The 56,258-nt window shown below is 65.7% G+C and carries 52 protein-coding genes, 2 tRNA genes and 2 pseudogenes (1 of these 56 running past the window's edge); 37 read left to right on the top strand and 19 right to left on the bottom strand.

Translation table 11 applies throughout. From position 1 onward, the window contains the following. Positions 1-177 precede the first annotated feature (177 nt). Together clpX and LOC57_RS06950 are read left to right on the top strand one after the other, a co-directional pair. Positions 178-1,470 carry an ATP-dependent Clp protease ATP-binding subunit ClpX gene (gene clpX / locus LOC57_RS06945; protein ID WP_227911634.1) on the top strand — a complete coding sequence of 431 codons (1,293 nt, stop codon included), beginning with the start codon at positions 178-180 and terminating at the stop codon, positions 1,468-1,470. A 66-nt stretch (positions 1,471-1,536) separates the two neighbouring features. Next, positions 1,537-2,154: a mycothiol-dependent nitroreductase Rv2466c family protein gene (locus tag LOC57_RS06950; protein WP_227911633.1), complete on the top strand. Its 618-nt coding sequence runs from the start codon at positions 1,537-1,539 to the stop codon at positions 2,152-2,154. A 68-nt stretch (positions 2,155-2,222) separates the two neighbouring features. On the opposite strand, the gene valS is transcribed toward LOC57_RS06950, so the two are convergent. Continuing rightward, positions 2,223-4,850 (bottom strand): valine--tRNA ligase, encoded by a 2,628-nt coding sequence (valS, locus tag LOC57_RS06955; RefSeq protein ID WP_227911632.1) that lies wholly within the window; start codon positions 4,848-4,850, stop codon positions 2,223-2,225. A gap of 75 nt (positions 4,851-4,925) precedes the next feature. Here valS and LOC57_RS06960 point away from each other — a divergent pair, with 75 nt between their 5' ends. The 7 genes from LOC57_RS06960 to ndk all read left to right on the top strand — a co-directional run bounded on the left by LOC57_RS06960 (position 4,926) and on the right by ndk (position 13,884). Further along, positions 4,926-5,309, top strand: a complete 384-nt coding sequence (locus tag LOC57_RS06960; RefSeq protein WP_227911631.1) for a DUF488 domain-containing protein — start codon at positions 4,926-4,928, stop codon at positions 5,307-5,309. Between the two features lie 1,012 nt (positions 5,310-6,321). After that, positions 6,322-7,086, top strand: coding sequence for an endonuclease domain-containing protein (locus tag LOC57_RS06965; RefSeq protein WP_229958865.1), 765 nt, complete (start codon positions 6,322-6,324; stop codon positions 7,084-7,086). Positions 7,087-7,096: 10 nt separating this feature from the next. Next, the gene (locus tag LOC57_RS06970) at positions 7,097-7,855 is read left to right on the top strand and encodes an SDR family oxidoreductase (protein ID WP_229958867.1); all 759 of its coding nucleotides are present in this window, start codon (positions 7,097-7,099) and stop codon (positions 7,853-7,855) included. A 413-nt stretch (positions 7,856-8,268) separates the two neighbouring features. Then, complete coding sequence (gene ileS, locus LOC57_RS06975) at positions 8,269-11,574, top strand: isoleucine--tRNA ligase (RefSeq protein ID WP_227926132.1); 3,306 nt, start codon at positions 8,269-8,271, stop codon at positions 11,572-11,574. Next, positions 11,574-12,953, top strand: coding sequence for a bifunctional folylpolyglutamate synthase/dihydrofolate synthase (locus tag LOC57_RS06980; protein ID WP_227911627.1), 1,380 nt, complete (start codon positions 11,574-11,576; stop codon positions 12,951-12,953). The genes ileS and LOC57_RS06980 overlap by 1 nt, the downstream gene beginning before the upstream one ends. Before the next feature lie 10 nt (positions 12,954-12,963). Then, positions 12,964-13,428, top strand: a complete 465-nt coding sequence (locus LOC57_RS06985) for a DUF4233 domain-containing protein (protein ID WP_229958869.1) — start codon at positions 12,964-12,966, stop codon at positions 13,426-13,428. Positions 13,429-13,467: 39 nt separating this feature from the next. Next, positions 13,468-13,884 (top strand): nucleoside-diphosphate kinase, encoded by a 417-nt coding sequence (gene ndk, locus LOC57_RS06990; RefSeq protein ID WP_227911625.1) that lies wholly within the window; start codon positions 13,468-13,470, stop codon positions 13,882-13,884. Positions 13,885-13,956: 72 nt separating this feature from the next. Here ndk and LOC57_RS06995 read toward each other — a convergent pair whose 3' ends face one another. After that, positions 13,957-15,057, bottom strand: coding sequence for an SDR family oxidoreductase (locus LOC57_RS06995; protein ID WP_229958871.1), 1,101 nt, complete (start codon positions 15,055-15,057; stop codon positions 13,957-13,959). Between the two features lie 113 nt (positions 15,058-15,170). Between LOC57_RS06995 and LOC57_RS07000 the strand changes: the two genes are divergently transcribed. Then, positions 15,171-15,809, top strand: a complete 639-nt coding sequence (locus LOC57_RS07000) for a maltokinase N-terminal cap-like domain-containing protein (protein WP_229958872.1) — start codon at positions 15,171-15,173, stop codon at positions 15,807-15,809. Positions 15,810-15,846: 37 nt separating this feature from the next. Here the strand turns inward: LOC57_RS07000 and LOC57_RS07005 are convergent, their stop codons facing one another. Beyond that, a complete protein-coding gene (locus LOC57_RS07005) occupies positions 15,847-16,506 on the bottom strand; it encodes a vitamin K epoxide reductase family protein (protein WP_442860138.1) in 660 nt (219 codons plus the stop codon). Positions 16,507-16,893: 387 nt separating this feature from the next. Here LOC57_RS07005 and LOC57_RS07010 point away from each other — a divergent pair, with 387 nt between their 5' ends. The 16 genes from LOC57_RS07010 to LOC57_RS07085 all read left to right on the top strand — a co-directional run bounded on the left by LOC57_RS07010 (position 16,894) and on the right by LOC57_RS07085 (position 32,153). After that, a complete protein-coding gene (locus tag LOC57_RS07010; protein ID WP_229958874.1) occupies positions 16,894-20,238 on the top strand; it encodes an Rne/Rng family ribonuclease in 3,345 nt (1,114 codons plus the stop codon). Positions 20,239-20,616: 378 nt separating this feature from the next. Further along, positions 20,617-20,928: a 50S ribosomal protein L21 gene (gene rplU, locus LOC57_RS07015; RefSeq protein ID WP_227911637.1), complete on the top strand. Its 312-nt coding sequence runs from the start codon at positions 20,617-20,619 to the stop codon at positions 20,926-20,928. 85 nt (positions 20,929-21,013) lie between these two features. Next, a complete protein-coding gene (gene rpmA / locus LOC57_RS07020; RefSeq protein ID WP_227911621.1) occupies positions 21,014-21,277 on the top strand; it encodes a 50S ribosomal protein L27 in 264 nt (87 codons plus the stop codon). A 107-nt stretch (positions 21,278-21,384) separates the two neighbouring features. After that, positions 21,385-22,980, top strand: coding sequence for a GTPase ObgE (obgE, locus tag LOC57_RS07025; protein ID WP_227911620.1), 1,596 nt, complete (start codon positions 21,385-21,387; stop codon positions 22,978-22,980). 52 nt (positions 22,981-23,032) lie between these two features. After that, positions 23,033-24,247: a glutamate 5-kinase gene (gene proB / locus LOC57_RS07030; RefSeq protein WP_227911619.1), complete on the top strand. Its 1,215-nt coding sequence runs from the start codon at positions 23,033-23,035 to the stop codon at positions 24,245-24,247. Then, positions 24,244-25,611 (top strand): glutamate-5-semialdehyde dehydrogenase, encoded by a 1,368-nt coding sequence (locus tag LOC57_RS07035; protein WP_229958876.1) that lies wholly within the window; start codon positions 24,244-24,246, stop codon positions 25,609-25,611. The genes proB and LOC57_RS07035 overlap by 4 nt, the downstream gene beginning before the upstream one ends. A 120-nt stretch (positions 25,612-25,731) precedes the next feature. After that, a complete protein-coding gene (locus tag LOC57_RS07040; protein WP_227911617.1) occupies positions 25,732-25,974 on the top strand; it encodes a hypothetical protein in 243 nt (80 codons plus the stop codon). 35 nt (positions 25,975-26,009) lie between these two features. Beyond that, complete coding sequence (gene nadD / locus LOC57_RS07045; protein WP_227911616.1) at positions 26,010-26,669, top strand: nicotinate-nucleotide adenylyltransferase; 660 nt, start codon at positions 26,010-26,012, stop codon at positions 26,667-26,669. A 22-nt stretch (positions 26,670-26,691) separates the two neighbouring features. Beyond that, the gene (locus tag LOC57_RS07050; protein WP_229958878.1) at positions 26,692-28,020 is read left to right on the top strand and encodes a hypothetical protein; all 1,329 of its coding nucleotides are present in this window, start codon (positions 26,692-26,694) and stop codon (positions 28,018-28,020) included. Between the two features lie 24 nt (positions 28,021-28,044). After that, complete coding sequence (gene rsfS, locus LOC57_RS07055) at positions 28,045-28,431, top strand: ribosome silencing factor (RefSeq protein ID WP_227911614.1); 387 nt, start codon at positions 28,045-28,047, stop codon at positions 28,429-28,431. An 8-nt stretch (positions 28,432-28,439) separates the two neighbouring features. After that, on the top strand, positions 28,440-29,123 hold the full coding sequence (locus LOC57_RS07060; protein WP_227911613.1) for a histidine phosphatase family protein: 684 nt from the start codon (positions 28,440-28,442) through the stop codon (positions 29,121-29,123). A gap of 93 nt (positions 29,124-29,216) precedes the next feature. Further along, positions 29,217-29,292, top strand: a tRNA-Ala gene (locus LOC57_RS07065). A 46-nt stretch (positions 29,293-29,338) separates the two neighbouring features. Further along, positions 29,339-29,414, top strand: a tRNA-Ala gene (locus LOC57_RS07070). 239 nt (positions 29,415-29,653) lie between these two features. Further along, on the top strand, positions 29,654-30,313 hold the full coding sequence (pnuC, locus tag LOC57_RS07075; protein WP_227911612.1) for a nicotinamide riboside transporter PnuC: 660 nt from the start codon (positions 29,654-29,656) through the stop codon (positions 30,311-30,313). After that, entirely contained in the window at positions 30,310-31,416 is a 1,107-nt protein-coding gene (locus tag LOC57_RS07080) for an AAA family ATPase (RefSeq protein ID WP_227911611.1), read from the top strand. Before pnuC ends, LOC57_RS07080 begins: the two co-directional genes overlap by 4 nt. After that, positions 31,416-32,153 (top strand): NUDIX hydrolase, encoded by a 738-nt coding sequence (locus tag LOC57_RS07085; RefSeq protein ID WP_227911610.1) that lies wholly within the window; start codon positions 31,416-31,418, stop codon positions 32,151-32,153. The genes LOC57_RS07080 and LOC57_RS07085 overlap by 1 nt, the downstream gene beginning before the upstream one ends. Here LOC57_RS07085 and LOC57_RS07090 read toward each other — a convergent pair. From LOC57_RS07090 to LOC57_RS07100, 3 genes are all read right to left on the bottom strand, one after another. Then, positions 32,107-32,931, bottom strand: a complete 825-nt coding sequence (locus tag LOC57_RS07090) for a lysoplasmalogenase (protein ID WP_227911609.1) — start codon at positions 32,929-32,931, stop codon at positions 32,107-32,109. The two genes, LOC57_RS07085 and LOC57_RS07090, sit on opposite strands and share 47 nt — an antisense overlap. 74 nt (positions 32,932-33,005) lie before the next feature. Next, complete coding sequence (locus LOC57_RS07095) at positions 33,006-34,325, bottom strand: D-arabinono-1,4-lactone oxidase (protein ID WP_442860710.1); 1,320 nt, start codon at positions 34,323-34,325, stop codon at positions 33,006-33,008. After that, a complete protein-coding gene (locus LOC57_RS07100) occupies positions 34,322-35,623 on the bottom strand; it encodes an alanine racemase (protein WP_229958880.1) in 1,302 nt (433 codons plus the stop codon). Before LOC57_RS07100 ends, LOC57_RS07095 begins: the two co-directional genes overlap by 4 nt. A 205-nt stretch (positions 35,624-35,828) precedes the next feature. Here LOC57_RS07100 and LOC57_RS07105 point away from each other — a divergent pair, with 205 nt between their 5' ends. Together LOC57_RS07105 and LOC57_RS07110 are read left to right on the top strand one after the other, a co-directional pair. Then, positions 35,829-36,935 (top strand): fatty acid desaturase family protein, encoded by a 1,107-nt coding sequence (locus tag LOC57_RS07105; protein ID WP_229958882.1) that lies wholly within the window; start codon positions 35,829-35,831, stop codon positions 36,933-36,935. Between the two features lie 49 nt (positions 36,936-36,984). Next, positions 36,985-38,058 (top strand): App1 family protein, encoded by a 1,074-nt coding sequence (locus tag LOC57_RS07110; RefSeq protein ID WP_227911605.1) that lies wholly within the window; start codon positions 36,985-36,987, stop codon positions 38,056-38,058. On the opposite strand, the gene LOC57_RS07115 is transcribed toward LOC57_RS07110, so the two are convergent. After that, entirely contained in the window at positions 38,059-38,847 is a 789-nt protein-coding gene (locus LOC57_RS07115) for an SDR family NAD(P)-dependent oxidoreductase (RefSeq protein WP_229958884.1), read from the bottom strand. A gap of 216 nt (positions 38,848-39,063) precedes the next feature. Between LOC57_RS07115 and LOC57_RS07120 the strand changes: the two genes are divergently transcribed. Further along, a complete protein-coding gene (locus LOC57_RS07120; protein WP_227911603.1) occupies positions 39,064-39,618 on the top strand; it encodes a TetR/AcrR family transcriptional regulator in 555 nt (184 codons plus the stop codon). On the opposite strand, the gene LOC57_RS07125 is transcribed toward LOC57_RS07120, so the two are convergent. Further along, positions 39,593-40,690, bottom strand: coding sequence for an FUSC family protein (locus LOC57_RS07125; RefSeq protein WP_227911602.1), 1,098 nt, complete (start codon positions 40,688-40,690; stop codon positions 39,593-39,595). The two genes, LOC57_RS07120 and LOC57_RS07125, sit on opposite strands and share 26 nt — an antisense overlap. A gap of 40 nt (positions 40,691-40,730) precedes the next feature. Further along, positions 40,731-41,669, bottom strand: coding sequence for a LysR family transcriptional regulator (locus LOC57_RS07130; protein ID WP_229958887.1), 939 nt, complete (start codon positions 41,667-41,669; stop codon positions 40,731-40,733). A 431-nt stretch (positions 41,670-42,100) separates the two neighbouring features. On the opposite strand from LOC57_RS07130, the gene nrdH reads away from it, so the two are divergent. The 4 genes from nrdH (at position 42,101) to nrdF (ending at position 46,105) form a co-directional block, all read left to right on the top strand. Next, the gene (gene nrdH / locus LOC57_RS07135; RefSeq protein WP_146361766.1) at positions 42,101-42,346 is read left to right on the top strand and encodes a glutaredoxin-like protein NrdH; all 246 of its coding nucleotides are present in this window, start codon (positions 42,101-42,103) and stop codon (positions 42,344-42,346) included. Between the two features lie 102 nt (positions 42,347-42,448). Continuing rightward, positions 42,449-42,943: a class Ib ribonucleoside-diphosphate reductase assembly flavoprotein NrdI gene (nrdI, locus tag LOC57_RS07140; protein ID WP_229958951.1), complete on the top strand. Its 495-nt coding sequence runs from the start codon at positions 42,449-42,451 to the stop codon at positions 42,941-42,943. Next, complete coding sequence (gene nrdE / locus LOC57_RS07145; protein ID WP_227911635.1) at positions 42,940-45,078, top strand: class 1b ribonucleoside-diphosphate reductase subunit alpha; 2,139 nt, start codon at positions 42,940-42,942, stop codon at positions 45,076-45,078. The genes nrdI and nrdE overlap by 4 nt, the downstream gene beginning before the upstream one ends. 52 nt (positions 45,079-45,130) lie before the next feature. After that, positions 45,131-46,105 carry a class 1b ribonucleoside-diphosphate reductase subunit beta gene (gene nrdF / locus LOC57_RS07150; protein WP_227911600.1) on the top strand — a complete coding sequence of 325 codons (975 nt, stop codon included), beginning with the start codon at positions 45,131-45,133 and terminating at the stop codon, positions 46,103-46,105. A 164-nt stretch (positions 46,106-46,269) separates the two neighbouring features. On the opposite strand, the gene LOC57_RS07155 is transcribed toward nrdF, so the two are convergent. Further along, positions 46,270-46,836: an MOSC domain-containing protein gene (locus tag LOC57_RS07155; protein ID WP_229958888.1), complete on the bottom strand. Its 567-nt coding sequence runs from the start codon at positions 46,834-46,836 to the stop codon at positions 46,270-46,272. 80 nt (positions 46,837-46,916) lie between these two features. Here LOC57_RS07155 and LOC57_RS07160 point away from each other — a divergent pair, with 80 nt between their 5' ends. Continuing rightward, on the top strand, positions 46,917-48,065 hold the full coding sequence (locus tag LOC57_RS07160) for an epoxide hydrolase family protein (RefSeq protein ID WP_229958890.1): 1,149 nt from the start codon (positions 46,917-46,919) through the stop codon (positions 48,063-48,065). 11 nt (positions 48,066-48,076) lie between these two features. Here LOC57_RS07160 and LOC57_RS07165 read toward each other — a convergent pair whose 3' ends face one another. Then, complete coding sequence (locus LOC57_RS07165; RefSeq protein WP_229958892.1) at positions 48,077-48,457, bottom strand: serine/threonine protein phosphatase; 381 nt, start codon at positions 48,455-48,457, stop codon at positions 48,077-48,079. A 335-nt stretch (positions 48,458-48,792) separates the two neighbouring features. Here LOC57_RS07165 and LOC57_RS16590 point away from each other — a divergent pair. Both LOC57_RS16590 and LOC57_RS16595 read left to right on the top strand, forming a co-directional pair. Next, positions 48,793-48,921 (top strand): annotated as a pseudogene (locus tag LOC57_RS16590) (DivIVA domain-containing protein); the annotation flags it as partial. Between the two features lie 75 nt (positions 48,922-48,996). Then, positions 48,997-49,113, top strand: a pseudogene (locus LOC57_RS16595) (DivIVA domain-containing protein); the annotation flags it as partial. 25 nt (positions 49,114-49,138) lie between these two features. Here the strand turns inward: LOC57_RS16595 and LOC57_RS07175 are convergent. The 8 genes from LOC57_RS07175 to LOC57_RS07210 form a co-directional block, all read right to left on the bottom strand. Beyond that, a complete protein-coding gene (locus tag LOC57_RS07175) occupies positions 49,139-49,696 on the bottom strand; it encodes a DUF1697 domain-containing protein (RefSeq protein WP_229958897.1) in 558 nt (185 codons plus the stop codon). A gap of 6 nt (positions 49,697-49,702) precedes the next feature. Next, positions 49,703-50,536 carry an SDR family oxidoreductase gene (locus LOC57_RS07180; RefSeq protein WP_229958899.1) on the bottom strand — a complete coding sequence of 278 codons (834 nt, stop codon included), beginning with the start codon at positions 50,534-50,536 and terminating at the stop codon, positions 49,703-49,705. 79 nt (positions 50,537-50,615) lie between these two features. Continuing rightward, entirely contained in the window at positions 50,616-51,071 is a 456-nt protein-coding gene (locus LOC57_RS07185) for a hypothetical protein (protein WP_229958900.1), read from the bottom strand. 115 nt (positions 51,072-51,186) lie between these two features. Then, positions 51,187-51,594, bottom strand: coding sequence for a hypothetical protein (locus LOC57_RS07190; protein WP_227911573.1), 408 nt, complete (start codon positions 51,592-51,594; stop codon positions 51,187-51,189). A gap of 172 nt (positions 51,595-51,766) precedes the next feature. Further along, positions 51,767-52,222: a hypothetical protein gene (locus tag LOC57_RS07195; protein WP_229958902.1), complete on the bottom strand. Its 456-nt coding sequence runs from the start codon at positions 52,220-52,222 to the stop codon at positions 51,767-51,769. A 115-nt stretch (positions 52,223-52,337) separates the two neighbouring features. Continuing rightward, positions 52,338-52,793 (bottom strand): hypothetical protein, encoded by a 456-nt coding sequence (locus LOC57_RS07200; RefSeq protein ID WP_227911571.1) that lies wholly within the window; start codon positions 52,791-52,793, stop codon positions 52,338-52,340. A gap of 113 nt (positions 52,794-52,906) precedes the next feature. Then, positions 52,907-54,676 (bottom strand): alpha/beta hydrolase, encoded by a 1,770-nt coding sequence (locus tag LOC57_RS07205; RefSeq protein ID WP_229958905.1) that lies wholly within the window; start codon positions 54,674-54,676, stop codon positions 52,907-52,909. 8 nt (positions 54,677-54,684) lie between these two features. Then, positions 54,685-55,050 (bottom strand): DUF6507 family protein, encoded by a 366-nt coding sequence (locus LOC57_RS07210; RefSeq protein WP_227911569.1) that lies wholly within the window; start codon positions 55,048-55,050, stop codon positions 54,685-54,687. A 180-nt stretch (positions 55,051-55,230) separates the two neighbouring features. On the opposite strand from LOC57_RS07210, the gene LOC57_RS07215 reads away from it, so the two are divergent. Then, a protein-coding gene (locus LOC57_RS07215) for a CoA transferase (protein ID WP_227911568.1) crosses the window boundary here: on the top strand, positions 55,231-56,258 show its 5' portion. It continues 361 nt past the right edge of the window; 1,028 of the gene's 1,389 nt are visible here — the first part of the coding sequence; it begins with the start codon at positions 55,231-55,233; its stop codon lies off the right edge, out of view.

The following is a 56,258-nucleotide window of genomic DNA, read 5'->3' on the forward strand; positions in this document are numbered from 1 at the left end:
ACACCCCGCCGCCAAAAACCACGCTGTCGCCGGATCCGGGCGGCCCGTGGTGCGTTATTTCGCACCACGGGCCGCTCGGTTGCTGAATAGCTCTGCCAAGTGTCCTAGAGTGGAACATGGTTGGCTGGCTTGTGCTGCGGAACCGCTTTTTGAAGGACCATCTAAGGGGACTGAACTATGGCTCGCATTGGTGAGAGCACGGATCTGCTCAAGTGCTCTTTCTGCGGAAAGAGCCAGAAGCAGGTGCGGAAGCTCATTGCAGGCCCCGGCGTATACATCTGCGACGAATGCATTGATCTATGCAACGAGATCATTGAAGAGGAGCTCTCCGAGGTAGCCGATCTCGGTACCTTCGAGCTGCCCAAACCGCGGGAGATCTTCGACTCGCTGCAGGAATACGTCATCGGCCAGGAACCGGCCAAGCGTTCCCTCGCCGTCGCCGTCTACAACCACTACAAGCGCATCCAGTCCGGCCACGCCACCCGCAGCACCGGCAACCTCTCGGACGCCGTCGCTGCGGACGAGGTGGAGATCGGCAAGTCCAACATCCTGCTGATCGGCCCCACCGGCTGCGGCAAGACCTACCTCGCGCAGACCCTGGCCCGCCGGCTGAACGTACCGTTCGCCGTCGCCGATGCCACCGCCCTGACCGAGGCAGGCTATGTGGGCGAAGACGTCGAGAACATCCTGCTCAAGCTCATCCAGGCCGCTGACTACGACGTCAAGAAGGCCGAGCAGGGCATCATCTACATTGACGAGATCGACAAGATTTCACGCAAGAGCGAGAACCCCTCCATCACCCGCGACGTTTCCGGCGAGGGTGTGCAGCAGGCGCTGCTGAAAATCCTGGAGGGCACCGTGGCCTCCGTGCCGCCGCAGGGCGGACGCAAGCACCCGCACCAGGAATTCATCCAGATTGACACCACCAACGTCCTCTTTATCGTGGCCGGCGCCTTCGCCGGACTCGAGGAAATTATCGGTTCCCGGTCCGGCCGCAAGGGCATCGGCTTCGGCGCGCCCCTGATCGAGACCACCAAGGGCACGGACTCCTACGCCGAGGTAATGCCCGAAGACCTGCTGAAATTCGGGCTGATCCCGGAGTTCATCGGCCGCCTGCCGGTGATCACCACGGTGTCCAACCTGGACCGCACGGCACTGATCCGGATCCTCACCGAGCCGAAGAACGCCCTGGTCAAGCAGTTCCAGAAGATGTTCCAGCTCGACGGCGTCGAACTGACCTTCGAGCAGGGCGCCCTGGATGCCATTGCGGACCAGGCCCTGGCCCGCGGCACCGGCGCACGCGGCCTGCGTGCCATCCTGGAGGAAGTCCTGCTGCCGGTGATGTTCGACCTGCCCAGCCGGGACGACGTTGCCACCGTGGTCATCACGGCGGATACCGTCGAAAACAAGGCCGAGCCCACGCTGATCTCCCACGCGGTCGCTACCAAGCGCAGGAACAAATCTGCCTAGAGTGCGGTTGCACACGGTACTGACCGCGGCATCCAACGCCGTCGACGACCTTTGAAGGAGACCCGCATGAGTGCTGACCGTTCTGCGTCCACTGCCGATTTCTGGTTTGATCCCATGTGTCCGTTTGCCTGGGTAACCTCCCGCTGGATGGGCGAGGTGGAGCAGGTCCGGGACGTAACCACCAAGTGGCACGTGATGAGCCTGTCCGTCCTCAACGAGGGCCGCGACCTGCCCGAGGAATACCGGCAGCGCATGGACAGCGGCTGGGGCCCGGTCCGCGTGATCATTGCCGCACAGGAACTGCACGGCGACGAGTACGTCAAGAAGCTCTATGACGCCATGGGCACCCGCATCCACGACGGCGGCAACGATGACTTCCCCGCCGTGATCCGCGAGTCCCTGGACGAAGTAGGTTTGCCTGCCGAGCTGGCGCGCTTCGCCGATACGGACGAATACGACGCCCAGCTGCGTGCCTCCCACAAGGAAGGCATCGAGAAGGTGGGCGACGACGTCGGCACCCCCGTAGTGGCCTTCAACGGCACCGCGTTCTTCGGCCCGGTCCTGACGCGCATTCCGCGCGGCGAGGAAGCCGGCACCATGTTCGACGGCGCCGTGATGCTGGCCTCGAACCCGGCCTTCTTTGAACTCAAGCGCAGCCGTACCGAAAATCCCCGCTTCGACTGACACGTCAATTCGGCTGACACGTTAAAAGGCCCGGCCGGATATTTCCGGCCGGGCCTTTTGCGTACCTGCTACTCCGCGGGCGGTGCCAGTTCGACGTCGGAGACGGTCAGCTCGCCCTCGCCGACGGACAGGTTCAGTTCGCGGACATTGCCGGCGGCCTTCAGATCGGCGGAGCCGGCACGCAGCCGCGCCACGGCCCCTTCCGGAGCCGTTACCGTGGCCTTGAGGACCTCGGTGCGCTGCTTGACCTTGGCTTCGGACTTGGCCTTGCGGATGCCGCCCAGGGCGGCGGCGACCGTTCCCAGGATGCCGGCGTCGGCGTCTGCCACGGCCGTGGACAGGCCGTCCACGTTCGGCCACGGTGCCCGGTGCACCGAGCCGGCGCGCCACCAGCCCCAGACCTCTTCGGTGGCGAAGGGCAGGAACGGTGCGAACAGGCGCAGCAGCGAATCCAGGGTGGTGGCCAGGGTGGCCAGCACCGAGGCCTGCTCCGCGTCTCCTGCGGCTCCGTAGGCGCGGTCCTTGATCAGCTCCACGTAGTCATCGGTGAAGGACCAGAAGAAGGACTCCGTCAGCTGCAGTGCCTTAGCGTAATCGTAGCGTTCAAAGGCGCTGGTGGCCGCGTTGACGACGTCGGTCAGCTGGGCAAGCAGTGCCAGGTCCAGTGCGTTGGTGATCACCGAGGCGTCATCCAGCGCCACGTTCTTCTCCGTGGCGCCCAGGTTCAGGACGAACTTGGAGGCGTTGAGCAGCTTGATGGCCAACCGGCGGCCGATCTTCATCTGCGCAATCTCGTACGCGGTGTCCGCGCCCAGCTTGGCAGAGGCCGCCCAGTAGCGCACCGCATCGGAGCCGTATTCGTTGAGCACATCGGTGGGAACCACCACGTTGCCCTTGGACTTGGACATCTTCTTGCGGTCCGGGTCCAGGATCCAGCCGGAAATCGCGGCGTGCTTCCAGGGTGCGGCAGCGTTCAGGGCGTCCGCGCGTACCACGGAGGAGAACAGCCAGGTCCGGATGATGTCGTGGCCCTGCGGACGGAGGTCGAACGGGAAGACCTTGGCAAACAGGTCTTCCTCCACGCTCCAGCCGCCCACAATCTGCGGGGTCAGCGAGGAAGTGGCCCAGGTATCCAGGACGTCGGCGTCGCCGATGAACCCGCCGGGCTGGTTCCGCTGGGACTCCTCGTACCCGGGAGCAGCTTCGGCGGCGGGATCCACCGGCAGGGACTCTGATGCCGGCAGCACGGGGTGGTCATAGTCCGGGTTGCCGGATGCGTCCAGCGGGTACCAGACCGGCACCGGAACGCCGAAGAAGCGCTGGCGGGAGACCAGCCAGTCGCCGTTCAGGCCCTCGATCCAGTTCTCGTAGCGGGAGCGCATGAATGCCGGGTGGAAGTCGATTTCCTTGCCCCGGGCAATCAGGCGTTCGCGGCGCTCCTCGTCGCGGCCTCCGTTGCGGATGTACCACTGGCGGCTGGTGACCACTTCGAGGGGCTTGTCGCCCTTTTCGAAGAAGTTGACCGGGTGGGTGATCTTCTTGGGCTCGCCGTCGAGGTCGCCGCTTTCGCGCAGCATCTCCACGACGGTCTCTTTGGCGCTGAACACCGTCTTGGCGGCGAGGGCGGCGTAGTTTTCCTTCGCCTTCTCCGTGGCAATCCACTCCGGAGTATCGGCGAGGATGCGGCCGTCACGGCCGATCACGGCGCGGGTGGGCAGGTTCAGTTCACGCCACCAGGTCACGTCGGTGAGGTCGCCGAAGGTGCAGATCATGGCGATGCCGGAGCCCTTGTCCGGCTTGGCCAGCGGATGCGCCTTCACCTCAACCTCGACGTCGAACAGCGGGGACTTCACCGTGGTGCCGAACAGGCGCTGGTACCGCTCGTCGTCGGGGTGCGCCACCAGTGCCACGCAGGCCGGCAGCAGTTCGGGACGCGTGGTCTCGATGAAGATCTTCTCGCCGTCGGGGGCATGGAAGCTGATGCGGTGGTAGGCGCCGGGCTGCTCGCGGTCTTCCAGTTCGGCCTGGGCCACGGCGGTGCGGAACGTGACGTCCCAGAGGGTGGGGGCTTCGGCCATGTACGCGTCGCCGGCCCGCAGGTTGTCCAAAAAGGCGCGCTGGCTGACGGCTCGGGAGTGGTCATCGATGGTGCGGTAGGTCCGGTTCCAGTCCACGGACAGGCCCAGGGTGGAGAAGAGGTCCTCGAAGACCTTCTCATCCTCCACGGCCAGTTCCTCGCACAGTTCGATGAAGTTCCGGCGGGAGACGACGTCGAAATCCCGCTGGTTCTTCGCGGCCTTGGCCGGCGGGCGGTAGTCGGCGTCGTACGGCTTGGTGGGGTCGCAGCGCACGCCGTAGTAGTTCTGCACGCGGCGTTCGGTGGGCAGCCCGTTGTCGTCCCAGCCCATGGGGTAGAACACGTTCTTGCCGGTCATGCGCTGGTAGCGGGCCATGACGTCGGTCTGCGTGTAGGAGAACATGTGTCCCACGTGGAGCGAACCGGAGGCCGTGGGCGGGGGAGTGTCGATGGAGTAGACCTGCTCCCGGACGGTGTCCGGATTAAACGCGTACGTTCCCTCCTCGCGCCAGCGGCGGCTCAGCTTGGACTCGAGCCCCTCAAGGGCGGGCTTGTCGGGGACGGAAACGGTCTTGGGTGCGTTGTCGGGCGTGTCTGTGCCCGGGATATGTTCAGCCATGGTTTCCATTCTTCCATGCAGGCCTATGCTCTGCGGCACTGTCGGGACCGGGTTCGCCGGCAGTAGCATCCCGGTATGGCTGCCAGCAGGGAATCCTCATCCTGGAACGTGCGGATCCGGCGGATCTATGAACCGCCCGACGGCGGGTTCCGGGTCCTGGTGGACAGGCTGTGGCCGCGCGGGGTGTCCAAGGAAAAGGCGAGCCTGGATGAATGGCTGAAGGACGTGGCGCCCAGCACCGGCCTGCGCAAATGGTTCGGCCACCGTCCGGAGCGCTGGGAGGAGTTTGTGCAGCGCTACCGGGCCGAACTTGCGGACAATCCCGGGGTGGCAGACTTCAACCTCGAGTGCCGGTCCCGCCCGGATACCGTGCTGCTGTACGGGGCGCGGAACGAGAAAGAGAACGAAGCAGTGGTGCTGCGGGACTATCTGCTGGCCGTTCCCGGTCCGGGGGCGTAGGGCTCGCAGGGCAGGGCAGGGCAGGGCAGGGCAGGGCAGGGCAGGGCAGGGCAGGGCAGGGCAGGGCAGGGCAGGGCAGGGCAGTGCAGGGCAGTGCAGGGCAGGGTTGCCCATGCCGGGCCCTAGCGGTGTCGGAGCCCCAGGGCAGGCTTGTTGCCAAGGCGCTCCCGGCCGAGGGCCCTGGAATTTCCCACGCTTCGGTACGGATGTGGCTGTTGGGACCCCATCAGTCACAGGAGTCCCAGAGCGTGGGAAGTTCAGGTAGGGAAGCAGCCGGGAGAGGGGACAAGGAACCCGGGTGCGGCTGCGAGAGACGGCCGGGAGTGGGGGAGGACGGGCAGAGAGACGGCCGGGAGTGGGGGAGGACGGGCAGAGAGACGGCTGGAAGTTGGGAGATATGGAGATAGAGTCCGGCTTGTGCCCAGGATGGTTCCAGCCCGATCGCGTGCCTGGAATTTCCCACGCTTCGGTACGGATGCGGCTGCTGTGACCCCATGGGTAACAGCAGTCCCAGAGCGTGGGAAGTTCAGGTAGGGAAGCAGCCGGGAGAGGGGAAGAGTAACCCGGTTGCGGCCGGGAAAGAGCTCAGTTTCGAGGCCGGCCGGGTTGGTCACTGTCCCTCCAGAGCAGAGGAATAGGCCACGATGCAGTCCGTTCCCTCACATGACAGTTCACTGCTCGACCGGTAGACGAGTGCAACTGAGAGGGTGGCGGAATGCAGCAACTCGAGGCGTTCCTCAGGTCCAGGCACTGTCTGGCCAGGCAACGCACCCTCATAGCAAACGGGTTTTCCCAGCGGCAGGTGGATGCGGCCGTGCGTTCCGGGCTGCTTCGGCATGTTGGTCGGGGCCTCCTGGCATTGGAAGGTGCCAATCCGGCCCTGATTGGGGCGGCCTGCAACGGGGCATCGGTCTCCTGCGTTTCCGCGGCCTCCCTCTTGGGCTGGTGGGTGCTGGCACCGGCCGGCCCGGTTCATCTCCGGTGCGACAGGGCACTCACCCTCCCGGACGCAGTGCTGCATCGTGGGCGCCGCTCGGGCCACCGGCTGATAGCAGCACCCCGGGAGATTGTCCGCGACGCGTTCCGCTGTCTTCCCAGCGTGGAAGCCCTGGTGATCGCTGAGTCCGCCGTGGTCTGCAACGCCGTGGGGCTGGAAACCCTGAAACAGGAATTTTCAGGACCGAGGGACTGGCGAATCGCCCGACTGCTTGAAACCGTGCGCCGGACGACTGCCTCCCCTCTGGAGGTCTGTGCCCGGTTCCACCTCCTTGCCGCCGGTTTCCGCCCGCAGGAGGAGGTGCTGCTGCCCGGAGTAGGCCGCGTGGATTTCCTCATTGACGGATGGCTGATCGTTGAGATTGACGGCTACGCCTTCCACAGCGGGCGGACGGAATACCGGAAAGACCGGCAGCGCTGGAACTGCTCGACCTCCGGCGGATTGGTCACCTTACGGGTTACTGCCGAGATGATCCTGCACAGTCCGGGCAGATTCATCGAACTGGTACATCGCACGTGCCGGACTTGGAATCCGCTCTACCCCCGTCTGGGACCGGATGCGGCAGGCGCCAGCGGTCTGGGCCCGGATGCGGCAGGCGCCGGCCTGCTGGGCCCGGATCGAAACGGCCCGGTACGGACCGGACGGCCCCGGCAACAAATCGCCGCCGGGCAGGCACAGTCCGACCCCGGCAACAAACCGCCGCCGGGCAGGCACAGTCCCGCCCCGCGCCTACACGAACTGGTCCGTAACGAACACGGGGAAGAGGCAAACGCTGGCTAAAGTAGCTCCCATGACTGAGATCACACCCAAGCGGGCCGTAGTAACCGGAGCAAGTTCAGGCATTGGAGCCGCCGCAGTGCGGGCGCTGCGTGCCTCGGGCTGGGACGTGGTGGCGGTGGCCCGCCGCGCAGACCGGCTGCAGGCGCTCGCAGAGGAGACCGGCGCCGTCGCCATGGCAGCGGACGTCACCGATGACGCCTCCGTGGCCCGGCTGGCCAGCGCGGTCCTGGCGGACGGGGGAGTGGATGCCCTGATCAACAACGCAGGCGGAGCCTTCGGACTGGACCCGGTGGCCACCGGAAGCATCAGCGACTGGCAGCGGATGTACGACGTCAACGTCCTCGGGGCCCTGCGGATGACCCAGGCTTTCCTCCCCGCCCTGCGGGACAGCGGACGCGGCTCGGTGCTGCTGCTGACCTCGACGGCGGCGTCCACTGCCTATGAGGGTGGCGCCGGCTACTGCGCGGCCAAGTCGGGCGAGGAAATGCTTGCACGGACCCTGCGGCTGGAGGAAGCCGAGCACAACGTGCGCGTCATCGAGATTTCCCCCGGCATGGTGCGGACCGAGGAGTTCTCCCTGAACCGGCTGGGCGATCCGGCCGCGGCCGACAAGGTGTACGCCGGAGTGGAGAAGCCCCTCACCGCCGAGGACGTCGCCGAAGTGATGGCCTTTTCCCTGAACCTGCCGCACCACGTGAACCTGGACCAGGTTGTGCTGCGCCCGCTGGCCCAGGCGGCCCAGCACAAAGTCATCCGCACCGGGCAGTAACCGGGCAATAAACCGGGCAATAACCGGGCAGTAACCGGGCGAGGGCCTGCCCCCGCGGCAGACGCGGTGGGCAGGCTTTCGCCGCGCCCGGTTCGCCTGCCAGGGGCAGTGCTTCGACAATCGGCGCGGGCGTGGCCTAAACTTGTGCGAAGCAGCACTGACCCGGCCATCACCGGTGAGCTTCCGGAAGAACAGCAGGCAGCCAAACGTACGGCGGCAGGCCCAGTAGAACCGGACGGGTAAGCCCGTCACAGCAGTCAACGAGCGGCAGTCGCGCGTATCCCGGCCACGGCCGGTGTGCACACGGCGGCAAGCGAGGTGGTACCGCGGTTTACCGCCGTCCTTCGGGGCGGTCCGGAAACGCCGCCCTCGCATCCTGAATTCCACAGCCAGATTTACTTGCCGCTACCAGGATGTCGAAAATGCCTTCTGTATACCCCAAAGCCAGCACCGGCGACGGCGCTGCCGTCCCCTCCTCGCCCCGGTTCCCCGAACTCGAAGAACGCGTTCTGAAGTACTGGGACCAGGACGGCACTTTCCAGGCCTCCATCGATGCCCGCCCCGCCGGCCGCGACGGCGACAACGAGTTTGTTTTCTACGACGGTCCCCCTTTCGCCAACGGCCTGCCGCACTACGGCCACCTGCTGACCGGCTACGTGAAGGACCTGGTTGCCCGCTACCAGACGCAGCGCGGCCGCCGCGTGGAACGCCGCTTCGGCTGGGACACCCACGGGCTGCCCGCCGAGCTCGAAGCCATGAAGCAGCTGGGCATGAGCGACAAGGTCCAGATCGAGAAGATGGGCATCGACAAGTTCAACGATGCCTGCCGCGCCTCGGTGATGAAGTACTCCGGCGAGTGGCAGGACTACGTCACCCGCCAGGCCCGCTGGGTGGACTTCGAAAACGACTACAAGACGCTCAACGTCGAGTACATGGAGTCGGTCATCTGGGCGTTCAAGACCCTGCATGAAAAGGGCCTGACCTACAGTGGCTTCCGGGTGCTTCCGTACTGCTGGAAGGACGAGACGCCGCTGTCCAACCATGAGCTGCGCATGGACGACGACGTCTACAAGATGCGCCAGGACCAGACGGTCACCGTCACGTTCCCGCTGGTCGCCGGAGACAACGTGCTCTCCGCCGAACTTGAGGGCGTCAAGGCCATCGCGTGGACCACCACGCCGTGGACCCTGCCCACCAACATGGCCCTCGCCGTCGGACCCGAGGTCCGCTACGCCGTCGTGCCCGCCGGCCCGAACGGCACGCAGGCAGGGGAGGGCCGCTTCCTCCTGGCCGAGGACCTGGTCGGTTCCTACGCCAAGGACCTGGGGTACGACGACGCCGAGGCCGCCCGCGCCTCCGTCAGCGCCGTGCACCTGGGCAAGGACCTTGCCGGGCTGCGGTACGAACCGCTGTGGAACATCTACACCGACACCGAAAAGTGGGGCACGGAAAACGCCTGGCGGATAGTCACGGCGGATTACGTCACCACTACCGACGGCACCGGTGTTGTCCACCAGGCTCCGGCCTATGGTGAAGATGACCAGAAGGTCTGCGAGGAGAACGGCATCCCCGTGATCCTGTCCGTGGACGAGGGCGGCAAGTTCCTGCCCATGTTCGCCCAGACCGCGCTGGAGGACATCGCCGCCCTGCAGGTCTTCGATGCCAACAAACCCATCACCAAGGTGCTGAAGGCCGAAGGCCGGCTGCTTCGCCAGGCCAGCTACGAGCACAGCTACCCGCACTGCTGGCGGTGCCGGAACCCGCTGATCTACAAGGCCGTCTCCTCCTGGTTCGTGGAGGTCACCAAGATCAAGGACCGCATGGTCGAACTGAACCAGCAGATCAACTGGATCCCGGAGAACGTCAAGGACGGCCAGTTCGGCAAGTGGCTGGAAAACGCCCGCGACTGGTCCATCAGCCGCAACCGCTACTGGGGCAGCCCCATCCCGGTCTGGGTTTCGGATGACCCCAACTACCCGCGTACCGACGTTTACGGTTCGCTGGCAGAAATGGAAGCCGACTTCGGCCGCCTGCCGCTGAACAAGGAGGGCAAGCCGGACCTGCACCGCCCGTTTATCGACGAGCTGACCCGGCCCAACCCGGACGACCCCCGCACCCCGGAAGAGGGCCAGTCCACCATGCGCCGCGTGGAGGACGTGCTGGACGTCTGGTTCGACTCCGGATCCATGCCGTACGCCCAGGTCCACTACCCGATGGAGAACGCCGACTGGTTCGAGCACCACAACCCGGGCGACTTCATCGTGGAGTACATCGGCCAGACCCGCGGCTGGTTCTACACGCTGCACGTGCTCGCCACCGCACTGTTTGACCGGCCGGCGTTCCGCAACGTCAGCAGCCACGGCATTGTCCTGGGCTCCGACGGGCAGAAGATGTCCAAGTCGCTGCGCAACTACCCCGACGTGTCCGAGGTCCTGGACCGCGACGGCTCCGATGCCATGCGCTGGTTCCTGATGGCCTCGCCCATCCTGCGCGGCGGCAACCTGATTGTCACCGAACAGGGCATCCGCGACGGCGTCCGCCAGGCCATCCTGCCGCTGTGGAACGTCTGGCACTTCTTTAGCCTGTACACCAACGCCGCGAACAACGGCAACGGCTACGAGGCGAAGGCCCGCTACGACTCCACCGAGCCGCTGGACCGCTACCTGCTCGCCGCCACCGGCGACCTGGTGCGGGAAATGACCACGGCCCTGGACACCTACGACGTGTCCGTGGGGTGCGAGATCCTGCGCGCCTACATGGACACGCTTACCAACTGGTACATCCGCCGCAGCCGCACCCGGTTCTTCGACGAAGATCCGCAGGCGTTCGACGTGCTGTACACGTGCCTGGAAACGGTGTGCCGCGTGGCTGCCCCGCTGCTGCCGCTGATCGGTGAGGAAATCTGGCGGGGCCTGACCGGCGGACGCTCGGTGCACCTGACGGATTGGCCGGATGCGGACCTGTTCCCGAAGGATCCGGACCTGGTGGCACGGATGGACCTGACCCGCCGCATTGCCTCGGTGGGTTCCTCCCTGCGCAAGGGCGCGAACCTGCGGGTCCGCCTGCCGCTGTCCGAAATGACCGTCGTCGCGCCTGACGCACAGTCCCTTACGGGCCAGTTCGCCGCGATCATCGCCGACGAACTGAACCTGAAGAACGTGCGTCTGGTCGACGCCGCGTCCGCGGACCCGGCCGAGTTCGGCATCAGCCAGAAGCTCGTGGTTAACGCCCGCGCTGCCGGCCCCCGGCTGGGCAAGAACGTGCAGACGGCCATCAAGGCCGCCAAGTCGGGCGACTGGTCAGTGGACGACGCCGGCACGGTCACCGCGGGCGGGCTCGCCCTTGAAGAGCACGAGTACACGCTCGAAACCGTGGTGGAGTCCGGCGAAGGTGAATCGGCCAAGGCCGTTGCCGTGCTGCCGGGCGGCGGGTTCCTGGTGCTGAACACCGAGGTCACCCCCGAACTGGCCGCCGAAGGCACCGCCCGCGACGGCATCCGCGCCATCCAGCAGGCCCGCCGGGACGCCGACCTGCACATCAGCGACCGCATCCGCACCCGGATCAGCACCGGCGAAGCGGAAGCAGCAGCCCTCGAGGCCAACATCAGCCTGATCAAGGCTGAAACCCTCACCGCGGACCTGATTGTTGTCGGTGACCTCACGGTCACGGACGACGAGAAGGACAGCGGGAAATTCATCGTCACAGTGGAGAAGATCTAATGAGCGCAGCAGACCGTCCGTCCGGTTCGATTGACGGTTTCTCGGTGGAGAGCGTGTACGCCGAGCTGCTCAGCCGTGCCCCGGAAAACAAGATGGAGCCGCGCCTGGCTCCGCTCTTCCGGGCCATGGAAGTGCTGGGGGAACCCAACAAGGCGTTCCCGATCATCCACATCACCGGCACCAACGGCAAAACGTCCACGGCCCGCCTGATTGAAGGCGGGCTGCGCGCCTACGGGCTGCGGACCGGCCGCTACACCAGCCCGCACCTGACCCGGGTGACGGAGCGGATCAGCATTGACGGCGAGCCCGTCAGTGACGAAACGTTTGTCCGGATCTGGGACGAGATCCGCCCCTACCTGGACATTGTCGACGGCGAGCTGGAGGCAGCGGGGGAGCCGCGGCTGACCTACTTCGAGGCCCTGACCATCCTGGCGTTCGCCGTCTTCGCGGACGAGCCCGTGGACGCGGCAGTCATTGAGGTGGGACTGGGCGGCATCACCGATGCCACGAACGTGGGCGACGGCACCGTTTCCGTCATTACGCCCATCTCGCTGGACCACACCGAACTGCTCGGTGACGACGTCGCCGACATCGCCTATGAGAAGGCGGGCATCATCAAGGAGGGCGGTTTCCTGATCAGCGCCGCGCAGCCCATGGAGGCCGCGACGGTGCTGCTGGAGAAGGCACGCGAGACGGGCGTGCCGTTCCGGTTCGAAGGCGTGGAGTTCGGCGTCGAATCCCGCGTAATGGCCGTGGGCGGACAGATGGTCACCGTCAACGGCCTGGCCGGGCGCTACGAGGAGCTGCTGGTTCCCCTGCACGGCGCGCACCAGGCGCAGAACGCGGCAGTCGCCGTCGCGGCCCTGGAAGCGTTTATCGGCGGAGGTTCCAAGGAGCTCGACGTCGAACTGCTCCGTACCGGGTTCTCCACCGTGACCTCGCCCGGCCGCCTGGAAGTGGTCCGCACCGCGCCCACCATCGTGGTCGACGCCGCGCACAACCCGGCAGGCGCCCGTGCCTCGGCCGAGGCGCTGCGTGAGTCCTTCAACTTCACCACTTTGGTGCTGGTGGTGGGGATCCTGGCGGAGAAGGACGCCGTCGGGATCCTCAGCGAGCTGCGTGAGCAGCTTGGAGACCTGGTCAGCACCGTGGTGCTGACCCAGTCCAATTCCCCGCGGGCAATCCCCGCCGAGGAATTGGTCCAGGACGCAGTGGACGCCGGTTTCGCGGACGAGGACATCCGGGTCGAAGCAGGACTGGACAACGCACTGGAACTGGCCGTGGCCAAGGCCGAAGAGAACAACGACCTTGCCGGCGGTGTCCTGGTGGTCGGTTCCATTACCCTGGTCGCCGAAGCGCGCACCCTCCTCGGAAAGTAGGTCGGCTGATATGGCAAAACTGACCAAGGCACAGCGCGAATGGCGTCCGGGCATGCCCAAGAAGCGCCGTTCGGTGAAGGTAATGTTCGCATCCACGGTGCTGACGCTCGAAGCGTTCGTAGTGCTCTTCGGGACCCTCGCCGTTTTCGGCCTGCACCGCGGGACCCTTTCGCCCGTGCTGCTGCTGGGCGGCGGCATCCTGCTGGCGGCGGCGCTGGTTGGCACCTGCGCCGTGCTGTCCAAGCCGGCCGGACCGCTGATCGGCTGGATCCTGCAGCTGGTCATCATTGCCACCGGCTTCCTGGAGCCGACCATGTTCTTCGTCGGTGTGCTGTTTGCGCTGACCTGGTGGTACGGCCTGCGGGCCGGGATGCGGCTGGACCGGGAGAACCGGGAACGGGACCGAATGCAGGCCGAGTGGGAGCAGGCCCATCCGGAAGAGGCCGGGCCTTCAACGGCACCGGGCACCGACTAGGCTTAGAACCAGTTACCCGAACTTCCAAGGAGATACATCGTGAGCATTGAGCGCACACTTGTCCTGGTTAAGCCCGACGGCGTCGAGCGCCGCCTCACCGGCGCCATCCTGGCCCGGATCGAGGCCAAAGGCTACACCGTGGCTGAACTGAAGAAGACCGCAGCCACCCGGGCCATCCTCGAAGAGCACTACGAGGAGCATCAGGGCAAGCCGTTCTACGAGCCGCTCGTTGAGTTCATGCTCAGCGGTCCGGTTGTAGCGATGGTCCTGGAAGGCGAACGCGTCATCGAGGGCTTCCGATCGCTGGCCGGCACCACGGATCCGACGACGGCGGCCCCGGGCACCATCCGCGGCGACTTCGGCCGTGACTGGGGTACGGCCGTGCAGCAGAACCTGGTCCACGGTTCCGATTCGCCCGAATCAGCCTCCCGGGAAATCGGCATCTGGTTCAAGTAACCCGTCAGGCAGAAAAAAGGGTCGGCACCCAACGGGTGCCGGCCCTTCCTCTGCCCGGGGGGAGGGGCACTGCTACGGAATGAGCTTTTCGTCCCGCAGCCGTGCGAAGAGTTCCTTGAAGGCGTCTTCGGTGCGGCGGTAGCCGGTGAAGCCTGCCAACCGGCTCTTGCTCATGTCGGTCAGCACCTCCACGTTCCGGCCCAGGTCGGCGTCGGTGTGCCACCATGACGCCAGCCTGGTGATGTCGGTTTCGGCGAGCCCGTGCCGGACGGCCAGCTCCTTCCAGGCCTCCTCCATGCCGGCCATCTGCTCCTCGAGCGGACGGGGAACGGTGTCGAAGCCTTCGGGCGTAACGCCGAATTCTGCAGCCAGCCGCGGCCAGAGTGAACGCCAGCGGAAAACGTCGCCGTTGACCACGTTGTAGGCCTCATTGGCGGTGTTCGGGTCCGTGGCCGCCCAGAGCATGTGCTCGGCAAGCAGCCCGGCGTCGGTCATGTCCGTGATCGAGTTCCACTGGGTTTCCGAGCCCGGGAAAATAAAGGGCAGGCCCAGTTCCTTGCAGAGGGTGGCCTGCACAGCGAGGGTCTGGCCCATGTTCATGGCGTTGCCTACGGCGAAGCCGATCACCGTGTGGGAGCGGTGCACGGACCAGGCGAAGCCCTGCCGCTGCGCCGCGGCCATCAGTTCGTCTTCCTGCGCGTAGTAGAAGTTGTCCACGGGCAGCCGCGGTTCCTCTTCCGAGAACGGCGTATCCGGCATGGGGCCTTCGCCGTACGCTTCGAAGGGGCCCATATAGTGCTTGAGGCCGGTCATCAGCGCCACGTGTTCCAGCGGCGCGTCTTCCAGTGCTGCCAGGAGGTTCCGGACCATGCCGGCATTCACCGCGATGTTTTCGACTTCGGTTTCCTGCCGGGACCAGGAGGTGAAGAAGACGTGCGTGGGACGCGCATCCTTCAGCGCTGCTGCGAGCGACGCCGGCGAGGTCAGGTCAGCGGCTACGGGGATGACCCCGGGCCGGGACGGATCGGGGCTGCCGCCCTTGCGTGAGAGGGCCAGCACTTGCCAGCCCTCCCGGGTGAGCAGTTCGACCAACGCCGCGCCTGCGATTCCGGTGGCACCGGCCACGAGCGCTGTGCCCGGTGTGTTTGGGCCTGCGGATGTTGTCCTAAGCATGGATCTCCTTACGGTTTCCGGCGGCAGAAAGTGCCTGCGCCTTCCTTTGCGGCAACCGGAATTGCAGCGGGGATATTCCACCCGCACGCGCTGATCATGCCTATGCTGTCCGCATGGCACTCATCTATGACGCAGAGCTGCGTCCGGGAAAACTGGAACTGATCTCCGACTGGCTGCCGAGGGCGCGGTGGTTTCCCTCGACGGAACCGGTCACGGCACGGAAACTCGGGGCCTTCCGCTTTGAGGACCCGGAAGGCGCAGTGGGGATTGAAACCCTTATTGTTGCCGCCGGTTCACTGGTGGTTCAGGTACCCCTGACCTACCGGGATGCACCGCTGGCCGGTGCGGAGCGGTTCCTGATCACCGAGATGGACCACTCGGTGCTGGGCCGCCGCTGGGTCTACGACGCGGCCGGGGACCCGGTGTACGCGGCCGCGCTGGAAGCGGCGCTCTTCTCTCGGCAGGGCCAGGCACCCCAATACACCGAGCGCGACGGCGTGCGCGAACTGCTGCCCGAGTCCATGCGGGTCTTCACCAGCGGGATGCCCGACGGCGCCGAACTGGCGGACGCGCCGGCGGAAGAACCGCAGGACTGGACCGTGTCCGTGCTGGAGCAGAGCGGCTGGGAGCTCTCAGTGGTCCGGTTGCTTGACCTGGACGGACGCACGGCACCGGACCCCTCGCTCCAGGCGACCTGGGAAGGCCAGGATTTCCCCGTGGTGCTGGCATGGGGAATGCCGAACGCGGGCTAGGCAGGGAGGGCCGGGCACCGCCGCGGCGGCTACGCCGTTAGCTTCCGATGAAGGAATTCATAAAGCGGAAGAAGATGGACGCCGCCGTGGCCACCCAGAGCAGGACAACGATGGCCCAGGCCCACTCCGTGAGGAACCGCACCAGCCCCGCCGGTGCCGGAATGACGCCCGCTGCAAGGTTGCGGATGGTGGTGAACACGAACAAAGGAATCATTGCCGCCCACACCACGATGCAGTAGATGCACAGTACGTAGATATCGAACAGGGCCTGGCTCCACAGCCACACAACGAAGACCATGCCCAGGGTGACGCCTGCCTGCAGGCCCACCCAGTACCAGCGGGCAAACTGTGCGCGGGCCAGCAGGCCCACGGCGGTGGTGATGGTGACGGCGAAGGCCACAATGCCGATCAGCGGGTTGGGGAAGCCGAAGAGCGAGGCCTGCCAGGTCTGGAAGACCGTTCCGCAGGAGACCCAGGGGCTGATGTCACAGCTGGTGATGTAGTTTGCGTCGGCGTACACATGCAGCCGTTCGATGACCAGGATGCCCGAGGCAAGCCAGCCAATTACGGACGTGGCGAGCAGGGTCCAGATAAAGGGCCGCCGTTCCGGCCCAACGGCCTGTGCCGATGCCGCCCGGGACGGGGCGGGGTCAGCAGGCCGGACGCCGGAAGTTTGACGGGCTGCGCTGGAGGGCACGGAAGCTCCTTTTACCGAGTAGTTGTCTGCGTCGAGTCTAAGGGTTCATACGGGCCAAAAAGGCGGCCATGTGAGATAATGTCTTTGGCTGGTGACGGAACCACATTCCGCCATCGGTCCAGCGACAGGCTTCCGGTTCTGCCGGTGACGCTTCCCATGCAGTTCGCCCATCAATCCGGGTGGGAACCAGGGAATCCGCCGATCAGACCGACCCATAGCCGTGCCGCTGGTCTTCGAGTGATCCCGCGCCCCACAGTCGGCGCGACCTCGGATGACATCCAGACGACTTCCGGCCGGCGGGCAGGCTGCGATGCCACCGCACGGCCGACACATTGCCCTTCGGCATTGGAATGTGGCCAGTGCCGCAGGGCCGGAGCATAGGCCTAAATGAATAACCAGAACGACTTGACCAATGAACTAGTTGCAGAAGGTACCGCCGCAGGGGAAGGGGCTTCGCAGGCCCAGCCGGCCGTCAAGAAAGCCACCCGCACCCGCCGCAAGTCATCATCGCCGGTCACCTCGCCGGCAAAGACGCAGGAACCGGCGCAGGAACAGTTGCCGGAAGCTGCCGCCGTTCCTGACGCCGAAGACTCGGCTGCCGCCGTTGCCGAAAAGCCCAAGCGTGTCCGCGCCCCCCGCAAAAAGGCCGTATCCACGGCTGCCGTGTCTGCACCGGTTGAATCTGTAGCAGCCGAACCGGCCGCGGGTCCGGAGGCCGTCCCCGCAGCGGTAACGCAGGAGCATGCAGCAGGCGACGTCGTCGAGCCGGCTGCCGCGGAAGCGGATGCCCCCGCCAAGGCGGTGCGCCGGCGCCGCGCCCCCGCCAAGAAGAAGCCAGCGGAAGCACTTGAAGCCGAGACCTCCGCTGCCGCAGCTGAGCCGGTGCATGCCGCGGTACCCGCAGCAGATGAAGTGCCTGCAGCAGATGAAGTGCCTGCATCAGATGAAGTGACACTGGCCGCCCGCCCCGAGGCGGAAGCCGAAGCCCCGGCGCCGAAGACCCGGACCCGCCGCCGTGCCGGCACGCCCGCCGGTCCGGCCCGCTCTGCGGAAGCAGCAGCTCCGTCCGCCGAAACCGCCGCGGAGCCCGTACTCCCGGACGCAACTGAGTCGGCCGCGACCGAAGCGGCTGCACCCGCAGGCCCCGCATCGGCACTGGATCCGTTTGCGGTTCCCGAATCACCCACCTCGGTGCTCTTCCATGCCCCGGACCTTTCCGCCGTTCGCTCCCTGCCCGTGGTCAAGGCTGCGGACACCGACCCGGCCGCAGAAGACGACGAAGAGTCTGCCGATTCCACCCGGTCCCGCTCGCGCCGCAGCCGGCGCAGCCGCAGCCGTGCCGGGGCCGAGGCAGGCACCGGTGAGGAGAACGCTTCAACCGGACCGGAGGACAGCGAGGCCGGCGGCGTGACCTCCCGCCGCCGCCGCCGTCGCCGGCGTGGAGATGCAGATCTGGAACTGACCGGGGGAGCGGACGACGATCCGCCCAACACGGTTACCCGGGTCCGCGCCCCGCGCGCCCATGCCGACGCACCGGCGTCGGACCGCGTGACCAGCGTCAAGGGTTCCACGCGTCTGGAAGCCAAGAAGCAGCGCCGCCGCGAGTCCCGCGAGTCCGGCCGCCGCCGCCACGTGATCACCGAGGCCGAGTTCCTGGCGCGCCGCGAATCCGTTGACCGGCAGATGATTGTCCGCCAGCGCGACGAGCGGATCCAGATCGGCGTGCTTGAAGACGGCGTGCTGGCGGAACACTTTGTATCCAACACCCAGCAGGACTCCCTGATCGGCAACGTATACGTGGGCAAGGTCCAGAACGTGCTGCCCAGCATGGAAGCCGCCTTTGTGGACATCGGCCGCGGCCGCAACGCCGTGCTGTACGCCGGCGAGGTCAATTGGGACGCCGCCGGCCTGGACGGCCAGCCGCGCCGCATCGAGCTGGCGCTGAAGTCCGGCGATTCCGTACTGGTGCAGGTCACCAAGGATCCCGTAGGCCACAAGGGCGCCCGGCTGACCAGCCAGATCTCCCTGCCCGGACGCTACCTGGTGTACGTGCCGGGCGGCTCCATGACCGGCATTTCCCGCAAGCTGCCGGACGTGGAACGCAACCGGCTGAAGAAAATCCTCAAGGACCACCTGCCGGAGAACGCGGGCGTTATTGTCCGCACGGCTGCCGAAGGTGCCAGCGAGGAAGAGTTGATGAATGACATCAACCGCCTGCGTGCCCAGTGGGAAACCATCGATGCCAAGGCCAAGTCCACCAAGACGCTGCCCCCTGAACTGCTCTACGGCGAACCGGACCTGACCATCAAGGTGGTCCGTGACGTCTTCAACGAGGATTTCTCCAAGCTGGTGGTTTCCGGCGAGGAAGCCTGGGACACCATCGAGGCCTACGTGACCTACGTGGCCCCGGACCTGGTGGGACGCCTGGAGAAGTGGACCAAGGACGAAGACATCTTCGCCGCGCACCGCATCGACGAGCAGATTGCCAAGGCACTGGACCGCAAGGTCTTCCTGCCTTCCGGCGGCTCGCTGGTGATTGACCGCACCGAAGCCATGACCGTGGTAGACGTGAACACCGGCAAGTTCACCGGCAGCGGCGGCAACCTGGAAGAAACCGTCACCAAGAACAACCTGGAGGCAGCCGAGGAAGTGGTCCGCCAGCTGCGGCTGCGCGACATCGGCGGCATCATCGTCATCGACTTCATCGACATGGTCCTTGAAGCCAACCGCGACCTGGTGCTCCGGCGCCTGGTGGAATGCCTGGGCCGCGACCGAACCAAGCACCAGGTAGCCGAAGTGACCTCGCTGGGCCTGGTCCAGATGACCCGCAAGCGGATGGGCACGGGTCTGCTGGAAGTCTTCGGCGAGACCTGTGAACACTGCGAAGGCCGCGGCGTCATCACGCAGGATGTCCCGGTGGAACACCGCCGCAGTACCAGCCACACGCCCGCTGCCGCCCCGGCGCATGCCGTTGGCGAGGACAACCACCAGCAGCACCTCAAGCAGGAGAAGCAGTCCCGCGGAGACCGGAAGCGCAACCGCAGCCGGGATCGGGACCGTGTGCAGCCGGTCCAGCCCGCTGAGCAGCAGCCCGCTGCGGAGGAGCCGGACCATGGGGACGCCGACCGCCAGGCAAAGGCAGAGGCGGCCCGTGCAGCCCTGGCCAGCATTGCCGCAGCAACCGCGGCCGCCCACGAGGTGGTCGAAGCTGCCGCCAACGGCAACGGGGTATCAGATGCCGCCGCAGCCGAGGCAGACGAAGCCCAGGCAGACGGAGGCGACACCGAGCCCGGTGCCGTCCTGAACATCCAGGGTGAGACCGTGGTGGTGCCGCGCCGGCAGCGCCGCCGCCCGGTGAAGGAAGAGCCTGCCCTCACGCTGGAGAGCCTCACGGAGGCCTTCAACGAGGTGGCTTCCGCCGTTGCCCACGAACCGGCCGCTCCGGCGGCTCCTGAACAGCGCAGTGAGGATCAGGACGCTTCGGAACAGCGCAGTGAGGATCAAGACGCTCCGCAGAGTGCTGCCGCACCAGCGCCGGCCCGCCCGGCCCGTCGCCGCAGGGCTGCCAGCAGCCCGCAGGGCGCAGCGGAGGTCACCGCACCCCGGCACTATGCCTCTGCTGAACCGTCTCGGCATACGGTCACGGCCGAGCCTGCGGCACCGGCGCCCCGCGAAGAGAAGGCCGGCGCCCCGGTCATCCTGGGTGTAGGCGTGCCCGCGTCCGAACTGTAGTACCGCGAGGTGCCGGCAGCGCCGGTGCCTGTTGGGCGGCGGGGTCCATATGGACCCTGCCGCCCTTGGCATTTAATCCGGCGCGGCTGTCCGACACGGCCCGGAGGGCCGGAAGGGTCCGATGCCGGGAACAGCGCCCGGATAGGATAAAGTAGGAGCCGAGCAGTGGCACTGGCAGTCGGTGGCGCGCAGGTCCAACGTGCATATGCAGAACGCATTTGCGGGTTATGGTCCCGTTAGCGTAGCCTTGAACTTCGGTGCGAACGCCTTCCAACCGTTTATCGGTTCAGGCAGAACTGCATGGCGCAAGGCGGGCACAATTCTGGCCCCGCCAAATGCGCATCCAAGTATTAAACGTCGAGAGAAGTGAGTTCCCAAGTGGTGTACGCGATTGTCCGCGCTGGCGGCCGCCAAGAAAAGGTTTCCGTCGGAGACCTCGTAACCCTGGACCGCGTCCCCGGTGGAGCCGGTAGCACCTTTGAGCTGCCTGCCCTGCTTTTGGTTGATGGCGACAAGGTCACCTCTGCTGCACAGGACCTGGCCAAGGTTACCGTGACGGCAGAAATCATCGAGAACTTCCGGGGTCCGAAGATCGTCATCCAGAAGTTCAAGAACAAGACCGGCTACAAGAAGCGTCAGGGCTACCGCTCCTCGCTGACCAAGGTCAAGGTTACGTCCATCAACTCCTGATCCTCCGCCCCGGCTTCACGGCCGGGAACGCGGGAGTGATCCCGCCTGTGGGTTTCAATATCAGTTAGCAAAGGCAGGCAAAGAAATGGCACATAAGAAAGGTGCGAGTTCCACTCGCAACGGTCGCGACTCCAACGCCCAGTACCTCGGCGTGAAGCGTTTCGGCGGCCAGGTTGTCAAGGCAGGCGAAATCATCGTTCGCCAGCGCGGCACCCACTTCCACCCGGGTGAGGGCGTTGGCCGCGGAGGCGACGACACCCTGTTCGCCCTGGCAGCAGGTGCAGTTGAATTCGGCAGCCGTCGCGGCCGCCGCGTCGTGAACATCGTGGCTCCTGCAGCCGCCGAGTAATCACCGGCAATTAGCTTTTCCGACGGGGCGGGCCTTGATGGCCCGCCCCGTCGTTTTTTAAGCCAAGTAGAATTGGCATGATCAAGAAGTTCCTTTGAAGGAGAACCATGGCCAGCTTTGTAGACCGCGTAGTGCTGCACGTTTCGGGCGGTACGGGCGGCCATGGTTGCGTGTCCGTCAAGCGTGAAAAGTTCAAGCCGCTGGGCGGGCCCGACGGCGGCAACGGCGGCGACGGCGGCGACGTCATCCTGCGTGTTGACTCCCAAACCACCACCCTGCTCGATTACCACCACGCCCCCCACCGCCACGCCACCAACGGCGGCAACGGCATGGGCGACTGGCGCGCCGGCAAGACCGGCGAGACGCTGATCCTCCCGGTTCCGGACGGCACCGTCGTGAAGAACAAGGACGGCGAAGTGCTGGCGGACATGGTTGGGGAGGGCTTCGAATACATCGCTGCCGCCGGTGGCCAGGGCGGCCTCGGCAACTCCTCCCTTTCCTCGCAGAAGCGCAAGGCTCCCGGGTTCGCGCTGCTGGGTATTCCCGGCGAGGAAGCGGACATTGTCCTGGAGCTGAAGTCCATCGCCGACATTGCACTGGTGGGCTTCCCGTCCGCCGGCAAGTCCTCGCTGATTGCGGCCATGTCCGCGGCCCGCCCGAAGATTGCCGACTACCCCTTCACCACGCTGATCCCGAACCTCGGCGTCGTCCAGTCCGGCGATGTGCGCTTCACCGTGGCGGATGTGCCCGGCCTGATCGAGGGCGCCTCCGAAGGAAAGGGCCTCGGCCACAACTTCCTGCGCCACGTCGAACGCTGCGCCGCCCTGGTGCATGTGCTTGACTGCGCCGCCCTGGAGACGGACCGCGACCCCATCGGCGACCTGGAAATCATCGAGCGCGAACTCGAGAAGTACGAAGTGGACATGAGCTACGCCGGCACCGACGGCGACGTCGTGCCGCTGAACCGCCGCCCGCGCCTGGTCGCACTGAACAAGGTGGACGTCCCCGACGGCCGCGACATGGCCGAATTCGTCCGTCCGGAACTGGAAAAACGCGGCTACCGCGTGTTTGAGGTCTCCGCCTCCAGCCACGAGGGCCTTCGTGAACTTGGGTTCGCCATGGCCGGGATCGTCAAGGACGCCCGCGACGCCGTCGAGCAGGCTCCGCCGCGCATCCAGCCGCCGGTCCTGAAGCCGCGCGGCGTCAACTACAAGGGCGGCTTCATGATCCGCCGCGAGGAACGCAACCTTGAGCCGCTCTTCCGCGTCCTGGGCGAGAAGCCGGTGCGCTGGGTCCAGCAGACCGACTTCACCAACGATGAAGCCGTGGGCTACCTGGCTGACCGCCTCGCCAAGCTGGGCGTGGAGGAGAAGCTGTTCAAGGAAGGCGCCAAGCCCGGCGACGCCGTGGTGATCGGCGAGGGCGACGGCGTCGTCTTCGACTGGGAGCCGACCATGATCGGCGGCGCGGAACTGCTGGCTGCCTCCCCGCGCGGCAGCGACATCCGCGTGGAGGACTTCTCCCGCCCCACCCGCGAAGAGAAGCGCGAAGACCACCAGAAGCGCAAGGACGCCCGTGCGGCGGCCCGCGCGGAACTCGAATCCGAGCGCCGTGCCGGCATCTGGACCGAGTCCGTGAACTACAAGCACAACCCGCGCCCCGCAACGGCCGATGAAGCGGCAGAGGGTAACGAAGGGGAGTAACCCCTTCACAGTCCGGCCACGGAGGAGGCTCAGCGCTTAGGCTGGGCAGGTTATGAGTGAACTCACCGAATCACCCCCGCCTGCCCGCCGTGCGCTGACCTCCCGTTCCGGATTGGCGCGCGCCCGGCGCGTGGTGGTCAAAGTAGGCTCCTCGTCGCTGACTTCCGTGGCCGGCGGCATCTCCGATGCGGCGCTGCGGTCCCTGGCGGACGTGCTGTCCGCACGGCACGCGCAAGGCACCGAGATCATCCTGGTCTCCTCCGGTGCCATCAGCGCCGGGCTGGCCCCGCTGGGCCTGGCTCGGCGCCCCGCGCAGCTTTCCTCCCAGCAGGCGGCCGCCAGTGTGGGGCAGGGCCTGCTGATGGCCCGGTACACGGCTGCGTTCGGGGCCCACGGCGTCACCGTGAGCCAGGTCCTGTTGACCATCGAGGACCTCATGCGGCGTACCCACCACGCCAACGCGCACCGCGCCATGGAACGGCTCCTGAACTTCGGTGTACTGCCGATCGTCAATGAAAACGACGCCGTCGCCAGCCACGAAATCCGCTTCGGCGACAATGACCGGCTCGCCGCCCTCGTGGCGCACTTGGTCAAGGCCGACGCGCTCATTCTTCTTTCCGACGTCGACGCCCTCTACGACGGTCCGCCCGGCGAGGGTGCGCGCCGCATTCCCGAGGTCACCGGCCCGAAGGACCTTGCCGATGTACGCATCGGCAAGGTCGGCAAGGCAGGGGTGGGCACCGGCGGGATGGCCACCAAGGTGGAAGCGGCCACCATTGCCGCAGAATCCGGCATTCCCGCATTGGTGACCTCCACGGCCAACGCCGCGGCCGCGCTGGCCGGTGAGGACGTCGGCACCTGGTTCACCACCCGCGGGCGCCGCCAGTCCATCCGCCTGCTATGGCTGGCGCACCTGGCCCGGATCCAAGGCACCCTGGTGCTGGACGACGGCGCCGCGCGCGCTGTGGGGGAGCGGCACCGTTCGCTGCTGCCGGCAGGGATCGCCTCGGTGGAAGGACGCTTCGAACCCGGAGACGCGGTTGCCCTGGCCGATACCGCCGGCCGGGTGATTGCCCACGGGCTTAGCAACTACGGGTCCGATGAACTGCCCTCCATGCTGGGCCGTTCCACCCGGGAACTGTCCCGTGAGCTCGGCCGCGGCTACGAACGCGCCGTGGTGCACGTGAATGACCTGGTTCTGCTGCACCAGGCCCAAACCGCCGTACCCGCGCCTGAAACCGGTGCCGGTCCTACACTGGAGGCATGAATTCCGTGAACACAAGCGAGGCAAGCGTCGGCACCGGCACTGACGGGACAGCTGCAGACGGGACAGCCGCAGCGCCGGAGCCCGAAGCCGGTGCGGTCTCCGAGGAGAACGTCGAAGCGCAGGTCCACGCCGTGGCCGACCGTTCCAGGGCTGCCGCGCGGCGGCTCGCGCGCGCCAACCGGGCCTGGAAAGACCGCGCCCTGCTGCGGATTGCGGACAACGTCAGGGCCGGACGGGAAGTGATCCTTGCGGCCAATGCCCGGGACCTGGCCGCCGGCCGGGAAAACGGCACCTCTGCAGCCATGCTGGACCGGCTCGCCCTGACGGCTGAACGCATTGCCTCCCTCGCGGCGGCACTGGAGAACCTGGCCGGCCTGCCGGACCCGGTGGGCTCCGTAGCCCGCGGCCAGACGCTCCCCAACGGCTTGCGGCTGCGCCAGGTGCATGTGCCCATGGGCGTGGTCGCGGCCATTTACGAAGCCCGGCCCAACGTCACCCTGGACATTGCCGGTCTGGCGCTGAAAAGCGGAAATGCGGTGATCCTGCGGGGCGGCAGTGCCGCCGCGGCCACCAACGAGGTGCTGGTGCAGATCATCCGGGATTCACTCGAGGATGCCGGGCTGCCCGCGGACGCCGTGCAGAGCGTGGACCGGTACGGCCGCGAAGGCGCCGCTGTCCTGATGAAAGCCCGCGGCCGGGTGGATGTGCTGATTCCCCGCGGCGGCCGCTCGCTGATCCAGTCCGTGGTTACCAATGCCACCGTTCCGGTGATCGAAACGGGGGAGGGGAACGTGCACATTTATCTGGACCGCACCGCACCCGTGGAAATGGCCGTCGAGATCCTGCTGAACGCCAAAACCCAGCGGCCCAGTGTCTGCAACACGGTGGAAACCCTGCTGATCCATGAGGCAGCTCCGGCCGCTCCCGACGTCTTGGCTGCCCTCGCGGCGGCCGGGGTGCGCCTGCACGCCGATGCCCGGGCCATGACGCTGCTGCCCGACGGCGTCACTGCGGCACCTGCCGACGACGCCGACTGGGGGCGCGAGTACATGGATCTTGACCTGGCTGTGGCGGTGGTGGACAGCCTGGACGAAGCTGTGGACCATATCCGGCGCTGGACCACCGGCCATACCGAGGCGATCATCACCAATGACTTGGCCAACGCGGAACGCTTCATAGCCGAGATCGACTCGGCGGCAGTGATTGTGAACGCCTCGACCCGCTTCACGGACGGGGGAGAGCTGGGACTGGGCGCCGAAGTGGGCATTTCGACCCAGAAGATGCACGCCCGCGGGCCCATGGGACTGAAGGAACTGACCACCACCAAATGGATCATCCAAGGCGACGGACAGATCCGCGGCTAGCGGCAGCCAACCGCGGCCGGGAGCGGCCCGGCTGCGATGTGCATCCCGTTACGCGTACCATTGACTTAGAAACCGAACGCCGGCCACCCGGCGGAACCTACAGATCCCTAGGGGAGATACATGCTGATCCAGCTTACGGGCGCCGTGCTTCATGCTGCGGAGATGGCCGAAGAACACCACGTCGAGCTTCCGGTGTCCCCGTACGTCTACGGCGGGGTCATCATGGCGCTGCTGCTGCTCCTGATGCTCGTCACCGTGTCCTTCACCAACGTCGGCAACCGGCACGAGGCCGAAGCGGAGCATGTGGATCCCCAGCGCCAGTTCGCGAACAAGCATGACCACGGCCAGGCAATCCAGGACTGACGTTCCCGGTGCAGTCAGCGGAGGCATTTATCCCCATGGGTGAGCCGCAGCGGACAGATGTCAACGGAAAACGAAGGTTCCGTCTGGGAGTCATGGGCGGAACGTTTGATCCCATCCACCACGGCCACCTGGTGGCGGCAAGCGAAGTGGCAGACCGGTTCGACCTGGACGAGGTGGTTTTCGTACCCACCGGCGAACCGTGGCACAAGCCGGCGGCGCAGCAGGTAAGCCCGGCGGAACACCGGTACCTGATGACCGTCATCGCGACGGCTTCGAATCCCCGGTTTACTGTCAGCAGGGTGGACATTGACCGGCCCGGGCCCACGTACACCATTGATACACTGCGGGATCTGAAGGCGGCACGGCCCGAGGCCGATCTGTTCTTCATTACCGGAGCGGATGCCATGGCCCAGATCCTTTCCTGGAAGGACATCCAGGAGCTGTGGTCCCTCGCCCACTTTGTGGGGGTCACCCGGCCCGGGCACGTCCTGGAAAACATGGGGCGGGAGGACGTATCCCTGATGGAGGTGCCGGCCATGGCAATCTCTTCCACGGACTGCCGCCGCCGAGTGGTTGAGGGCAAGCCCGTCTGGTACCTGGTGCCGGACGGAGTGGTGCAGTACATCGCCAAGCACCGCCTCTACGCCGCCGGCCGGAATACTCCGGACCCGGCGGAAACCGAAACAGTAGCGTAAACAAATACCGGATGGGTAGGAAATGACTAACGGTCCAGAGTCCGCGCCGCGGCGCAGCCGCCGGGCGGCTGACGTACCGGTCGATTCCCCGGCGGGGCCGCGGGAACGGGAGTCCCAGCAGCGCGCCCGCGACCGGGAAGCGTTGCGTGCGTCCAAGGCCCTGGCCGAGACGCAGGAGCGCCGGGACAACGGACGCGACACCGGAACGGCTCCGCCTACCCGCCGGCAGCTCAGGCTTCAGCAGCAGCGCGCTGCAGAGGCCGGGACCGCCGCCGTGCGTGGGTCGGTTGCCGCCGCAGACCCTGCACCTGCTCCCGTTGAGCCCCTGCGGCGCGAACGGCGCCGCGCGCCCGAAACCTCCGCACCGGATGTCCCCGCACCGGCACCCTCCACGCCGCCCTCGCGGCGCAGCGCCCGCAAGGCTGCTTCCCCGGAGGCAGTTGCCCGGGACGCAGTTACCCGGGAGGGTGCAGCTTCTGAGGCCGGGAACCGCCCGGAAGCCAAGCCTGGCGACACCAAGTCCGCCGAAACCAAGTCTGCGGACCCCAAGTCCGCCGAAACCAAGCCTGCCGATGCCAAGCCGGCGGACACCAAGGCCGCCGAAACCGGACCGGCCCGCGGCGCGGACCCTAATGCCGACGTAGCGGGCATGAGCGTTGAGCAGGCACTGGCTGCCCGCCAGGCGCTGGAAGGCCAGGCCCGCAACCACGTTGCGGCCATGGAGGCCATGGCCGCAGATGACCCGGACGCCGTCGACCAGGAACTGCTGGCCCAGCAGAAGGCTTTGGCGGAGCGCGCGAAGGTCCTCAACCGCCGGACCGAAGCCATCCGGAAACTCTCGCAGGAGAACGAGCGGCGCAAGCCCTCCTCCAGCGATCCCACCACCGCCCACAACCTGGCGATGGTGACACCGCTGGAATTCGTGAAGGTTCCGGGGATGGAACACCCGGTCATGAAGGCGCCGCCCACGTCGCATGTGCCGATTGTTACTTCCACCACGCCCCAGGTCGGTCCCGCGGGACCGGCCGCCCGTTCCATGCCCGCAGTCCCGGCGAACGGTCCGGCCCAGCGCCCGGCCGCGCCCCGCCGCAGGTCGGCGGACGCCTCGGATGTGCGGCACTCGCGCATCCTGGCCCGCGCCGACGCGCTGGTCAATGCACCCCTCGAATCCGAAGAAGCGGCGCGTCCTGTAGGCGCCCGCAGCGCCTTCGGGCTCGACCCCCTCGATGTTATGACGGCCGGACTCGGCCGTACCCGGAGGCTGCGCTTTGCGGTCTTCGGTGTTGCAGGTCTGGGCACGCTTGCCCTGATCGTCGGAGTACTAATGATCGTCGGCGGCCTTGGCGGCTGACCGATTTCCCCAAGGAGACACACTTTGAGCGCCACCGAATCTTCCATTGACATTGCACGGGCGGCGGCCAAAGCGGCGTCGGACAAGATTGCCGACGACATTGTCGCCATTGACGTCAGCGAACGCCTGGCCATCACGGATGTCTTCCTCATTGCATCGGCCTCGAACGAGCGCCAGGTCAACGCCATTGTTGACGGCATTGAGGAGGAGCTGTCCAAGAAGGGCCTCAAGCCCGTCCGCCGCGAAGGACGCAGCGAAGGCCGCTGGGTGCTGCTGGACTACGCCAACGTAGTGGTGCACGTCCAGCACGAAGAAGACCGCGTCTTCTACGCACTTGAGCGCCTGTGGAAGGACTGCCCTGTGGTGGATCTCCAGCTCGAAGACGCCTCCGCCGCGGCCGAGTCAGAGTAAGCCTGCCCGTGAGCGCTCCAGCCCCCTGGGATCCCGGTTCTGCGTCGCGGCGCGTGGTGTTTTGGCGCCACGGCCGCACCGAATGGAACCGGGTGGGGCGCTTTCAGGGGCAGCAGGACATTGCCCTTGATCCCTCCGGTGTGCGGCAGGCAGCCGAGGCGGCCGCCGTGCTCCGTTTCCTGGAACCTGCTGCGATCGTCTCGTCCGATCTGGGCCGTGCACTGAACACGGGCAGGTCCCTCGGTGCGCTCCTCGGCCTCGAGGTCGCCCAAGACAAGCGCCTGCGGGAGACCTTCGCCGGGACGTGGGAGGGCCGCACCTTTGCGCAGATCGGCGAGCAGGACGCCCCGCTGCTGGCTGCATGGTCAGCCGGCGTGGGCAGTGTCCGGGCCGGCGGCGGTGAAACGCGTGTCGACGTCGGCACGCGCGTGGCCGCAGCCGTGAACGACGCCGTTCAGGGCGTGGAGCCCGGCGGCACGCTGGTGGTGGTCAGCCACGGGGGAGCCATCCGTGCCGGCATCTGCGCACTGCTGGGACTGCCCGCTGAGTCCTGGGCCGTAATTTCCGGGGTTTCCAACTGCCACTGGTCCGTACTGCAGGAAGTTCCCGACCGGCGCGGGCAGCCCGCGTGGCATCTGACCCAGCACAACGTTGGGCTGGACTCGCTTCCCACCGGACCGGTGGAGGGCTGAGAAGCGATTTTGCGCTCCTGCGGATTTGTACTAAGGTAGAGGAGTTGCTTCGCCCCAATGAGGGGGAAAACGGGGTAAACAACCAATAGTTTTGGGGCTGTGGCGCAGCTGGTAGCGCACCTGCATGGCATGCAGGGGGTCAGGGGTTCGAGTCCCCTCAGCTCCACCAAAACCTTCGGGACACCGAAGGATTTGCGGTGGAAACACTGAAGTTTGGGGCTGTGGCGCAGCTGGTAGCGCACCTGCATGGCATGCAGGGGGTCAGGGGTTCGAGTCCCCTCAGCTCCACCAAGCAAAACTCCATAAGTGTCAAAAACCAAATAAGCGTCAACAGACATTTCCAGGAAATTAGCCTCGCCGGCCGGCGGGGCTTTTTTGTGTCCGCGATTCTATGCCGCCGGTCCGACTCCATAGGTTTTGGCAGTGCCGGTGATGCAGATCACATATTCCCCCGGACATGGCCCTTCCCCGATCAGCTCTGCTGCCCTAGGGTGTTTATTGTCAGAGTGACAATAAATATGGAGGACGACATGAACGCAGTACTGGATTGGATGAACTCCCCGGCAGCAACGCTGCTTGGAGCACCGGTCAGCTGGATCGAAGTCATCGGGTTCGTTACCGGTGCAGCCTGCGTCTACGGCGTTGCCCGGCAAAAGTCCTGGAACTGGCCGGTCGGCATCGTGAACAACGTGGCGTTCATTGTGCTGTTCTTCGGCGCCGGACTGTACGGGGAGACACTGCTGCAGGCTGTGTTCGCCGCTGTATCGGTCTACGGCTGGTACAACTGGGTGCGGGGCGCCAAAAGCACGGACGGAAAGGGTGACCTACCCATCCGTGACGGCCGCAGGGCTGAGATTGCCGGCGGCCTCGGCGCCGTGGTGCTGGCTACCGTGGGCATTGCCCAGATCCTCCTGCACGGCACTGATTCCCAGGTTCCCTGGCCGGACGCCTTCGTCCTGGCAGCTTCGCTGCTGGCTACCTTCTGGCAGGCCAAGAAGATCTTCCAGCACTGGTACGTGTGGATTGTGATCGACCTGGTCAGCATCCCGCTCTACTTCTCCCGCGGACTTAACCTCACCGCCATCCTCTACATCGGCTTTACCGCCCTCTGCGTCTACGGTCTCGCGGGCTGGACGCGTACCCGCAAGGCAGCGGAGACGAGCACCGGCATGGGGAAGGTCGCGGCATGAACCGCTTCGGGCAGGGAGTAGTCATCGGCAAGTTCTATCCGCCGCATGCAGGCCACCGTCACCTCATAGCCGCCGCCGCCGGGCAATGCACCGGTCTCGCCGTCGTTGTCCTGGCCAGCCGGTTCGAAAGCATCAGCATGGAGAACCGGGTGAAGTGGCTGGCGGCGGAGTTCGAGGGTTCAAACGTCACGGTCATCGGCATGCCCGATGACTGCCCCGTGGACTACGGCTCCCGGGCCATCTGGAAGGCGCACAACGAGGTGCTGCGCCTGGCCCTCAAGATGAAGGGCATCACGGCCGTAGACGCCGTGTTCAGTTCCGAGGATTACGGCCGGCAACTGGCAGGGGACTTCGGTGCGGCCCACGTGATGGTGGACCGGGAGCGGATGGACCATCCGGTCAGCGGAACCCTCTGCCGTGATGACCTCCGCGCTGCCTGGGCCGACGTCATCGGGCCTGCCCGGCAGGACCTGGCCGTGCGGATCATCGTGGTTGGCGCCGAGTCCACCGGGACCACCACCCTTGCCGCGGCCCTGACCGGGCACTATCGGAAGAGCTACCCGGATCTGGCCGACGTGCCGGAATACGGCCGCCAGTTCACGTACGACAAGTTCGCAGCGGCGCAGGCGGCGGACCCCGACGCCGTCCTCACCGACATGGTATGGACCGCCGCGGACTTCGCACACATCGGCGAGCGGCAGAACCAAATGGAAAACGATGCAGCCGACCGGTGTCCGCTGGTTATAGCCGACACGGATGTGATCACTACCGCGCTCTTCGAACGGGTCTACATCGGCGAACAGAGCTACGGCTCCTACCTTGCCGTTGAGCGTATTCCACGCCGTGACCTCTACCTCATCACCGACCACGAGGGAGTGCCGTTCGAGGACGACGGCTGGCGCGAGGCGGAGCATCCGCGGGCCGAGATGACCGAATGGTTCAAGGAGGAACTCACCGCGGCAGGCGCGTCCTGGATCCTCGTTTCCGGCACCCGGGAAGAGCGCCTGGCCACGGCAACTGAGATCATTGACTTGATCATCGCCCGGCGGAACCACTTCACCTCCCCGCCCTGGGCCACCCGCACCGTACTGGCAGGACGCTGATGGACACTGAAGAAGAACGGTTCCTCAAGGACTACACCCCCCGGGAGTATCCCTCCGTTGCCCTGGCCGTGGACCTGGTGGTCTTCGCCGTCACCGGGGGTACCTTGAATGCCGCCTTCGTGCGCCGCGGCGCACATCCCTTCAAGGGCTCCCTGGCCTTGCCCGGCGGATTTGTTTCACCGGACGAGGACGCCCTTACCGCTGCCTGGCGGGAGCTTCAGGAGGAAACCGGGCTGGAGCTGGGGGCGCACCGCGCCCACGTTGAGCAGCTGGCTACCTTCAGCGCACCGGCGCGTGATCCCCGGATGCGGGTGGTGTCCGTTGCCCATCTGGCGCTGCTGGCAACCGACGGCCGGGCACTGCCGGACCTGGCGACCGGGAGCGACGCCGCATCGGCGCAATGGCTGCCCGTATACGACGTCCTGGCCCGGGAATGCCTGGCCTTTGACCACCGGGAGATCCTTACCGCCGCGCTGGACCGCCTGGCGGGCAAGATCGAATACACGCTCACTGCCGCCAGGCTCCTGCCGGAGGAATTCACGCTCAACCAGCTCCGCCGCGCATATCAGGCGGTATGGAACACGAATAAGCTCGACGCCGGGAACTTCACCCGGAAAATGACCGGCGCGCTGCAGGACACCGGCCGAAAAGTCACCCGCGGAAAGGGCGCCCCCGCTACGGTGTTCACCGTCAAGGACGAGTACTTAAGTCCGCCGCTGATCCGCCCGGCAGCGTAGCCGCACGGCCGGCTGGGCGCAGGCGGTGCAGGACCCCGGCAACAATGAGTCCCTGCCCCGCGCAGTAGGTCAGCATCACCATGGCACTGGTCCAGCCGGGCATGGCATCGGGCATGAAAATCCGGAAGGACAAGATGGTGTCCGATGCCAGGAACAGCACGCCGCCGGCGGCCACCACCGGCCCGCAGCGCGACGCCGTCGCTGCGGTTCCGGCCAGGACAATCCCGTAAGCGGCCACTGCGAGGGACAGCGAACCGAGGACCGGCCACAGCACCACCAGCATCAGCACCCACCACAGCGGATACACCAGCGCCCAGCGCGGAAACCGGCGGCCGGACGCGTACCGGGCCATGAGCCAGATGTAGCAAAGGTGAGCAATGCCAAAGGAGCCCAGCATGACCGGCAGCTCAGGTGCAAACGGGACGAAGGTGGCGGCGCCGTCGCCCAGCCAGGAAAACAGCAGCGCCCCGAACAGCAAGGCTGCGGGCAACAGGGCGGGGCGCGCAGCTTCGGCGAGGAGCGCAGTTTCGGCGGGGCGCGCAGTTTCGGCGGATGGCTCGCCGGTCTGCTGCTGCTCGGAGGTGCCGGCACTGCGCAAAGCCCATACTGCGGCGACCGCGAGCAGCGGCATCAGGGCCAGCTTGGTGGGGCCGGCGAGATCGTCGGCACCCGCGGCGCGGGCTCCGACATGGATCGCCGAGAGCACGGCAAACGGTACAAACCCCCACCACCGGGAGGGGGACAGGGCTGTCTTCTGATGTTCCGGCGCGGTGGGCACGGCACTCCTTCGGGTCGTCTGGGGCCCATGCTACGGGGTGTGCGCCGTCTTTTCCGGCAGGCCGGTGCGTTCTCTTACGGACCCAGCACCCGCTCCAGATAAGCGTTCCCGAAGACCCGGTCCGGGTCCAACTGGTCCCGGACGGCAAGGAAATCAGCAAAACGCGGATACCGCTCCGCCAGGGCAGATGCGTCCAGAGAATGCATCTTGCCCCAGTGCGGACGGCCCCCGTGGGCGAGCATCACTGCCTCCACTGCCGCGAAATACTCCCGGCAGTCCTCACGGTAATAGCGGTGCACTGCCAGGTAGGCGGTGTCCCGGCCGTAAGCCGTGGACAACCAGCGGTCATCCGCTGCCGCCCAGCGCACCTCCACTGGAAAGGAAATCCGCCACCGGTGCCGGTCAATTACCTGCCGCAGGGCATCGAATACCGCAGGCAGCCGGTCTGCGGGCACCGCGTACTCCATTTCCCGGAACCGGACGGTGCGCCGCTGGGTAAAGACCCGGGGCGAGGCATCGGAGTACTCACGCCCGCCAAGGAGCCGTGCAGCGGTTTTATTCACGGCGGGTATCACTGCCGGCACCGCCACACCGGCAGCACAGGCGGCACGGAAAACGGTGTTGGAAAGCAGCGTTTCGTTGATCCAGCGGCCGGCGGGGCCCAGCGGCCTGCGCTGCGCGGTGCCCGGCAGCCGGGTGTTGGTTTTCGTAGCCGCTCGGTCCGTGTGGGGAAACCAGTAGAACTCGAAATGGTCCGCCGCCTTCACCCGGTCCGGCAGCCCCTGAAGTACGTCGGCCAGCGGCTCGGAGCGTTCCTCGGCATGCAGGACAAACGCGGGCACGCACTGCAGGGTGATGTCGGCGATGACGCCAAGTGCCCCCAGCCCGAGGGCAGCGGCGGGCAGCAGGGGATCGCCGTCGGCAAGGGTGAGCACGCCGCCGTCGGGCTGGATCAGCGTCAGCCCCGTCACTTGGGTGCTGAGACCGCCGAAACCGGCCCCGGTCCCGTGCGTACCCGTGGACACCGCACCGGCAATGGACTGCCGGTCAATGTCGCCCAGGTTCGGCATGGCCAGCCCATAGGGCGCCAGCAGGTCCGGTATCCGGTGCAGCCTGGTGCCCGCGTGCAGCCGCACGCGCCCAGTTCCCGGCTCCACCCCGATCAGTCCCTGCAGGCGCTTCAGGTCCAGCAGGACTCCATCCGTGGCGGCAATAGCGGTAAAGCTGTGCCCTGCCCCCACTGCCTTGACCCGGCTGCCCGCGGCTGCGGCCGCGGCGACCGACCGCTGCAGGGCGGCGGCGCTGTCCGGCTGCTCCATCCGCAGGGGAACGGCCGATACGCTGCGGCCCCAGTTCCGCCACGGGCGGGCAGTCTTTCCTCCGGAGATGCTCACAGGAACGCCTTTCCCTCGCCGCGGTAAGTAGGCAATTCGGCGACGATGCGCCCGGCTTCCACCACGTGGTATCTCGTGACGTGTTCGGCGGGTTCGCCGCTTTTTGCGTGCCGGAACCAGACGCGGTCCCCGGCGCGCAGGGCAGCAGCGCCGGCTCCGCGCAGGGGAGTCTGGACTTCTCCGGCGCCTTCGCGGGGCAGCAGGCGCAGGCCCTGCGGCCACACCGGCTGCGGACTGCGGCCCGGCCCCGGCGGACCGGAGGCAATCCAGCCCCCGCCGAGGACCGTGGCGATCTGCGGTGCGGGGCGCCGTACGACGTCGAACGCATAGGCCGCCGCGGGAGCGGGAGTGAAGGCGCGGTAACCGTCAAAGAGACGGCCGGCGAACAGGCCGGATCCGGCGGTCATCTCGGTGACCACAGGGTCGGCACGGGTAGCCTCGAGCGAACCGGTGCCGCCGCCGTTGACGAATTCAAGATCCGCGACGCCGTGCAGCCCGGCCGTAATCCGGCCGCGGCGTTCGCGGAGCTCGGTCATGGACCGGGGCTGGATCCGGCGCATCATGGCATTCATGGGCCCGGCACCCGGAACCGTGTCTCCGATCCCGGCTATTTGGGCTTCGTACATCATCAGCCCCACCAGCCGGAATCCGGGGCGGTCGGCAATACGGGCACCCATCCGCACTGCGTCGGCAGGGCGGTGCAGGGGAGAGCGGCGGGTGCCGATGAAGCCCAGGACCGGTGCACGCCATGAGGCGTCCGCATCCAAGCAGATCCGCAGTTCGGGACGCCGGGAGGACGGGAGCACGGCGTCCACCAGGTCAAGCTGGGCCTCGTCGTCAACCATTAGCGTGACCCGGGAAGCAAGGAGTTCGTCCGCCAGCAGGCGTTCCAGCGCGGGGCGGTCGGTGCTCGGATAGCCCACCAATACATCATCACAGCGCTCGGCCAGCCATAAGGCTTCTGCCAGGGTGTAGGCGAAAACCCCGCGGAAACCCGGATGCTGCAGCAGCTCCTCCATGACTGAGCGGACCCGCAGCGACTTGCTGGCGACCCGCAGCGGTATCCCGGCGGCCCGCCGCAGCAGGTCCGCCGCATTCCAGCGCAGCGCCTCCAGGCCCAGAACCGCCACGGGTGCCGGCAGGGCCGCCGTCGCACCGGAAAGGCCTGGCCAATACTCCCCGGTGTCCAGCCATGGCTGCGGAAGGGCGGTGCCGTACGCCGTCGTCCCGTCCGGGCCGGCATGCGGGACCAGCCGCAGTCCGGCGTCCCGAGGCCCGCCGTCGACGTGCTCCGCCATGGTGTGCTCCTTTGTTTGGCAACACCATAGGCGGGATTCCGCAGCCGGAGACCCTAGGCGCGCAGGCGAACGACAGTCAACCGCGGCCACGGTAACGGTACGGTCACAGACAAACACCAGCCTTCCGGGTTAGGCTAGTCACATCTGTAGAGCGAATCCGCTCGTTAGGGCGGCTGGGAAGTCGTAGAGACCACCAGAAGGCCGCATGAGCACAACCGCACCCTCCACCGCATCCTCCGCCGCAGTTCCGGCTGGGACCCCGGGGGAAAAGAAGCCCCGCCGCAACATCACCAGCACCTACTCCGGACTCCTCAAAGCGGTCCGTGACGAGGGGCTGCTGAAACGCCGGCGGTCCTTCTACATCAGCACCTTCATTTTCCTGTGCGCCGGCCTGGTGGCTGCTGCGACAGGCTCCTTCTTCATCGGGGAAAGCTGGTTCCAGCTGCTTATCGCGGCCGCGCTGGGCATCCTCCTGACCCAGCTGGCCTTCATTGCGCACGAGGCCTCGCACCGCCAGGTCTTCGAATCAGGACCCGCGAATGACCGTGCCGGAAAGTTCGTAGCGAACGCCGTCGTCGGCATCAGCTACCAGTGGTGGATGAACAAGCACAGCCGGCACCACGCCAACCCCAACACGGTGGGCAAGGATCCGGACATTGATATGGACACCATCTCCTTCCTGCCGGAACAGGCGGCGCGCCAAAAGGGGTTCATGGCGTGGTTCGCCCGCCGCCAGGGCTGGCTGTTCTTCCCCCTGCTGATGCTCGAGGGCATCAATCTGCACGCGACCTCCATCAAGCACCTCTTTGCAAACAAGGAGGTCAAGGGCCGCATCTCCGAACTGGTGATGGTGTTCACTCGCCTGGGCCTGTATGTGGGTGCCGTGTTCTTCTTCCTGCCGGTGGGAATGGCCTTCGCCTTTATCGGCGTACAGCTTGCGGTGTTCGGCGTCTACATGGGCGCATCCTTTGCCCCGAACCACAAGGGCATGCCGATCCTCCCGAGGGACTCCAAAGTGGACTTCCTGGGCCGTCAGGTACTGACCTCCCGCAATATCGTGGGCCGCGGGATGAACACCCTGATGGGCGGACTGAACTACCAGGTGGAACACCACCTGTTCCCGAGCATGCCCCGGCCGCACCTGGCCCGGGCCAGCCAACTGGTGAAGGAACACTGCGCCAAGCATTCCATTCCCTACACCGAGACCACCCTGGTGCAGTCCTACGCCATAGTGGTTCGATACCTCAACGAAGTGGGCCTGTCCGCCCGGGACCCGTTCGATTGCCCGATGCGGTCCAAGTACCGCATCTAGCCGGGCCGCAGCGAAGAGCCGCGTTCAAAGCTTCTGACAGACTGGGAACATGACAAAAAACCCCGCAGCCCGTCCGGCGGACACAACGCAGGTGGCACACCTCGGCATGCGCATGGAGGATTCCATCCACGCCTGGCGCGATGAACGCGCCCGCAAACGGGGCGACGTGCAGACCGTCCTGCCGTTCACCGGCTACGGCTCCACCGAATGGGTACGGGTCCTGGGCCGGGTCATCCTGGCCAAGCCCGGTTACTTTGACGGTGCTGAAAAGTCGATGGCGTCAAAGGCGATCGCCGACGGCATCCGCGGCTGGCGGAACTTCATGAGCCCGCCCGTCAACAAGGCGACTGTCACCGTCATTGTGGGCGGCCAGAAGCACGTGGTCACCGCAGACCGCGGGGGAGTGGTGGATGCCATCCTTCCGGCGGATCTGGCGCCCGGCTGGACCACCGTCCTGCTTCGTTCCGAAGACGGCGAAGAAACCACGGCACCGATCTACGTGGTGGACCCTGCCGCTGAGCTGGGCGTGGTCTCCGACATCGACGACACCATCATGGTCACTGCCCTGCCCCGTCCAATGCTGGCAGCATGGAACACCTTTGTCCTCGACGAGCATGCCCGCACGCCCACACCCGGCATGGCCGTGATGATGGACCGGCTGGCCAGGGAAAACCCCGTGGGCCCGGTGCTTTATCTCTCCACCGGCGCCTGGAACGTGGCCGCCACCCTGACGCGGTTCATCACCCGCAATCTGTATCCGGCCGGTCCGCTGCTGCTCACCGACTGGGGCCCCACCACTGACCGCTGGTTCCGCAGCGGGCAGGCGCACAAACGCACCCAGCTGGAGCGGCTGGCGCAGGAATTCCCGGACATCAAGTGGCTGCTGATCGGCGATAACGGCCAGCACGACGAAGAGATCTACGCAGACTTCGCCCAGCGCCACCCGGAGAACGTCCGGGCCATCGCGATCCGCCAGCTCTCGGCAGGCGAAGCGGTGCTGGCCGGCGGCCGGACCGGCAAGCCGGGGGAAACCCCGGTGGAGGTGCCGTGGATCTATGCTCCGGACGGCGCCGGGATGTCCCGCCAGCTAGCCGAACTGGGCCTGCTGCCCGACGCCGGCTAGCTAGAGGGTCTCGCCGGCATCGGCCAGGAGGGTGCTTCCGGTCATAATCATGGCCATGTCACTGGCCGCGAAGAGCACCACCCGTGCAATGTCGTCGGGAGTGCCAGGCCGTCCGATCAGGCTTTGCTGCATCACGTCGAGGGCAGGCATTTCAATACCTGCCGCCGCTGCGGCGTCGAGGGCCGCGTTGGCCGCGGCTATGTTCCCCTCGGTGGGGACGTAGCTCGGTGCCACACCGAGTACGCGGATTCCCAGGGGTGCCAGGTCCACTGCAAGCGATTTGGTAAGGCCCACTGCGGCATGCTTCGAGCTTACGTACGCAGCCATTCCCGGGAAGGCAACCTGGAAACCGGCTGTCGAGATGACATTGACGATGGCGCCGCCGGCAGACATCCGTTTCGCCGCTTCGCGGGCACCAAACAGGACACCGCGCGCGTTGACTGCGAAGACCTGGTCCCACATCGCGTCAGGCATCTCCAGTACGGGTACGTTCGGGAAAATACCGGCGTTGTTGACCCATATGTCCAGTCCGCCGAGCTCATCAACGGCACGGTCAGCAGCGGCCGCGACGGAATCCGCCTCGGTGACGTCTGCACGTACCCCCACTGCGGTCACCCCGTACCGGTGCGCCAGTTCTGCAGCAGCGTCCGCTGCGGCCTCTTCATTGAGGTCGATCATCAGCAAGTCGGCACCCGCTTCTGCGAGGCGTGCTGAAATGGCCTTTCCCAGGCCCTGGGCCGCACCAGTCACGACGGCTCGTCGTCCGCGGAGTGAGACCAGCTCGGACAAGGGATTATTCGAAACGTCAGTGAACGGGTATGCCAACGCGGGCCTCCAGATTGGTGCGGATTTACCGCCAAGCTACCGGGATCACCGCTAAATGGCAACCCTTTGTTGCCATTTATTTGCCGGTCCCGCACGGCAGGCAGGCGCTGGTACGGTGGGTGGATGCAGAGGCCAGCACGGCGGACGGCAGGCACACAAACCGGTCCGCGAAGCGTGCACGTGATCGAGAGTGTTCGGGCTGCGACCCTCGAGGAACTGGCCAAGACCGGCTTCGCTGACCTCACTATGGAACGCGTGGCGCGCGCCGCGGGAGTGAACCGGACCACCCTCTACCGCCGGTGGCCGTCCAAGGCGGCCCTTCTCGCCTATGTCGTGGAGCCGCTGCTTGAGAAGTATGACTCCATCCTGCCCACGGAAAGCCTGTACGAGGATCTGTTTCGGCTTATGGAGGCAATGCGCGAAAACGCTGCCCGGCCGGAAGGACGTGCACTGTTCGCAGCGATCGGCCAGCAATCCGCTGATCTGGCAGGCACGGTCGAGCAGCTCTCGGTCAGGACCCTCGCCGCCTTTCACCGGCTTTTTGCGGCCGGCCTTGAGCGGGGGGAAGTGTCAGTGGACGATGATCGGGAAACCGCTGCGCACCTGGCCTTCTATGGAGTAGGCATGTGGGAGCTGACCTATCACCGTCCAGCCGCCGACGAGGATTTACACCGCATCCTGCGTGCTGTCCTCGCCCCGTTCGGGCAAGTCAGGCGTCGTCCGTCTCCGCGGTGATGATCCGCAGGATGCGGCGCAGGTCCATGGCCAGCGCCGCTGTCGAGTCCACGGGGCTATCGGCTGAGGCAGTGGTGTTGACCAGGCGTACCAGGTCCACCAGAGCCTCCGTTGCCGCCGAGTGCTCCTCGCTCTGCGGATCCCAGACCTCCACCGCCTCGCCGCACGCATTCACGGCGTCGGCCAAAGGAGCGATCAGGGATGCAGGGACGGCGACATGCTCCGGGTTGCGCCAGATCGCGTCGGTGAGCACTTCGGTCATGTCCTTCACATGCCTGGTGGCACGTTCCATGGCCCGCAGGGCACGGTAGTCAGCGCTGATGTCACGCCGGTATTTGCGGCGGCGGATATTCCCGTGCCTGCTGTTGTCGGCGAGCTCCACGGCCTCACGGACCTCCCGGGTCAGGGCATCGAGCTCGTTTTCCCGCTGCGCCCAGTCATCATGTTCGGGCGGCCAGGTCTCCTCCAGCGCCCGGCCCATGTCCCGAAGCTGGCGCGCCAGCGATTTTCTTAGGGTCACCAGCCCGTTAACGGCGCCGTTCAGGTGCAGCGGCGGGAAAATCAGGGCGTTGACCGCCAGTCCAACCACCACCCCCACCAGCATCTGCACGCCGTAGCCGAAGGAGTACCCGTCGGGATCATCACCGCCCAGGACCAGGACAAACAGTGCGGCCATCGGCACGTATTCGCGCCCGGAGGCACCGAGGAACGACAATCCGCCAAGGAGTACGCCGATGCCGACAATCACGGAGATGGTCCACACGTTCGGTGTGCCGATCAATAGGGCTCCGAGTGCCAGGAGCATTCCGGTCACCAGACCCGCCAGCGTCTCCATGCCGGTGCGGAATGACCCGGACACGGTGGGGTACATGCTGATGATGGCGCCGAGGGGCGCGTAGTACGGGTACTGCGAAGCTACCCCTGGGACGTGCGGGGCAATAGTCCAGGCAATGCCGACAGCGAGCGTCGCCTTGAAGGCAAGCTGGAAGCGGGTGTAGCGCAGGACTCCGGTCACACGGTTGGTAACGGCAGTCAATGACCGTTTGGGGAGGATTTTTTCACCGGTGGTCATTCCGCCAGTATTGCGCGGGCACGGCCCGGACGACGATTTTTCAGGCCTGCTGCGGCCCGGATGTGGGCATCGGCACAATGCTCCGCCGGCCCAGTATGTCCGCCAGCCGGTCCAGGAAAAGCCGGACCTGGACGTTCTGCTCGTGGATCAGCAGCGCGAAGATGCTGCGTGCAAGGCGGATTTCGGGAACGTCCAGCACCACCGTGCCGGCCGGCCGGTTCAGCATGGCCAGCTCCGGCACCAGCGCCGCGCCCAGGCCCGCGGCGGCCATGGCCAGGCTCGCGTTGAAGTCATCGCACCAGGCCGCCACCTGCGGGTGCAGGCTGCAGCTGGCAAAGAGCCGCTCGATCACCAGCGCATCCGGGGTGCCCGGGTGGTGCATGATCCACGGCATGCCGGCCAGCTGCTCCGCGGTGACCTCCGAACCGCTGCGGATGCCCCAGGATTCGGGCAGCACCACCCGGAAGTCGTCGTCGCCCAGCCAGCGCCGGCTGATGGTGGAGGGCCAGGCCAGCCCGCCCTGGCCCACCTGGTAAACCAGCGCGACGTCGAGGTCCCCGCCGCTGCGCAGCCCCTGGATGGTCTGTGCGGGTTCCGCCACGGACAGTTTCAGGTCGATGCCCAGGTTCTGCCATTCGGGCGAGGCCATCATCTCGGGCAGGGCGAACGTGGCCAGGCTGGGGAAGATACCCAAGCGCAGTTCGTGCCCCCGGGTGCTGCCGGTCCGTGCCGCGGCGGCAATGAGGGCGTCCATGTCCGTCAGCACCTTCACCGCATGGCGGGCCATAACGACGGCGGCTTCCGTGGGGGAGGCGGTCCGCGCCGAACGCTCGAAGAGAAGTGCGCCGGTGTCCTTTTCGAGAGCGGACATCTGCTGCGATACCGCAGATGCCGTGTATCCCAGCCGCAGTGCGGCGGCAGCGAAGGACCCGGTGCGGATGACCTCCAGCAAGGTCTTTAAATGGACCGGATTCACCATCTCAGCGTCCTCCTTCTCAGCCCGGCGGCGTCGACCACAATATCTAGTGTCCGGGGGTACTAGGCCCGACACGCCCACGGTACGCGACACGCATGAATCTTGCCTGTCTCGTCACACGCCCGGGCAGGTTCTGCACAGGCTGTGGAGAACCGGCTCCCGGGCGCGGAAATCCCCGGAATTACTGCGCTGTTCCCTGTGCAAAAACTGTGGACGGAGACCCTCTGTAATGACATACTTGTAATACATCATGTAGGGGTTCCGCCTCTGGGGGCGCACTAGATGTAGTGTCTGGGCATGTGACTGGATGTAGTATCTAGGAACAGACTTCGAGCTTCACCAAAGCTTCAACACAGCTTCACAGCAAGCTTTCGCAGAGCCTGCAAACACGCTTCAGTAAACAGACTTCACGCTTCACTAGGGGAGACCACGCCATGACCGTTACGGTTTACACCAAGCCCGCCTGCGTACAGTGCAACGCCACTTACCGTGCCTTGGACAAGAAAGGCATTGTGTACCAGAGCGTGGACATGTCGCAGGACCCCGAGGCCCTCGAGCGCGTCCGTGCCATGGGCTACATGCAGGCACCCGTTGTCGTCACCGAACAGGACTCCTGGTCCGGCTTCCGGCCCGACAAGATCGAAGAGCTGGCCCAGGCGCAGGTTTCCTCCGTCGCCTAGGACTGCCCCCGGGCAGGACAGGGGTGCGGTTTTCGCGCACCGCTTCCGGCCACGCACCACCCGCGCAGAACCGTCAGGAGCGCAGCAACCATGACACTGGGGATGGCAGACCAGGCCGGCTATCCGGCATCGGCATCCGCAGGGGAGAGGCAACCGGAAACGGATGCGTCCCTGATCTATTTCTCTTCGGCTTCCGGGTACACCCGCCGCTTTGTGCAAAAGCTCGGGATCCCTGCGGCCCAGCTCCCGCTCCACACCCACCAGCCCACCCTGCTGGCCCGCCGTCCCTATGTGCTGCTGCTCCCCACTTACGGAGGAACCGCAGCCCAGCCCGGGGCCGCGGCAAAGGGGGCGGTTCCCAAACAGGTCATCAAGTTCTTGAACAACGAAGACAACCGGTCCCTGATCCGGGGCGTGATCGGGGCGGGCAACACCAACTTCGGGGACTCCTACTGCCTCGCGGCGGACATCATCGCCGTGAAGTGCAAGGTCCCTGTGCTGTATCGATTTGAACTCATGGGCACGTCCGAGGACGTTGCCAAGGTTAACGAAGGATTGGAAAAGTTTTGGACACATCAGTCGCAGAAGCCGGCATGACGGACTCCAAGGAGCTCCCGGAGGCTTATAAGGGGTTGGGCTATCACGAGCTCAACGCCATGCTGAACCTGTACGGCAAGAACGGCGAGATCCAGTTCGACGCCGACCGCGCTGCTGCGCGCCAGTACTTCCTTGAGCACGTTAACAACAACACGGTGTTCTTCCATGACCTGGAAGAGAAGCTCGAATACCTGGTGAAGAACGACTACTACGAGCGGGAAACCCTCGACCAGTACTCCATGAACTTCATCAAGGACCTGTACCAGCGGGCCTACAAGAAGAAGTTCCGCTTTGAGACCTTCCTTGGCGCCTTCAAGTTCTACACCTCGTACACGCTGAAGACCTTCGACGGCAAGCGGTACCTGGAGCGCTACGAAGACCGCGTGTGCATGGTTGCCCTGCACCTGGCCCGCGGTGACGAGCAGCTGGCCATCCAGATGGTGGATGAAATCATCGAGGGCCGCTTCCAGCCGGCCACCCCCACCTTCCTCAACGCCGGCAAGGCCCAGCGCGGCGAGCTGGTCTCCTGCTTCCTGCTGCGCATCGAAGACAACATGGAGTCGATCGGCCGGTCCATCAACTCCGCACTCCAGCTCTCCAAGCGCGGCGGCGGCGTAGCCTTCGCACTGACCAACATCCGCGAGGTCGGCGCGCCGATCAAGCAGATCGAGAACCAGTCCTCCGGCGTCATCCCCGTAATGAAGCTCCTCGAAGACAGCTTCTCCTACGCGAACCAACTCGGTGCCCGCCAGGGCGCCGGCGCCGTGTACCTGCACGCCCACCACCCGGACATCAACAAGTTCCTGGACACCAAGCGTGAAAACGCGGACGAGAAGATCCGCATCAAGACCCTCTCGCTCGGCGTCGTGGTTCCGGACATCACCTTCGACCTGGCCAAGCGCGACGAGGACATGTACCTGTTCTCCCCGTACGACGTCGAGAAGGTTTACGGCATGCCCTTCTCCGACATCTCGGTCACCGAGAAGTACTACGAGATGGTGGACGACGCCCGGATCAAGAAGACCAAGATCCGTGCCCGCGAGTTCTTCCAGACCCTCGCCGAGATCCAGTTCGAGTCCGGCTACCCGTACATCATGTTCGAAGACACGGTGAACCGGGCCAACCCGATCGACGGCAAGATCATCATGTCCAACCTGTGCTCCGAGATCCTCCAGGTCTCCCAGCCCACCACGTACAACGATGACCTCTCCTATGACGAGACCGGCAAGGACATTTCCTGCAACCTCGGCTCGCTGAACATTGCCAAGACCATGGATTCCCCGGACTTCGGCCGGACCATCGAAACGTCCATCCGCGCCCTGACCGCTGTATCGGACATGAGCCACATCGGTTCCGTGCCGTCCATCGCCAAGGGCAATGACCAGTCGCACGCCATCGGCCTGGGCCAGATGAACCTGCACGGCTACCTGGCGCGTGAGCGGGTCCACTACGGCTCTGAAGAGGGCATCGACTTCACGAACATCTACTTCTACACGGTGGTTTACCACGCCGTGCGGGCGTCGAACCTGCTGGCCATTGAAACCGGCCGCAAGTTCGCCGGCTTCGAGCGTTCCAAGTACGCCTCGGGGGAGTACTTCGACAAATACGTCAACCAGGAATGGCTGCCGCAGACCGAGCGTGTGCGTGAACTGTTTGCGAACGTGCACATCCCCACCCAGGCCGACTGGGCGGCGCTGAAGGCGTCGGTGATGGAGCACGGCATCTACAACCAGAACCTGCAGGCTGTCCCGCCCACCGGCTCGATCTCCTACATCAACAACTCCACCTCCTCGATCCACCCGGTGGCCGCGAAGATTGAGATCCGCAAGGAAGGCAAGCTCGGGCGCGTCTACTACCCGGCTCCGTACCTGACCAACGACAACCTGGAGTACTACCAGGATGCGTACGAAATCGGCTACGAGAAGATCATCGACACCTACGCCGCTGCCACGCAGCACGTGGACCAGGGCCTGTCCCTGACGCTGTTCTTCAAGGACACTGCCACCACCCGTGACATCAACAAGGCGCAGATCTACGCCTGGCGCAAGGGCATCAAGACCATCTACTACATCCGCCTGCGCCAGCTCGCGCTGGAAGGCACCGAGGTTGAGGGCTGCGTTTCCTGCATGCTGTAAGGCTCTGCCCGCTGCACACCCTCCCCGGAACTTTGAAGACAAGGATTAATTCATGACCGAGAAGCTGAAGCTGATCGACCACGTGCAGGCGATCAACTGGAACCGCATCCAGGACGAAAAGGACGTAGAAGTCTGGAACCGCCTGGTCAACAACTTCTGGCTGCCGGAGAAGGTGCCGCTGTCCAACGACGTCCAGTCCTGGGCCACGCTCACACCCGAAGAGCAGCAGCTGACCATGCGCGTTTTCACGGGCCTGACCCTGCTGGACACCATGCAGGCCACCGTTGGCGCCGTCTCGCTGATCCCCGATGCGCTAACCCCGCACGAGGAAGCGGTCTACACGAACATTGCGTTCATGGAGTCCGTGCACGCCAAGAGCTACTCCTCGATTTTCTCCACCCTGGCTTCCACCAAGGAGATTGACGAGGCGTTCCGCTGGTCCACGGAGAACGAGAACCTGCAGCGGAAGGCGCAGATTGTCACCCAGTACTACCGCGGCGATGATCCCCTGAAGCGCAAGATCGCCTCCACCCTGCTGGAGTCCTTCCTGTTCTACTCCGGCTTCTACCTGCCGATGTACTGGTCCTCCCGGGCCAAGCTGACAAACACGGCCGACCTGATCCGCCTGATCATCCGCGACGAGGCCGTGCACGGCTACTACATCGGCTACAAGTTCCAGCGCGGTCTGGAGACCCTGCCGGAGGAACGCCGCCAGGAGCTGAAGGACTACACGTACGAGCTGCTCTTTGAGCTGTACGAAAACGAAGTCCAGTACACGCACGACCTGTACGACGGCGTCGGCCTGGCCGAGGACGTCAAGAAGTTCCTGCACTACAACGCCAACAAGGCGCTGATGAACCTGGGCTACGAAGCCATGTTCCCGTCCACCCTGACGGACGTGAACCCGGCAATCCTCTCGGCCCTGTCCCCGAACGCGGACGAGAACCACGACTTCTTCTCCGGGTCCGGTTCCTCCTACGTGATCGGCAAGGCCGTGAACACGGAAGACGACGACTGGGACTTCTAGTTCCTTAGCTGAACCAGCACTGCCGCCGCGGCGGACCTACACGGTCCGTTGCGGCGGCTTTGGTTTAACGGCCGTTTCCCGCTCCTGCACCGCACCGATTGCGTATGGACGACAGTGGATGCCTCGGGCCGCGTCCCTGGGGAGAGCTGCCCATGCCGGAGGGATCAGGGGAGGCGGCCGGGCCGCAGCAGCGTGGGGTGCCCGGCCCGGGCAGGATCCAGCGGGACCGGACTGATCAGCACGGCGGGTCCGCGCTGCAGTACGCCGCTGGTCAGGGGCCGGCAGCGCAGGCCCCCGCGGCCGCGCATGGCCTTGTGCGCCCCGGGTGCCAGGACGGTGTCCATCCAGGCGCAGGGGTGGGCGTGCCGGCCTCCGTGGAACTCCACGCTGCCGCCGGCGGTCTGAAGAGTGAAATCCTGGCCGATCAGGGGCACCAGCTCCGCACCGCGCAGCACCACGTTGCGCCGTGTCAGCAGCGGATCGAAGGGCCCGGCCCCGAGGTCCGCAGCGATGGCCTCCAGCGACTCGGCGGCGAAGAGCGTCACAGCGGCATCCATGTGGGCGGCCTTGCCGAAAAACCGGTCTCCAACGATTCCTTTCCCGGCCACCACTTCCACCTGCCCGGCATCGGAGGTGGCGACGTCGGCGGGCCCGTCCTTGGCGCGGCCGAAGTAGGCGTGGCTGCCGGAGACCAGCAGGTGCAGGATCTCGACGTCGTACTCGTAGGTCATGCTTCCACGCTAACCCGCCCCGGACACAGCCCTGGTACTAAGCTGTGCCTCCGGAGACCGGTCAGCCGAGGGAGCAAGCAATGTCCGATGCCGTGCGCACCTTTGAACTCCATGTGCCCGATGAAGCCCTGGCGGACCTTCGGGACAGGTTGGGGCGTACACGGTGGCCGGAGCCGGAGGCAGCGGGTAAGTCCGTCGGGCACACCGGCTGGCCGCAGGGACCGCCGCTGGACTACGTCCGTGCGCTGGCGTCGGCGTGGCCGGACCACGACTGGCGGCAACTGGAGGACCGGCTCAACGCTCACGGGCAGTCACTGGCCGTCGTCGGAGGACTGGATATCCACTTTCTGCACATACGCTCGTCCCGTCCCGACGCCCGTCCGCTGGTGCTCACGCACGGATGGCCCGGATCACTGGTTGAGCCGCTGGAGGTGATGGATGTACTGGCAAACCCGCCGGACCCGGCCATGCCGGCGTTCCACGTTGTGGCGCCGTCGCTGCCCGGCTATGGTTTCGGCGGCAAGCCAGCGTCTTCGGGGTGGAACGTAGACCGGACAGCAGATGCCTGGGTGGAACTGATGAGCCGCCTGGGTTATTTCCGGTTCCTGGCTGCCGGGGGAGACTGGGGCGGCCGGGTAACCGCCTCGCTGGGCCGGCGTTATCCGGACCTGGTTGCCGGGCTGCACACTTTTACCCCCTATGTGGTGGACCCGCCGGAACCGGATGGCTACGGACGGCTCAGTCCGCTGGAACGGCAGTGGGTGGCCGAGCTGCAGGAGTTCCGCCGTACCGGCAGCGGCTACTCCCTCCAGCAATCCACCCGCCCGCAGGCCTTGGCTTACGCACTGACCGACTCCCCGGTGGGACAGCTGGCCTGGCTGCTCGACAAATTCTGGGCCTGGACGGATCACGGCGGGGACCCGGCAGCCGCCATCAGCCGGAACCGGATGCTGGATACCGTCAGCTTTTATTGGTTATCGGCAACGGCGGGGTCCTCGGCCAGGTTCTATTGGGAGAATTTTCCTCCGGACGATTCAGGGCCGGTCAACGTTCCCTCTGCCGTGACGGTTTTCCCTGCCGATATCGAAAAAATACCGCGCCCCTGGGCGGCACACCGTTTCACCGACCTGCGGTCTTACCGGATGGCCGGACACGGCGGGCATTTCCCCATGCTCGAAGTGCCTGCCCTTTACGTGGAGGAGCTGCGGCACGGCTTCAGCCTGATGTAGCGCCCGCCGGGCTACTGACCGGGAAACTCCGTTGTGTGCAGCCGGTCCGTGGGCAGCGGGAGGTCAATGGACCTCCGCAGGTCCGCTGACTTCGCAATGGCTCCTTCCGTGGTGGGGGCCACCCGCACCGAGCCGCGCCGCACCTCCTGGATGAGGACGGGCATCCGGCCGCCGTCGACGTCGAGCCACCAGTCCTCCGTGAACATCCGCAGGCCCAGCTCATCCAGCAAATTCTCTGCCTCGTCCAGTTCCATGGCTTCCCCGCACTGGCGGTGCAGCAGGTCGAACGGGACGAAGCCGCCGTCGTCGGCCAGATGGATGTATCCAACGTGCTCGCCGTCGTGCGAGCGGCGGTGGTCAAAGGTGTTCTCGGGAGGCAAGGGGCCGGTCATGGCAGGAAGCCTACAACCGAATCCATCGCCGGGGCCTGTGTCCCATCCGCGAAAGGATTCCTGCAGGCATTACGATGGCGGCGGATAAATACCCTAGTGAAAGCCGGAGGCGCATGTCTTTTGAAAATATGTCCGTATTGGCCGAGAGCAATAATGACAACGGCGGATTGTTGGTTATCGGCGGAGCACTGATTGCCGCACTGCTGATTTTTGTGCTGACAAGGGTATTCAAGTCGAAAGGCACGCGACCCGGTGCGCCCGCGAAAACCGGGACACCCGGCGGAATTGCTGTGTCCGGAACGATTCCCGCACCTGGACCAAACGGTGCCCCGGTAATGCTCAAGACCGTATCAACGGAGAATTCCGTCCTCACCGCCGAAGACGTTGTGCTCAAGCGGTTCCGGCCCACGAAATTCGTGGCCGGGTATGACCAGACCCAGGTGGATGTGTTCCTGGACCGGGCCGTCCAGGAACTCAGGCGGCTTGAAGGTGACCCCCTTCAGCTTCAGCAGCTCGGAGCTGCCGGGGTTGCCGGACCGCTGCTGACCGCGGACCAGGTGGTGAATCAGAAGTTCGCACCTACGCAGTTCCGTGAGGGCTATTCACAGAACGAGGTGGACGACTTCCTGGACAAGCTGGTGGTGCGTCTGCGGCAGGCGGGATAGGCGCGGGGCACGCGGGCTAGGGCACCTCCGGACCCGGGAAGCGGTCCCACAGGTTCATGGTGGTGCTCCAGCTGCGGATGGTCATGGACTTATACAACGGGGAGGCCATAATCGCGCTTAGCCGGCTCTTGGTGCGCTCGGCACTGAGCCGCTGCGAGTAGATGACACCCTGGCCCGGCCACACCGTGTCCACGCCCTCCCGGGGACGGAACACCGGCAGGGCCGTCTCCGCGTCGATGCCCATGAGGAAGATCGCGTCGGAGTGGTACGTGTCCGGCTGCTCCCCGAAGCTTTCCGGTCTCTGCTCGATGACGTCCTGCAGCTGGCCGCGGTTCAGGACCAGGACCCGGACCAGCTCATCGTCGAGGTCGAAATTCTCCACGAGGACGGTTTCAATCTCCGGGCCGATCCGCTGCGGGGGAGCGTCGGAGCGCAGCAGGACGTTGCCGCTGGCAATGTACGTGGAGACGTCCTGGTATCCCCGGTCCGTCAGATGCTCACGCAGTGCCTTCATGGGCACCTTGTTGCGGCCGCCGACGTTGATGCCGCGCAGCAGGACCAAGTACGGCTCCACGGCCCGTCAGCCCGCCACGCGGCTGCGGGTACCGGTGTCGACGGCGGCCACCACGCCGCCGTCGACCAGCAGGTCCGTGCCGGTGATGAAACTGGAGTCGCTGCCCAGCAGGAACGCGGCGGCGTTGGCGATGTCCGCCGGTGTGCCCACCCGCTTGGTGCCCGAACCCTCAATCATCGCCCGCATCTGCGTGCCGGATTCCCCGGCCAGTTCCTGCTGGCCCATGGGCGTGGAAATCACCCCGGGGCTGATGCTGTTGACCCGGGCGCCGCGGGCACCCCAGCGCAGGCTGGCTGCCTGCACCCGGACCTGGTTGGCGCGCTTGGCCACACTGTAGGCGGCTCCGGGATGGTCGATCCCGGCCACGTAGGGAATCAGCAGCAGGTCATCGGCCGGTACGGCGGCCAGGCTGGCCAGCACATCGGCGGGAATGCCGCCGCCGCCCAGGTAGGCGGCCATGCTGGCGATAACGACGCCGGCCCCGCCCGGGGCTATGACTTTTTCGAATTCCTCCAGCACCACGGCCACCCCGAACAGGTCCACCTTCCAGATGGCCTCAACCGGGGCCTGAACCGGGGAAAGGCCGGCGGTGTGCACCACACCGGTGACGCTGCCCAGCTCCCGGGCGGTGGCGGCCAATGCCTGGACCGACTCGCGGGACGAGACATCCACCTGTGCGGATGCGACGTCGTATCCGTCGCCGACGGCGCTGATCATCACGCTTTCGAGCAGGTCCTCGTTGAAGTCGGCCAGCAGCACCTTCTTTCCGGCGCCGACCCGCCGCAGCACGGCCTGCCCCATGCCGCCCATGCCGATGACTACCAGTACGTCCGCTGCCATGATGCTCCTCTGCCTGCAACTGCTGCTGATGAGGGCGGGATCCCCCGTTGCCTAGCGTAGACCCTGCCCGTCCACACCCCTAGGGCGTGCGTTCTGCCATGCCGGGATGGCTGGAGCAGGAGCTTTCGACATCTATGGAACTGCGTTTGGTGCCCGCCTGGTACACAACGGAGTTGCCTTCGCTATCGGAGAGGGTCTGCATCAGGTACCGGTTGCCCTTGGCTGAGCTCTCGAACTTGTTGGTCTCGGTGAAACCTTGCGCTGCGAAGTGCTCCGCAGCAGCCGTCGTGGCGTCCTCCGGGCTGGGGACGCCGGGGCCGAAGATCAGGACGCTGAACCGGCGGCTGTTGTCATCACCGCAGGAGAGCGTGCCCCGGTAGCTGGTGGTGCGGGCAGGGTCAAAAACCACGCCGTTCTCGTAGGTCCAATCGCCGCCTTGGAGCCGGGCAAGCTCGTCCGTGAGGCCGAGCATCTGGTTGAGGAGATCCAGGGGAGCGGTCTGGGGTGCAGGACCACCGGACGGAGTGGAAATCATCGGTTTCTCCTGGGGAGTATCGACACAGGCCGAAAGAGTCGGCACCGATAGGCACAGGACTAAAAGTCCGCACCGAGCGGTGAGGCGAGCATGGGGGACCCTACGCAGCATCGGCTCAGGGGAAGGTTTCTGCCATGCCGGGATGGCTGGAGCAGGCACTGTGTACGTCTATGGAACTACGTTTGGTGCCTGCCTGGTACACCACGGAGTTGCCCTCGCTATCGGTGAGGGTCTGCATCAGGTACCGGTTGCCCTTGGCTGAGCTCTCGAACTTGTTGGTCTCGGTAAAGCCTTGCTCTGCAAAGTGCTCCGCCGCCGCCGTCGTTGCGTCCTCCGGGCTGGATACGCCAGGACCGAAGATCAGGACGCTGAACCGGCGGCTGTCGTCGCCGCAGGACATCATGCCCCGGAACCCCGAGGTATCGGCTGGGTCGAAGACCGTATCGTTCCCGTAGGTCCACTGGCCGCCGTGGAGCTGGGCGAACTCGTCCGTGAGGCCGAGCATCTGGTTGAGGAGATCCATGGGATCTGTCTGTGGTGCCGGACCACCGGACGGAGTGGAAATCACTGGTTTCTCCCGAGGAGTAGCGACGTTGCTTCCTTCCGTGGCTGTGGTGCACCCGGACAGTAGCAGTCCGGATAGAACAGCGGCGCATGCCCCCGAGGAACTGCCGGCTCTGCGGGCCCTCAACATATCAGGGCGTGCGTTCTGCCATGTCGGGATGGCTTGAGCAGGCACTGCGCACATTGATGGAACTCTTGTCCGTGCCGGCGGTGTAGACCACTGATGTACCGTCCTGGTGGGTAAGCGTCTGGATCACGTACTGGTCTTCGTCAATCTGATCATCGAATTTGTTTGTCTCGACGAACCCTTGCTCTGCGAAGTTCTCCGCCGCGTCCGTCGTTGCGTCCTCTGGGCTGGAGACGCCGGGGCCGAAGATGTGAACGCTGAATCGGCGGCTGCTGTCCTCGCCGCAGGAGAGCGTGCCCCGGTAGCCGGTGGTGCGGGCAGGGTCAAAAACCACGCCGTTCTCGTACGTCCATTGGCCGCCTTGGAGCCGAGCCAGCTCGTCTGTGAAGCCCAGCATCTGGTTGAGCAGATCCAGGGGAGCGGTCTGGGGTGCCGGACCGTCGGATGGAGTGGAAATCATCGGTTTCTCCTGAGGAGTAGCGGCACAGGCCGACAGAGTCGGCACCGATAAGCACAGGACTACAAGTCCGCACCGAGCGGTCAAGCGAGCATGAGGGACCCTTCGCAGCATCGGATCAGGGCGTGCGTTCTGCCATGCCGGGATGGCTGGAGCAGGCACTGTGCACGTCTATGGAGCTCTTGTCCGTGCCGGCCTCGTAAACAATTGTGGTGCCGTCTGGATGGCTCAGCGTCTGGATGACGTAGCGTTCCCTATCAATCCGATCATCGAACTTGTTGGTCTCGGCGAAGCCCTGCGCTGAGAGGTGTTTAGCGGCGGCTGCGGTGGCGTCCTCGGGGGTGGTGACGCCTGGGCCGAAGATGAGGACGCTGAATCGGCGGCTGCTGTCCTCGCCGCAGGAGAGCGTGCCCCGGTAGCCGGTGGTGCGGGCAGGGTCAAAAACCACGCCGTTCTCGTACGTCCATTGGCCGCCTTGGAGCCGAGCCAGCTCGTCTGTGAAGCCCAGCATCTGGTTGAGGAGATCCAGGGGAGCGGTCTGGGGTGCCGGACCGTCGGATGGAGTGGAAATCATCGGTTTCTCCTGGGGAGTAGTGGCACAAGCGGAGATAGCCACGAGAGCAGCCAGTACGGCGGCGGCCGCGGCAGTGCGGAATCGGCGGGTCAATGGGGATCTTTCTGCAATTCTCAAAATCGGGGCCCGTAAAGCTGCGGGTGCGTCACCTTATGATGTTCACGGTAATCGAGGGGCATGGGGTCCCTCACGTCAACCTGCTCTCCCAGATCCATGGTGATTCTTGCGATGCTCCGAAGGCTTTGCGTTCCCGGGTCGAGGTAACCTTGGCTGTCTTGTCGGTTCTCCCGCCCGGTGTAAGCACTGTGCTCGTCGGTGGGCGCAAGCAGCTCGTTGCCGTCGGAACTGAAGACCTTTGCGCCAAACAGCGGATTGGTCGCACCGAGCCGGCCGTCGCCCACCAACTGGCTGCCCAAGATGCCCCTGCCAGCGACGTTGTCTGCGCGCGCCTGCGTGGCAAAGACTTGCGGGTTTCCGTTCTGATCCTGCGCTACCTGCATGCTGGTGGCATCACGGGTGACGTCAGTGTCCATGCCCGCAGAACCGTAGAGAACCACCGCGTCCACCTGGAAATCGATTTTCTCCAGCCCGTCCCCGGTTGTTGGCGTCCCATAGGAGTGTGCGGTGACAGTGAGGAAGGCATTGTCACCCAGAACGGTATGGATACCGGTCAGGTTGGCAGCAAGGCGGTCCCCGCCGGCCCTCGCCAGGTCCGACTGCAGTACGTCTGCGGAAGAAGGAAAGAGGTCCGGAGTGGTGTAGTTCATCCACGCGATGACTGCGTGGCTGGAGTTGCCATCGATCTTTTCCTGGGCGTCGTAAAGGCTCTGGGCAGCGTCGGTCCAGTCCGTCATCCGCTCGGTGGTGGCGTCCATACCGGGAACATTCACTGTCACATAATCGGCCTCATCCACGTTGCCGATGGCAACCATTGCCAGCGGCGGTATTACCGATGGGTCAAACGCAAGGAGGTGCCGCTGCCCGTTCGTTTCAGGGCTGGGTGATTCAAGGGACTCGGCGAGGTTCTTAAAGGCGTTTTCCTGCTCCTGCGTCAGGCCGTCTTGCGCGGCAGCCGCCTGCAGTGCCAACTGGTTGCCTTTAGCCCTGTCCGAATAGGGGATGCCCTCCAAATTGCCTGCCAACAGGGGCAAAGCGGCGATCACAATTTCCGGGTGCCTAAGGGACGCCCACAGGTCCTTATTTGCCGAAGGGTCCAGGCCCACCGGGGCGGCGACCAGTGCCCAGCCGGGATTGTCTGCTTTGAAAGCGGCAATCTCTTCGGGCGTCATGAGGTCCATGCTGCGCAAGAGCCGGGTCAGATCCCGCTGGGGGTCAGTGCTTCTGCCTTGGGTCAGCGTGTTGTATACAGCCGTCGCTGCGTTAACCGCGGCAGCAGGATCCGGTGGGCCGTAGGAGGCGAAGGTGCTTGTGGTGTTTCGGTGAAGGGCGTTGAGCGCGTTGACGCAGCGGTCATCGAGTGCCCTGTAATCGTCTGCCAGGACATTGGCCCGGTGCTGGAATACCGGCCGGTCGGTGGTCGGGTCGAACGCCGGCCCGCCGGTTTGTCCGTAGCTCTCCAACTCAGCAACCAGCGCGGCCCTCCGGGCAACGATATCCAGGGCACCTTCGGCGAAGGACTTGAGTGCCTGGGCCGCCGACGCCGTGCTGTCCCGCAGCGCTTTGGCCGTGTCTTTCGGGTGCCCCAACAGGGTGCAGACCTGTTCCTGTTCAGGCGCTTTGTAATACTGGGCCATGCCTCCGGACCAGCCGCCATGGAGATCCTCCACGCCGGTGGCAAAGGTGTCCCCGGCGCCGGCCAATCCAGATGCTGCGGCCATGACAGCCTCCGGATCGGGAAGCCCCTCGGTGCCGCTCAAATCCACGTCAAGCATCATTGTGCAACCAGCCGGCCGGGCCTGGCATGCTGAACCGGGGCCCGCATCGGCAGGCCCACGACTGCCCGCCGGGCCTGATCCGTCATGGTGTTGTCGGCTGAGACGTATTCGGCCATGGCAGCGTCCACACCGCCGACGGCGTTGCGGATGCGCGTCAGGGTTGCCTCGGAGTCTCCAACCAACACTTCATCGGCATACCGGGTGAAGGCTGACAGGGTTTTGCTGGCACCAAGACTATTTTCCACCGCGTTAGCAGCTGCACGAATATCGGCAACCGAGATATCCGCCAACTGGCCCTGCACCACGCGGAGCGTGCCGCGGACGCCCGCAACATCTATGTCATATTCAATTGCGTCACTCATTCTGTCCCCCCCAGAACTAAACGTTAAAAGCGGGCCGCAATGATTACCTCCGGCACACTCAGTGAGAATAGGGATATGCCGGCCGGATGACAAGGGGCTGCATTATTCGAGCCATGGAGATCCATACCCGCGGGATATCAACTGCTGGCGGCAATCGGCTCCCACGCGCATAATTCCGGTATGGCCGCCTCTGTGGAAATTCCCGTCCCGCCCTTGGTTCAAAGCCTTTCTCCGTTGCTGGCCGAAAACGTGGGGACCGCCCCCTGGACCGGCCCGCGCTGGTGGTGGGCAGGGCCACTGGATGTTGAAGGGCTGGCACTGGGCTCAGTGCAGATGCTCGCCACGGCAGTGGCCTCCTACGCGGAATCCACCGGACGACGTACCGGCATCGGTTTCACTTCTGACTGCGTCGCGGCGGCGTTTGCCTCGTTTGCGCATCTGCGGATCAACGACAAGCCGATCCAGGGGTTCGCGCCGCTGTCCGGGTTCCGCCGAACCGCCGACGGCTGGGTCCGCCTGCACGCCAACTATCCCCACCACGAGGCCGCCCTGCGTGCCGCCCTCGACGTGCAGCGGCCGGAACAGGTGGACGACGCCGTACGCAGCCGCACAGCCGCGGAGGTGGAGGAAGCCGTGACGGCCCGCGGCGGGCTGGCGACGGCGGTGCGGACGCCGGAGCAATGGGGTGCGTCCGCGGCCGGCCAGGCCGTGGCAGCTGAACCATGGCTGCGGTTGGAATTGCGAGATGCCCGTCCCGGATCCGCCCCGAAGCCTGCCGGCGACGGGTTGTTGTCGGGCCTGCGGGTGCTGGATCTGACCCGGGTCATCGCCGGCCCTTCCGGCAGCCGCATCCTGGGCGCCCTCGGTGCCGACGTGCTGCGCGTGGATCCTCCGGCGCTCCCGGAGCTGGCGGACCAGTACGTGGACACCGGGTTCGCCAAGCGCAGCGTGGTGGCCGACCTCGCCGACCCGGACGTCCAGCCGCGGCTGCGCGCCCTGCTCGCGGAGGCCGACGTCGTGCTCACCGCCTACCGCGGCGGCTCCTTGGCCCGGCTGGGCCTGGACCCGGTCTCGCTGCGGACGGACTATCCGCACCTGGCCCTAGTTTCCCTGGATGCCTGGGGCGACCGGGGCCCGTGGACGGAGCGGCGTGGCTTCGACAGCATTGTGCAGGCGGCCACCGGCATTGCGCACCTATACGGCAGCAC

It is taken from the genome of Arthrobacter sp. zg-Y750 (genome assembly GCF_020907365.1).
In the GTDB taxonomy this organism is placed as follows: domain Bacteria; phylum Actinomycetota; class Actinomycetes; order Actinomycetales; family Micrococcaceae; genus Arthrobacter_B.

What these genes read in the sequence shown, in the direction of transcription:
- clpX (WP_227911634.1), top strand. Translation starts at nt 178, where the DNA reads ATGGCTCGCATTGGTGAGAGCACGGATCTGCTCAAGTGCTCTTTCTGC.
- LOC57_RS06950 (WP_227911633.1), top strand. Translation starts at nt 1,537, where the DNA reads ATGAGTGCTGACCGTTCTGCGTCCACTGCCGATTTCTGGTTTGATCCC.
- valS (WP_227911632.1), bottom strand. Translation starts at nt 4,850, where the DNA reads ATGGCTGAACATATCCCGGGCACAGACACGCCCGACAACGCACCCAAG.
- LOC57_RS06960 (WP_227911631.1), top strand. Translation starts at nt 4,926, where the DNA reads ATGGCTGCCAGCAGGGAATCCTCATCCTGGAACGTGCGGATCCGGCGG.
- LOC57_RS06970 (WP_229958867.1), top strand. Translation starts at nt 7,097, where the DNA reads ATGACTGAGATCACACCCAAGCGGGCCGTAGTAACCGGAGCAAGTTCA.
- ileS (WP_227926132.1), top strand. Translation starts at nt 8,269, where the DNA reads ATGTCGAAAATGCCTTCTGTATACCCCAAAGCCAGCACCGGCGACGGC.
- LOC57_RS06980 (WP_227911627.1), top strand. Translation starts at nt 11,574, where the DNA reads ATGAGCGCAGCAGACCGTCCGTCCGGTTCGATTGACGGTTTCTCGGTG.
- LOC57_RS06985 (WP_229958869.1), top strand. Translation starts at nt 12,964, where the DNA reads ATGGCAAAACTGACCAAGGCACAGCGCGAATGGCGTCCGGGCATGCCC.
- LOC57_RS06995 (WP_229958871.1), bottom strand. Translation starts at nt 15,057, where the DNA reads ATGCTTAGGACAACATCCGCAGGCCCAAACACACCGGGCACAGCGCTC.
- LOC57_RS07000 (WP_229958872.1), top strand. Translation starts at nt 15,171, where the DNA reads ATGGCACTCATCTATGACGCAGAGCTGCGTCCGGGAAAACTGGAACTG.
- LOC57_RS07010 (WP_229958874.1), top strand. Translation starts at nt 16,894, where the DNA reads ATGAATAACCAGAACGACTTGACCAATGAACTAGTTGCAGAAGGTACC.
- rpmA (WP_227911621.1), top strand. Translation starts at nt 21,014, where the DNA reads ATGGCACATAAGAAAGGTGCGAGTTCCACTCGCAACGGTCGCGACTCC.
- obgE (WP_227911620.1), top strand. Translation starts at nt 21,385, where the DNA reads ATGGCCAGCTTTGTAGACCGCGTAGTGCTGCACGTTTCGGGCGGTACG.
- proB (WP_227911619.1), top strand. Translation starts at nt 23,033, where the DNA reads ATGAGTGAACTCACCGAATCACCCCCGCCTGCCCGCCGTGCGCTGACC.
- LOC57_RS07035 (WP_229958876.1), top strand. Translation starts at nt 24,244, where the DNA reads ATGAATTCCGTGAACACAAGCGAGGCAAGCGTCGGCACCGGCACTGAC.
- LOC57_RS07040 (WP_227911617.1), top strand. Translation starts at nt 25,732, where the DNA reads ATGCTGATCCAGCTTACGGGCGCCGTGCTTCATGCTGCGGAGATGGCC.
- nadD (WP_227911616.1), top strand. Translation starts at nt 26,010, where the DNA reads ATGGGTGAGCCGCAGCGGACAGATGTCAACGGAAAACGAAGGTTCCGT.
- LOC57_RS07050 (WP_229958878.1), top strand. Translation starts at nt 26,692, where the DNA reads ATGACTAACGGTCCAGAGTCCGCGCCGCGGCGCAGCCGCCGGGCGGCT.
- pnuC (WP_227911612.1), top strand. Translation starts at nt 29,654, where the DNA reads ATGAACGCAGTACTGGATTGGATGAACTCCCCGGCAGCAACGCTGCTT.
- LOC57_RS07080 (WP_227911611.1), top strand. Translation starts at nt 30,310, where the DNA reads ATGAACCGCTTCGGGCAGGGAGTAGTCATCGGCAAGTTCTATCCGCCG.
- LOC57_RS07085 (WP_227911610.1), top strand. Translation starts at nt 31,416, where the DNA reads ATGGACACTGAAGAAGAACGGTTCCTCAAGGACTACACCCCCCGGGAG.
- LOC57_RS07100 (WP_229958880.1), bottom strand. Translation starts at nt 35,623, where the DNA reads ATGGCGGAGCACGTCGACGGCGGGCCTCGGGACGCCGGACTGCGGCTG.
- LOC57_RS07105 (WP_229958882.1), top strand. Translation starts at nt 35,829, where the DNA reads ATGAGCACAACCGCACCCTCCACCGCATCCTCCGCCGCAGTTCCGGCT.
- LOC57_RS07110 (WP_227911605.1), top strand. Translation starts at nt 36,985, where the DNA reads ATGACAAAAAACCCCGCAGCCCGTCCGGCGGACACAACGCAGGTGGCA.
- LOC57_RS07125 (WP_227911602.1), bottom strand. Translation starts at nt 40,690, where the DNA reads ATGACCACCGGTGAAAAAATCCTCCCCAAACGGTCATTGACTGCCGTT.
- LOC57_RS07130 (WP_229958887.1), bottom strand. Translation starts at nt 41,669, where the DNA reads ATGGTGAATCCGGTCCATTTAAAGACCTTGCTGGAGGTCATCCGCACC.
- nrdH (WP_146361766.1), top strand. Translation starts at nt 42,101, where the DNA reads ATGACCGTTACGGTTTACACCAAGCCCGCCTGCGTACAGTGCAACGCC.
- nrdI (WP_229958951.1), top strand. Translation starts at nt 42,449, where the DNA reads ATGGCAGACCAGGCCGGCTATCCGGCATCGGCATCCGCAGGGGAGAGG.
- nrdE (WP_227911635.1), top strand. Translation starts at nt 42,940, where the DNA reads ATGACGGACTCCAAGGAGCTCCCGGAGGCTTATAAGGGGTTGGGCTAT.
- nrdF (WP_227911600.1), top strand. Translation starts at nt 45,131, where the DNA reads ATGACCGAGAAGCTGAAGCTGATCGACCACGTGCAGGCGATCAACTGG.
- LOC57_RS07155 (WP_229958888.1), bottom strand. Translation starts at nt 46,836, where the DNA reads ATGACCTACGAGTACGACGTCGAGATCCTGCACCTGCTGGTCTCCGGC.
- LOC57_RS07160 (WP_229958890.1), top strand. Translation starts at nt 46,917, where the DNA reads ATGTCCGATGCCGTGCGCACCTTTGAACTCCATGTGCCCGATGAAGCC.
- LOC57_RS07165 (WP_229958892.1), bottom strand. Translation starts at nt 48,457, where the DNA reads ATGACCGGCCCCTTGCCTCCCGAGAACACCTTTGACCACCGCCGCTCG.
- LOC57_RS07180 (WP_229958899.1), bottom strand. Translation starts at nt 50,536, where the DNA reads ATGGCAGCGGACGTACTGGTAGTCATCGGCATGGGCGGCATGGGGCAG.
- LOC57_RS07185 (WP_229958900.1), bottom strand. Translation starts at nt 51,071, where the DNA reads ATGATTTCCACTCCGTCCGGTGGTCCTGCACCCCAGACCGCTCCCCTG.
- LOC57_RS07190 (WP_227911573.1), bottom strand. Translation starts at nt 51,594, where the DNA reads ATGGATCTCCTCAACCAGATGCTCGGCCTCACGGACGAGTTCGCCCAG.
- LOC57_RS07195 (WP_229958902.1), bottom strand. Translation starts at nt 52,222, where the DNA reads ATGATTTCCACTCCATCCGACGGTCCGGCACCCCAGACCGCTCCCCTG.
- LOC57_RS07200 (WP_227911571.1), bottom strand. Translation starts at nt 52,793, where the DNA reads ATGATTTCCACTCCATCCGACGGTCCGGCACCCCAGACCGCTCCCCTG.
- LOC57_RS07210 (WP_227911569.1), bottom strand. Translation starts at nt 55,050, where the DNA reads ATGAGTGACGCAATTGAATATGACATAGATGTTGCGGGCGTCCGCGGC.